This is a genomic window from Pseudomonas sp. GM74 (assembly GCF_000282455.1).
GTDB lineage: Bacteria > Pseudomonadota > Gammaproteobacteria > Pseudomonadales > Pseudomonadaceae > Aquipseudomonas.
Map to the genome: position 1 here is coordinate 1 of NZ_AKJG01000153.1, position 57671 is coordinate 57671.

General features: G+C 58.4%; 49 protein-coding genes and 3 pseudogenes (1 of these 52 running past the window's edge). 28 read left to right on the plus strand and 24 right to left on the minus strand.

The window, feature by feature from the left end; all coding sequences use genetic code 11:
* Window positions 1-263: 263 nt before the first annotated feature.
* Entirely contained in the window at window positions 264-1238 is a 975-nt protein-coding gene (locus tag PMI34_RS03625; RefSeq protein ID WP_008053373.1) for an RnfABCDGE type electron transport complex subunit D, read from the minus strand.
* Window positions 1235-2635 (minus strand): electron transport complex subunit RsxC, encoded by a 1401-nt coding sequence (gene rsxC / locus PMI34_RS03620; RefSeq protein ID WP_008053374.1) that lies wholly within the window; start codon window positions 2633-2635, stop codon window positions 1235-1237. Before rsxC ends, PMI34_RS03625 begins: the two co-directional genes overlap by 4 nt.
* Before the next feature lie 353 nt (window positions 2636-2988).
* On the opposite strand from rsxC, the gene PMI34_RS03615 reads away from it, so the two are divergent.
* Complete coding sequence (locus PMI34_RS03615) at window positions 2989-4002, plus strand: FAD:protein FMN transferase (RefSeq protein ID WP_008053375.1); 1014 nt, start codon at window positions 2989-2991, stop codon at window positions 4000-4002.
* Window positions 4003-4183: 181 nt separating this feature from the next.
* A complete protein-coding gene (gene fos / locus PMI34_RS03610) occupies window positions 4184-4594 on the plus strand; it encodes a fosfomycin resistance glutathione transferase (protein ID WP_008053376.1) in 411 nt (136 codons plus the stop codon).
* Window positions 4595-4621: 27 nt separating this feature from the next.
* On the opposite strand, the gene PMI34_RS03605 is transcribed toward fos, so the two are convergent.
* The 5 genes and pseudogenes from PMI34_RS03605 to PMI34_RS03590 form a co-directional block, all read right to left on the minus strand.
* Window positions 4622-5425 (minus strand): lytic transglycosylase domain-containing protein, encoded by an 804-nt coding sequence (locus tag PMI34_RS03605; RefSeq protein ID WP_008053377.1) that lies wholly within the window; start codon window positions 5423-5425, stop codon window positions 4622-4624.
* A 290-nt stretch (window positions 5426-5715) separates the two neighbouring features.
* A pseudogene (locus PMI34_RS29810) lies at window positions 5716-6690 on the minus strand (methyl-accepting chemotaxis protein); the annotation flags it as partial.
* A gap of 282 nt (window positions 6691-6972) precedes the next feature.
* Window positions 6973-7281 (minus strand): annotated as a pseudogene (locus PMI34_RS29815) (PAS domain-containing protein); the annotation flags it as partial.
* Window positions 7282-7496: 215 nt separating this feature from the next.
* On the minus strand, window positions 7497-8033 hold the full coding sequence (locus PMI34_RS03595; protein WP_008053379.1) for a hypothetical protein: 537 nt from the start codon (window positions 8031-8033) through the stop codon (window positions 7497-7499).
* Between the two features lie 113 nt (window positions 8034-8146).
* On the minus strand, window positions 8147-9484 hold the full coding sequence (locus PMI34_RS03590; protein WP_008053381.1) for an MFS transporter: 1338 nt from the start codon (window positions 9482-9484) through the stop codon (window positions 8147-8149).
* Window positions 9485-9712: 228 nt separating this feature from the next.
* Here PMI34_RS03590 and PMI34_RS03585 point away from each other — a divergent pair, with 228 nt between their 5' ends.
* The 14 genes from PMI34_RS03585 to PMI34_RS03525 all read left to right on the plus strand — a co-directional run bounded on the left by PMI34_RS03585 (window position 9713) and on the right by PMI34_RS03525 (window position 24098).
* Window positions 9713-10279 carry a nucleotidyltransferase family protein gene (locus PMI34_RS03585; protein ID WP_032829893.1) on the plus strand — a complete coding sequence of 189 codons (567 nt, stop codon included), beginning with the start codon at window positions 9713-9715 and terminating at the stop codon, window positions 10277-10279.
* A 57-nt stretch (window positions 10280-10336) separates the two neighbouring features.
* Window positions 10337-10498, plus strand: coding sequence for a DUF2986 domain-containing protein (locus PMI34_RS28460; protein ID WP_008053384.1), 162 nt, complete (start codon window positions 10337-10339; stop codon window positions 10496-10498).
* Between the two features lie 426 nt (window positions 10499-10924).
* A complete protein-coding gene (locus PMI34_RS03580; protein ID WP_008053386.1) occupies window positions 10925-11611 on the plus strand; it encodes a GntR family transcriptional regulator in 687 nt (228 codons plus the stop codon).
* 194 nt (window positions 11612-11805) lie between these two features.
* Window positions 11806-12654, plus strand: coding sequence for a glycine betaine ABC transporter substrate-binding protein (locus PMI34_RS03575; protein WP_008053387.1), 849 nt, complete (start codon window positions 11806-11808; stop codon window positions 12652-12654).
* Between the two features lie 78 nt (window positions 12655-12732).
* The gene (locus tag PMI34_RS03570) at window positions 12733-13851 is read left to right on the plus strand and encodes a quaternary amine ABC transporter ATP-binding protein (protein WP_008053388.1); all 1119 of its coding nucleotides are present in this window, start codon (window positions 12733-12735) and stop codon (window positions 13849-13851) included.
* Window positions 13848-14696, plus strand: a complete 849-nt coding sequence (locus tag PMI34_RS03565) for an ABC transporter permease (RefSeq protein ID WP_008053389.1) — start codon at window positions 13848-13850, stop codon at window positions 14694-14696. Before PMI34_RS03570 ends, PMI34_RS03565 begins: the two co-directional genes overlap by 4 nt.
* On the plus strand, window positions 14693-15544 hold the full coding sequence (locus tag PMI34_RS03560) for an ABC transporter permease (protein WP_008053390.1): 852 nt from the start codon (window positions 14693-14695) through the stop codon (window positions 15542-15544). The genes PMI34_RS03565 and PMI34_RS03560 overlap by 4 nt, the downstream gene beginning before the upstream one ends.
* A gap of 12 nt (window positions 15545-15556) precedes the next feature.
* The gene (locus PMI34_RS03555) at window positions 15557-16555 is read left to right on the plus strand and encodes a 4-hydroxyproline epimerase (RefSeq protein WP_008053391.1); all 999 of its coding nucleotides are present in this window, start codon (window positions 15557-15559) and stop codon (window positions 16553-16555) included.
* A 112-nt stretch (window positions 16556-16667) separates the two neighbouring features.
* Window positions 16668-17651: a GlxA family transcriptional regulator gene (locus PMI34_RS03550; RefSeq protein WP_008053393.1), complete on the plus strand. Its 984-nt coding sequence runs from the start codon at window positions 16668-16670 to the stop codon at window positions 17649-17651.
* 291 nt (window positions 17652-17942) lie between these two features.
* Window positions 17943-18665 carry a GntR family transcriptional regulator gene (locus tag PMI34_RS03545; RefSeq protein ID WP_008053394.1) on the plus strand — a complete coding sequence of 241 codons (723 nt, stop codon included), beginning with the start codon at window positions 17943-17945 and terminating at the stop codon, window positions 18663-18665.
* Between the two features lie 99 nt (window positions 18666-18764).
* On the plus strand, window positions 18765-20084 hold the full coding sequence (locus tag PMI34_RS03540) for an NAD(P)/FAD-dependent oxidoreductase (protein WP_008053395.1): 1320 nt from the start codon (window positions 18765-18767) through the stop codon (window positions 20082-20084).
* Between the two features lie 172 nt (window positions 20085-20256).
* Entirely contained in the window at window positions 20257-21588 is a 1332-nt protein-coding gene (locus tag PMI34_RS03535) for an MFS transporter (RefSeq protein WP_008053396.1), read from the plus strand.
* A gap of 111 nt (window positions 21589-21699) precedes the next feature.
* Window positions 21700-22605, plus strand: a complete 906-nt coding sequence (locus PMI34_RS03530) for a dihydrodipicolinate synthase family protein (RefSeq protein ID WP_008053397.1) — start codon at window positions 21700-21702, stop codon at window positions 22603-22605.
* Window positions 22602-24098 carry an aldehyde dehydrogenase gene (locus tag PMI34_RS03525; RefSeq protein WP_008053398.1) on the plus strand — a complete coding sequence of 499 codons (1497 nt, stop codon included), beginning with the start codon at window positions 22602-22604 and terminating at the stop codon, window positions 24096-24098. Before PMI34_RS03530 ends, PMI34_RS03525 begins: the two co-directional genes overlap by 4 nt.
* Before the next feature lie 324 nt (window positions 24099-24422).
* Here the strand turns inward: PMI34_RS03525 and PMI34_RS03520 are convergent, their stop codons facing one another.
* Window positions 24423-25031, minus strand: a complete 609-nt coding sequence (locus PMI34_RS03520) for a trimeric intracellular cation channel family protein (RefSeq protein ID WP_008053399.1) — start codon at window positions 25029-25031, stop codon at window positions 24423-24425.
* 129 nt (window positions 25032-25160) lie between these two features.
* Here PMI34_RS03520 and PMI34_RS29440 point away from each other — a divergent pair.
* Window positions 25161-25301 (plus strand): annotated as a pseudogene (locus PMI34_RS29440) (LuxR C-terminal-related transcriptional regulator); the annotation flags it as partial.
* Between the two features lie 30 nt (window positions 25302-25331).
* On the opposite strand, the gene PMI34_RS03515 reads toward PMI34_RS29440, so the two are convergent.
* Window positions 25332-26654, minus strand: coding sequence for a DUF1329 domain-containing protein (locus PMI34_RS03515; RefSeq protein ID WP_008053400.1), 1323 nt, complete (start codon window positions 26652-26654; stop codon window positions 25332-25334).
* Between the two features lie 293 nt (window positions 26655-26947).
* Here PMI34_RS03515 and PMI34_RS29445 point away from each other — a divergent pair, with 293 nt between their 5' ends.
* Both PMI34_RS29445 and PMI34_RS03510 read left to right on the plus strand, forming a co-directional pair.
* The gene (locus PMI34_RS29445) at window positions 26948-27193 is read left to right on the plus strand and encodes a hypothetical protein (RefSeq protein ID WP_008053401.1); all 246 of its coding nucleotides are present in this window, start codon (window positions 26948-26950) and stop codon (window positions 27191-27193) included.
* Window positions 27194-27383: 190 nt separating this feature from the next.
* Entirely contained in the window at window positions 27384-30290 is a 2907-nt protein-coding gene (locus PMI34_RS03510) for an EAL domain-containing protein (protein WP_008053402.1), read from the plus strand.
* Here PMI34_RS03510 and PMI34_RS03505 read toward each other — a convergent pair.
* On the minus strand, window positions 30221-31480 hold the full coding sequence (locus PMI34_RS03505; RefSeq protein ID WP_008053403.1) for an MFS transporter: 1260 nt from the start codon (window positions 31478-31480) through the stop codon (window positions 30221-30223). The genes PMI34_RS03510 and PMI34_RS03505 overlap by 70 nt on opposite strands.
* A gap of 135 nt (window positions 31481-31615) precedes the next feature.
* On the opposite strand from PMI34_RS03505, the gene PMI34_RS03500 reads away from it, so the two are divergent.
* Window positions 31616-32074 carry a winged helix-turn-helix transcriptional regulator gene (locus PMI34_RS03500; RefSeq protein ID WP_008053404.1) on the plus strand — a complete coding sequence of 153 codons (459 nt, stop codon included), beginning with the start codon at window positions 31616-31618 and terminating at the stop codon, window positions 32072-32074.
* Between the two features lie 20 nt (window positions 32075-32094).
* Here PMI34_RS03500 and PMI34_RS03495 read toward each other — a convergent pair whose 3' ends face one another.
* The gene (locus tag PMI34_RS03495; protein WP_032829894.1) at window positions 32095-32553 is read right to left on the minus strand and encodes a metallophosphoesterase family protein; all 459 of its coding nucleotides are present in this window, start codon (window positions 32551-32553) and stop codon (window positions 32095-32097) included.
* A gap of 34 nt (window positions 32554-32587) precedes the next feature.
* Complete coding sequence (locus PMI34_RS03490) at window positions 32588-33505, minus strand: LysR family transcriptional regulator (RefSeq protein ID WP_008053407.1); 918 nt, start codon at window positions 33503-33505, stop codon at window positions 32588-32590.
* A gap of 197 nt (window positions 33506-33702) precedes the next feature.
* Here PMI34_RS03490 and PMI34_RS03485 point away from each other — a divergent pair, with 197 nt between their 5' ends.
* Together PMI34_RS03485 and PMI34_RS03480 are read left to right on the plus strand one after the other, a co-directional pair.
* The gene (locus PMI34_RS03485; RefSeq protein WP_008053408.1) at window positions 33703-34143 is read left to right on the plus strand and encodes a DoxX family protein; all 441 of its coding nucleotides are present in this window, start codon (window positions 33703-33705) and stop codon (window positions 34141-34143) included.
* A 75-nt stretch (window positions 34144-34218) separates the two neighbouring features.
* Window positions 34219-35142 (plus strand): NADP-dependent oxidoreductase, encoded by a 924-nt coding sequence (locus tag PMI34_RS03480; RefSeq protein ID WP_008053409.1) that lies wholly within the window; start codon window positions 34219-34221, stop codon window positions 35140-35142.
* Window positions 35143-35220: 78 nt separating this feature from the next.
* Here PMI34_RS03480 and PMI34_RS03475 read toward each other — a convergent pair whose 3' ends face one another.
* From PMI34_RS03475 to PMI34_RS03460, 4 genes are all read right to left on the minus strand, one after another.
* Complete coding sequence (locus PMI34_RS03475) at window positions 35221-36291, minus strand: threonine aldolase family protein (protein ID WP_008053410.1); 1071 nt, start codon at window positions 36289-36291, stop codon at window positions 35221-35223.
* A 113-nt stretch (window positions 36292-36404) separates the two neighbouring features.
* A complete protein-coding gene (locus PMI34_RS03470) occupies window positions 36405-37220 on the minus strand; it encodes an AraC family transcriptional regulator (protein ID WP_008053411.1) in 816 nt (271 codons plus the stop codon).
* Between the two features lie 190 nt (window positions 37221-37410).
* Window positions 37411-37866, minus strand: coding sequence for a glycine zipper 2TM domain-containing protein (locus PMI34_RS03465; RefSeq protein WP_008053412.1), 456 nt, complete (start codon window positions 37864-37866; stop codon window positions 37411-37413).
* Window positions 37867-38082: 216 nt separating this feature from the next.
* The gene (locus tag PMI34_RS03460) at window positions 38083-39183 is read right to left on the minus strand and encodes an alkene reductase (protein ID WP_008053414.1); all 1101 of its coding nucleotides are present in this window, start codon (window positions 39181-39183) and stop codon (window positions 38083-38085) included.
* Between the two features lie 147 nt (window positions 39184-39330).
* Here PMI34_RS03460 and PMI34_RS03455 point away from each other — a divergent pair, with 147 nt between their 5' ends.
* Window positions 39331-40215: a LysR family transcriptional regulator gene (locus PMI34_RS03455; protein ID WP_008053415.1), complete on the plus strand. Its 885-nt coding sequence runs from the start codon at window positions 39331-39333 to the stop codon at window positions 40213-40215.
* Between the two features lie 75 nt (window positions 40216-40290).
* Here the strand turns inward: PMI34_RS03455 and PMI34_RS03450 are convergent, their stop codons facing one another.
* Window positions 40291-44343: a glycosyl hydrolase family 28-related protein gene (locus tag PMI34_RS03450; RefSeq protein ID WP_008053417.1), complete on the minus strand. Its 4053-nt coding sequence runs from the start codon at window positions 44341-44343 to the stop codon at window positions 40291-40293.
* 434 nt (window positions 44344-44777) lie between these two features.
* Between PMI34_RS03450 and PMI34_RS03445 the strand changes: the two genes are divergently transcribed.
* Window positions 44778-46337, plus strand: a complete 1560-nt coding sequence (locus PMI34_RS03445; RefSeq protein ID WP_032829895.1) for a GGDEF domain-containing protein — start codon at window positions 44778-44780, stop codon at window positions 46335-46337.
* A gap of 231 nt (window positions 46338-46568) precedes the next feature.
* Here the strand turns inward: PMI34_RS03445 and PMI34_RS03440 are convergent, their stop codons facing one another.
* The 7 genes from PMI34_RS03440 to PMI34_RS03410 form a co-directional block, all read right to left on the minus strand.
* Window positions 46569-47186 carry an RraA family protein gene (locus PMI34_RS03440; RefSeq protein ID WP_008053421.1) on the minus strand — a complete coding sequence of 206 codons (618 nt, stop codon included), beginning with the start codon at window positions 47184-47186 and terminating at the stop codon, window positions 46569-46571.
* Window positions 47187-47189: 3 nt separating this feature from the next.
* Complete coding sequence (locus PMI34_RS03435; RefSeq protein WP_008053424.1) at window positions 47190-47579, minus strand: RidA family protein; 390 nt, start codon at window positions 47577-47579, stop codon at window positions 47190-47192.
* 59 nt (window positions 47580-47638) lie between these two features.
* Entirely contained in the window at window positions 47639-48964 is a 1326-nt protein-coding gene (locus tag PMI34_RS03430; protein WP_008053425.1) for an OprD family porin, read from the minus strand.
* 80 nt (window positions 48965-49044) lie between these two features.
* Window positions 49045-50373, minus strand: a complete 1329-nt coding sequence (locus PMI34_RS03425; protein WP_008053426.1) for an MFS transporter — start codon at window positions 50371-50373, stop codon at window positions 49045-49047.
* Window positions 50374-50550: 177 nt separating this feature from the next.
* Window positions 50551-51789 carry a Zn-dependent hydrolase gene (locus tag PMI34_RS03420; RefSeq protein ID WP_008053428.1) on the minus strand — a complete coding sequence of 413 codons (1239 nt, stop codon included), beginning with the start codon at window positions 51787-51789 and terminating at the stop codon, window positions 50551-50553.
* 22 nt (window positions 51790-51811) lie between these two features.
* The gene (locus tag PMI34_RS03415) at window positions 51812-52741 is read right to left on the minus strand and encodes a 2-hydroxyacid dehydrogenase (protein WP_008053429.1); all 930 of its coding nucleotides are present in this window, start codon (window positions 52739-52741) and stop codon (window positions 51812-51814) included.
* Complete coding sequence (locus PMI34_RS03410) at window positions 52738-53493, minus strand: class II aldolase/adducin family protein (RefSeq protein WP_008053430.1); 756 nt, start codon at window positions 53491-53493, stop codon at window positions 52738-52740. The genes PMI34_RS03415 and PMI34_RS03410 overlap by 4 nt, the downstream gene beginning before the upstream one ends.
* A gap of 199 nt (window positions 53494-53692) precedes the next feature.
* On the opposite strand from PMI34_RS03410, the gene PMI34_RS03405 reads away from it, so the two are divergent.
* The 4 genes from PMI34_RS03405 to PMI34_RS03390 form a co-directional block, all read left to right on the plus strand.
* Window positions 53693-54697 (plus strand): LysR family transcriptional regulator, encoded by a 1005-nt coding sequence (locus tag PMI34_RS03405; RefSeq protein ID WP_008053431.1) that lies wholly within the window; start codon window positions 53693-53695, stop codon window positions 54695-54697.
* Window positions 54698-54905: 208 nt separating this feature from the next.
* Window positions 54906-55928, plus strand: a complete 1023-nt coding sequence (locus tag PMI34_RS03400; protein ID WP_008053432.1) for an amino acid ABC transporter substrate-binding protein — start codon at window positions 54906-54908, stop codon at window positions 55926-55928.
* Window positions 55929-55990: 62 nt separating this feature from the next.
* Window positions 55991-57127: an ABC transporter permease subunit gene (locus tag PMI34_RS03395; protein ID WP_008053433.1), complete on the plus strand. Its 1137-nt coding sequence runs from the start codon at window positions 55991-55993 to the stop codon at window positions 57125-57127.
* Window positions 57117-57671: the 5' portion of an amino acid ABC transporter permease gene (locus tag PMI34_RS03390; protein ID WP_008053434.1), read on the plus strand. Its footprint extends 537 nt past the window's final position; only the first 555 of its 1092 coding nucleotides appear in the window; the start codon lies at window positions 57117-57119; its stop codon lies beyond the right edge, outside the window. The genes PMI34_RS03395 and PMI34_RS03390 overlap by 11 nt, the downstream gene beginning before the upstream one ends.

Consider the following 57671-nt stretch of genomic DNA (forward strand, 5'->3'; position numbering starts at 1 on the left):
CAATTCAATCGGCTGAGTCCTGGCGAACGCGAACGCCTGCATTACCCAAGTCCATCTGGTACTGGAAAAACAACAGCTGGCCGAACAGGTTCTGGCGCAACCCGCCCCCAATTGATCGGGGGAGAAATGTCGGGTATTGGTATTCGCCATTTGAGAATGTCCGTGGATTTATGCTGACGTTTCAAGACTTTCCTTACAGGCGGTGATGCCTGCATCGTGCTAGCTACGCAAGGTGTGGCGGGTACCCGCCGAAGAGGCGCGGACTACTCCTTTCGCACGCTCTCAGTACCAGGTGTTCGTACGTACCAAGGACGCTGTATACGCAGCACCAACCGGTCGATCTGCGGCACCAGCAGGTTGGCGGCTAGCACGGCGAAGCAGAGACCATCGGCATAAAGCCCGAATTCGCGAATCAATTCAGTCAACGCGCCAATGGCCGCGCCGAAGAGGATGCGACCGGCGCGTGTATCGGGACTGGTGACCGGATCGGTGGCGATGAAGAAGGCAGTGAAGAGATAGCCGCCGAGACTGAGGCTGTACAGGCTTTCCTGTAGGCTATGGCCGGCTGCCATGCACAACAATGCTGTACTCGCGAGCATCGCCAGCGGAATCTCGATTCGGATCACCCGCAGGGCTGCCAGTAGCAAACCGCCGGCAATGTAGCCGTACCCCGACAGATTGGGGGTGATCAGTGTGAACTGGTTCTTGGCCAACTGAGTGGCGCCGGCGAACGCATCGAGGTCAAGGCGTGGCGCCAGCTGCAACTGTTGTAGAAGAACCGCCTTGGCGTCCAGAGTGAGAGTCCAGGGGGCATAGTTCGAAGGCGCAGGGTACAACTGCTGGTAGAAGCAGATAGCGATGATCCCCAGGCCAACCATGGCGGGGTTGAGGCGGTTGCGACCCAGGCCTCCACTGCCGTGTTTACACAGTGCGAGCGCGGCAAAGCTGGCCAGGGCGATCATCCACAGCGGCACCAGCAGCGGCAATGCCCGAGCCAGTATCAGGCCTAGTACCAGCCAGCTCAGGTCGCTCAAACCTTCGCGAACATTACGTCCGCGCAGGCGCAGCAGGCCGGCTTCGAAGCCCAGGGCGAGCAGTACGCACCAGAAGGTCTGCAACCAGACCACGATGCCAAATTGCCAGGCGTACAGGGCGGTGCCCGGCAGGAGACACAGGCTGACCAGCAGCATTATTGTGCGCAGTTGTCGGTGCGCGGTAGAACGGAGTATGAGGCTCATGCACGTAGCTCCGTCTTGCTCTGGCGGAAGCGTTCGCGCAGCGGCAGATTGCTCGGGCAGGTGCTGCTGCAGCTGCCGCATTCGATACAGGCATCCAATCGCAGTTCCTGCAGGCTGGCCTTGTCAAGGCGTTCGGCAGCAGCGTAGAGATCCAGCGGTCTGAGCGACATCGGGCAGACATCCACGCAGCGCGTACAGCGAATGCAACTGCCTGCGGGCTGAGGTGCCGGCAAGTAGCGCTCGGCGCCGAATATCAGGCAACTACTGGTCTTGCTGATGACGGCAGTGGGGTCCGGTAGCGGCTGTCCCATCATCGGCCCGCCGACCTGGGTCAACTGGCCTTCGGGGGCCGCGCCAGCAACTGCGCGCAGTGCGCTGACCGGGTAACCCACCGGCACCAGGACATTCCCGGGGCGCTCGCAGTCCCCGGTCAGCGTCAGCACGCGTCTTACCAGTGGTTCGCCGTGGAAGACGGCCCGGCCCAGTGCGTAGAGCGTTGCGACATTCAGCGCCAGTACGCCGATATCGGCGGGCAGGGTCCCGGGCGCCAGATTGCGGCCACTAAGGGCCTTGATCATCAACGGCTGCCCTCCTGCCGGGTAACGCGCCGCAAGCGGACATATCTCGACCCGGGTGCGCGCCTGGCGAGCGGCGGCGCGTAACGCGGCAATCGCCTCAGGTTTGTTGGTTTCGATACCGAAGCGCGTCAGTGTTACTCCCATCAGGGTGGCGACATAGTCGGCGTACTCGATCAGCGCCTCGGCACGTTCGCGCATGAGACGGTCATCGCAGGTAAGGAAGGGCTCGCATTCGGCACCGTTGATCAGCAGAAGATCGGGCTGCCGGGCGCCGGCCAGCTTGAGGGCCGTCGGGAAACCCGCCCCGCCAAGACCGACTATGCCCATCTGCAATGCTCGTTCGACCAGCGCCTCGGGCGTTTGCGGTAGCCCCGGCACTGGCCGTTCGATCCACTCATCCAGACCATCTGCGTTCAGAATGACGGCCATGATCGGCCCGGCCGAGTCGGCCGCGAAGGCGAGATCAATGCGTTCCACGATGCCGGAGGTGCTGGCATGCACCCAAGGGGTGTTGTCATCGCCAATACCGATCACCTCGCCCTTGCGCACATGCTGTCCCGGCTGCACGCAAGGCTGGACGGACCGGCGACCGCGCTCGAGCGGAATCGCCAGCTGTATGTTTGCAATCGGGACCGAGGCAACCGGTGTGGCGTTGGATAATTCTTTGTAGCCCCTGAGCTCGATCCCTCCGTGCCAACTACGCTGTGAGGGTGAGGCGATGGCCAGCAGGTTGCGCCAGAAGGGTTTCTGTTGCGGCTGACGCTGGGCGCGGACGCGGCTCTGCATGCGCTCGACGCTCTGCAACGAATGGTCAGACATTTTCTGTCCTCCAATTTTTGGGCAAAAAACACCCCTGTGCGCTAATGCACATAATGGTTTTTTTGCTTCCAGGACGTTGAGCGAAAAGGGAGGGGGACAATTGATCACCCCGCAACTCAGAGTGTCGAGTGGAGGTTTTGTTCGCTTTTTGACCAGCCTTGCTGATGAGCGGTAGGTCATCCCACGCGGGAGCGTGGGAACGATGTCAGGCCGTGATCGGGGCGGGTAGCGCCTACGTGCGGGGCGTGCCGGGCGCTATTTCCGGTAATGCAGCTTTAATCTCTTGTAAGCAGTGGTGCCCGCAGTTTGGGTAGAAAAGCGCGCCGCGGCCTGGATCTGAGAGGTGTTGATTGATGCGCGTAAGCCTGCTGGTGATGCTGTTGACGCTGCTGTATGGCTGTGGCGAACGGATCGAGCGCGTTTCCGGACCGACCATGGGGAGCACTTATTCGATCCAGTACGTACCCGCCGCGCAGACGCCCGACTCGCAGCGAGTAAAGGCCGAAGTCGAGACGATACTCGGGGCGCTCGACCAGCAGTTTTCCAACTGGCGCGGCGACTCCGTGGTTTCTCGCTTCAACGATCTGCCAGCCGGCGCCTGTCAGGCGTTGCCGGAAGATATGCATCGTTTGCTGGCGTACGGTGAGATTCTGTTCCGCGAGAGTGGCGGAGCTTTCGACCTGACGGTGCAGCCATTGATGAACCTCTGGGGCTTCGGTCCGCAGTCTCGGGGGGAGCACCTGCCGGATGCTGGCGCGCTGGCACGGGAGCGGGCACGGGTAGGGCATCAGCACTTGCGCCTGGATGGCGAAAAGCTTTGCAAGGATGTGGCAGCGCAACTGGATTTCGACAGCATGGTCGCCGGCTATGCGGTGGATCGGGTCGGCGATAGGCTTTCGGCCCTGGGTATCCAGGCCTATCTGGTCGAGATCACCGGCGAACTCAAGGCGGTCGGCCGCAAGCCGGATGGCTCACCCTGGCGCATCGCCCTGGAGGTGCCGAGCGGCGCAAGCGAGCAGCAAGTGGAGCGCGCCATTGCACTGGATGGCTACAGCGTTTCCACCTCCGGCGATTATCGCAACTATTTCGAGGAAGGTGGCCAGCGCTATTCGCACACCTTCGATCCACGTGTCGGCAGGCCGGTCAAGCACGCGCTGGCGGCAGTGACGGTGGTCGACCCCTCGGGGCTGCATGCCGATGGCTTGTCTACGCTGTTGATGGTGCTCGGCCCGGAGGAAGGCTATGCCTTCGCCGAGCGACATGACCTCGCGGCCTATTTCATCATGCGCCAGGGGCAGGGTTTCGTTGCCCGGGCGACGCCGCGATTCGAGTCATTGTTTCCCGTGCAGGGCAAGACGAAGCAGTAGTTGAAGGAAGCCTCGCCTACCGGTCGACCAAGCGCTAATGCGCAGCGCACAGGATGGTGTCGTGGTGCTGTCCATCGCTGGAGGCGAATCAATGCGACTGTCCGCTTCTGGCCGATTGTGTTGAAAAAGTCGATATTGATATCCTCATCCGTTCTATTGGACTGGTTCTGGATAGATGCTCATGTTGACTGGCTTGAACCATTTTACGTTGGCGGTTGTGAACCTCTCTCGCAGTATCGAGTTTTATGTGGCTCTACCCGGCTTTAGATTGGCTGCCCGCTGGGAGACGGGGGCTTATCTTTCCCTCGGTGATCTCTGGCTTTGTCTGTCATTCGATGAGAGCCGTGCGGCGGAAAAACAGCCTGATTACACCCACTATGCGTTTTCGGTGGGGCAGGATGATTTTGAAGAAGTCACCGCCTACTTGCGGCTTCGTAACGTTATTGAATGGAAATCCAATTCGAGCGAAGGTAACTCGTTTTATTTTTCGGATCCCGATGGGCATCGCCTGGAAGTGCATGTAGGCAGCCTGGCTTCAAGGCTCGAGCAATGCCGGCGCCAGCCGTATGCAGGTATGGAGTTCTTTGACTGACCGTTTTTGTCCTCTGCGCAGCATTGATCAATGGTTGCGATAGCGTTCGGTCAAGGACTGCACGAGGGTGACGTAGGATTGCGTCTCGGCGTAGGGAGGCACCCCGTTGTACTCGACCACGGACGCTTCGCCGGCGTTGTAACCTGCCAACGCCAACACCTGGTTGCCGTTGAAGCGCTTGAGCAGCCAGGCCAGGTAGCGCACGCCGCCACGAATGTTCTGTCGTGCGTCGAACGGATTGTCCACGGCGAAGCGCTCGGCGGTGGCGGGCATCAACTGCATCAGCCCCTGGGCGCCGGCTTCGGAAATGGCGTTGGGGTGAAACGCCGATTCGGCATGTATCACTGCGCGGACCAGCGCCCGGTCGACACCATAATGACCCGAAGCGGCTTCGATCTCCCGCCGATAGGATTGGGTGTCCAGGCGCAGTGAGGTGACCTTGAAATCCTTCGGCGCCCTGCACAGATAACAGCCCTTGATGTAATAGAGCTCAAGGACATCGACCCGTGCGGAAATCCCGACGGGGCGCCGGCTCACATATTGACGAACCCCCCTGTGGATGAAGGTGAACACCCGAACCCGCACCGCGCCTGGGCTGTCGTCCCGTACAAGCCGGGGCAGGGCCATTGCCTTGGCGCCGACACCTGCGCCCGCCATGCCATTGAGGCGAGTGCAGCGGGCGCTGGCGATGGCCTGGCTGCTGTAGCTGATGGCACCGTCCCTGGCTTGGCACTTGTACATGGCGCTGGCGCACAGTGGAGCGACCAGCAAGGTCAGCTCGATGCAGCCAAGAAGGCTCTTGCGAGCCCATCGCCATGCACTGGAACTCATCACATCGCTCCGCGCCGCAGGCGCCGATCAGGCTTGGGGCGCCTGGCCCGGGCGCTGCCTTTGGAGGGCCTATTCCGGGTGACCCGCCTTTTGTTCTGATAGTTATACCCCTTGTAACCGGCCTTGGAACTTGCATTGACGTACGGGCTGCCGGCGTTCCCAGGCGAGGCGCAGACCTGATTGCTCGCACGACGCGTCGTCCCGGCTTGCCAGGGCCGGGCGCAAGTCCGAACCTCTGGGCCGATGGCTGCCTGTTGCCCGGATGCAAAATGGTCAACAGGCGCCAATGGCTATCGGCTGAAACGTTCGGCCAGGCTGTGCAGGTAATCGGCCATGACTTCAAGATCCTGGCTGATCGCCGCGCCTTGCTTGGCCTGCCCGGCGCTGTGATCGCACAGTTGGGCAATTCGCGTGATCTGTTGATTGATATCTTCAGCCACGTGACTTTGCTCTTCAGACGCCGAGGCCATCTGCTGGCTCATGCCGGTAATCCGGGTGACGGCCTGGCTGATGCCGACCAAAGCCGACTGCACCGCCTCGACACTTTGCATGCTTTCGCGGGAAATCTGCTCGCCACGATTGGCCGTTGATACGGCACGATCGGCACCGACATACAGTGAAGCGATGATGCCGTGGATCTGTTCGGTGGAGGTGCGGGTGCGTTGGGCAAGGGAACGCACCTCGTCGGCAACCACGGCAAAACCGCGTCCTTGCTCGCCGGCCCGGGCCGCCTCGATGGCCGCGTTGAGCGCCAGCAGGTTGGTCTGTTCGGCAATGGAGGTGATGACATCCACGACACTGCCGATCGATTGCGTTTCGCTCGCCAGTGCATTGACCGCCTGGCCAATCTCGTTGACTGCCTCGTGCATGGTTTTCATGGCGCTCAGGCTTTGTCGGGCCAGTTCACTGCCGTCACGGGTCAACTGGTCAGCTTCCGAGGCGGCATGTGCGGTGCTGATGACGTTTTGCGTGACTTCCTGAATGGTGGCGGCCATCTGTGAAATGGCGGCGGCAGACTGATCGGTTTCACTGCGCTGGCGATCGAGCGACTGCGCCTGGGAGCCCGAGAGTTCGGATGACTGCGCCGCCTTGGCCTTGACATTGACCCCGGCATCGACGAGCCGGCTCAGGGCAGTCTGCAAGCGCGCTTCCTCACTGACCATGGCCATGTCCAGTTGCCCCTGGGGGCCGTGGTTATCGCTATAGGTGAGCGCGACCAGCGGATCGGAAAAGGCTTTAGGATGCTCGGCCAGGGTGCGCTCGATGGCCCTGCGATTTCGGGATTCGATCAGGTACCAGGCAACCCCCAGGCTCGCGACCAGGACCCCTTGTGCCGCCGTTGTCGGTAGCCACTGACTACCCAGCAGTGAAACCCCGCCAGCCATCAATAATGGCCACCCCTGTTGCAGTGGCCGGAAAATCCGCGCGCTCAGCGAAACGATCGGCTTGCCGGCCCGCATCCTGGAGTAGAGTACTGACGCCCGACGAACCTGGTCACGGCTGGGCACCGAGCGGACCGACTCATAACCACTCATGCGTCCGTTTTCATAGATGGGCGTGACGTAGGCACTGACCCAATAGAAGTCACCATTCTTCGAGCGGTTTTTCACAATACCCATCCAGGGTTTGCCTTGCTTGATGGTGTGCCACATATGCATGAATACCCCGGGTGGCATGTCGGGGTGTCGAACCAGGTTATGGGTCTGACCAACCAGTTCGTCGTAGGTGAAACCGCTGATGGCAACAAAGGCGTCATTGCAGTAGGTGATGCGGCTATCCAGATCGGTCGTGGATATCAATCGCTGTTCGGTGGGGAAAACTCTTTCATGCTCGGTTACGGGTAAATTCACACGCATACAATGCGACCCCTCGGATTATTATTATGTTGAGCATATAAATCGGAAATGCGCCCAGGCATTGCGCCGGCCGGGCCAGGCGTCAGATCGGGGGATTCAACGCGCGGGCCTGAAGAGGAATTTATGGACGGGGGAGGCTATCGACCCTTCATTCGACGACAATTTCTTTTCATTTCATGACAAACCAGCGATATCAATGTGAAATCATTCGCCCTCTATACAGGGCAGGTGCGTGGCATTGCGGGCAAGCCATGGACAAAGGCGGCAATCTGCTTGCTGTTGCATAGATGCACCACAGGAATTTGCGGGCCTGTGGCCAGGCGCACCGCCTCGATACCCGGGCGGTAACCTTGATCGAAATACCATACAAAGTTCAGAAAGGTCAGGAACGCCCGGTCGAGCTTCTCTGGGCAACCGGCCGCGAGGTCAGGGCGAGGGCGCTTGCTGATGCTGCGCAGGATCACTCGGGCGAAGCAGGTCAGTCGCGGCGTATCGAGCCAGATGACCAGGTCGGCCCGGGGCAGGCGAAGGTCAAAGGTGCGCCGGGCATAGTTGCCTTCACAAATCCAGGCATCCGCGGCGATCGCTGCGCTGACCCGCGCGCGGAACTGCTCCGCGTCGGGTTCGATCCAGCCGGGCTCCCAGAACAAGGTGTCGAGATGCACCACGGGCAGGCCCAGACGCTTGCCGAGGGCGCGGGCGAGGGTGGATTTGCCGCTACCGCAATTGCCTAGAATTACAATCCGTTGCATGAGTGACGTCCTGTCGCGAAAAAAGCCGGCAATTGTGCAGGGTTCTGACGGCCAGTCAACGGCCTCTGAGGGAAACCCCGCTTACATGACGCCTGCCGGCTCGTTTCGTGTTGTCAGGCGGATGCGCCCACGCCCTCGGGTTTCTCCTGCGCCGCAATGTCATGCAGGGAAATCGTTGAAGTCTCCGGTAATGCCAGGCCGCCCGCCAATGCGAGCAATGCAATCGCAATCAGGTAGAACGCCGGCGACAGGTTGCTGCCTGTGGTGCTGATCAGCCACGTCGCCACCAGCGGCGCGGTGCCGCCGAACAGGGTGTACGCCATGTTGTAGGTGATAGCCGACGCGGTGTACCGAGTACGGGTCGGGAAGGTTTCCGAGAGCAAGGCCGCGGTGACTACGCCACACAACACCGCGCCAACCGCCAGGAGCATGACGCCGACGATGGACGCTGCGAACGACCCGGAACTGGCCATCAGGAACGATGGATACACGACCACCATCAACAGCGCGCAAGCGGTCATCACCGTGACTCGGCGCCCGACCCGATCCGAATACAACCCGGCCAGCGGGCAGATCGCCGCGGCAAACAGCAATGCAATCAGTGACACCAGCAAGGCTGCTGCGCGACTCAGGCCACCGGCCACTTGCAGGTAGGTCGCGAAGTAGGTGGTGAACATATAAAACGAAAGTGCGGTGAGTGACACAAAAGCGCCCAGGCAACAGATCGCCGCACCATGGTTGCGCAAGGTTTCCTTGAGTGGGGAGTGTGCGACAGCATGTTCCTGAGTCACTGCCTGGAATGCCGGTGTCTCATCGAGCTTCCAGCGCAAGTAAAGCCCCACCAGGCCCAGGGGCGCGGCAATCAGGAACGGCAGGCGCCAGCCCCAGCTCCCCATGGCTTCGGCGGACAATGACGCCTCGAGCGCGTAGGCCACCACGGCGGCTGCGGCGAAGGCGGAAAATGTCGACACCGGAATGAAGCTGCCGTACCAGGCGCGTTTATCACTCGGTGCATGCTCCATCAGGTAGGCACAGGCACCTGCGTATTCTCCGCCGGCGGAAAAGCCCTGGGCGCAGCGGATCAGGGACAGTAGGATCGGCGCCATGACCCCGATCGCCGCATAAGTGGGCAGCAGACCGATCAAGGTCGTGGCACCGGCCATCAGCAGGATGGTCATCGCGAGGGTGCGCTTGCGACCGATCCTGTCGCCCAGCATGCCGAAGAAAATCCCGCCAAGGGGCCGAAACGCAAAGGCCACGGCGAATACCGCAAAGGTCTTGAGCAGCGCGGCACTGGCATCGCCGCTGGGGAAGAATTGCTGGGCGATGGTCGTGGCCAGAAAACCGTACACGGCAAAGTCGAACCACTCGACGAAATTGCCGATCCCTGCGGCCACAATCACTCTTCTCAGCGTCTGTGGGCTGACTTGTTCCATAGTTGCGCTCGTCATGCTTGACCTCGACAGTTCGTCAGTAAGCTATCGATTATCGGGGCAGGCACTGAGGTGGCTCACTTCAAAAGTGTCATCCACATAGTCAGTACCGACTTCATGCCGTTGAGTCAGGCATGATTCGCGCCAGATTGGCCGAGGGAGAGAAAAGGGCAATTTTTTTGCAAATTTGAAAAGCGTCGAGGGTATTGTCGGTCGCAGGGATCAGATCAATCAGAAGGGATGAAGATGACATTGACTGCCGAAAGCCTGGTCAGGATCGCAATGGCCAATCCGCTAAACGCGGAAATTTCCACTCGCTTGCCTGAGTTCGGTGTGAACCAATGCCTGCTCACGGCCGGCTGCCTGTTCCAGGCCGTCTGGAATCATCAGGCACAGCGACCGCCAGGGTGGGGCGTGAAGGATTACGACGTCTTTTATTTCGATGATGACCTGTCGTGGGAAGCGGAGAATGAGGTCATCCAGTCAGGTCTGCGTCTGTTCCAGGACCTCGACGTGAACATTGAGATCAAGAATCAGGCCCGCGTCCACCTGTGGTACGGCCAGCGCTTTGGCGGGGATTATCCAAGGCTTCAGTCGGCTAAAGACGGGATTGACCGCTACCTGGTTGCCGGCACCTGCATTGGCCTGGATATCGAAACTGGCGAGGTCTATGCGCCCAACGGCCTGAGCGACACAGAGCACGGGCTACTTCGAATCAATCCAAAAAACCCCAAGCCAGAGTTGTTCGATCAGAAGGCGAAAAGTTATCAGGCTCGTTGGCCCTGGCTCAGGATCGTGGAACAGCAACGTTGAATCGGGCCAGTAAATTTAGCTGGTATCATTCAAGAATTACTGGCTGAGTAGAACAACATGAACCGTCAAAAGAAACTAAAGCAGCTGTTCAAGGCTAAGGCCAAAAAAGCCAGTGCCAAACTGGCACCGAAGAGCAAGCCTAAATACATTTGTAAAGCGGACCGATTGAAGCTGGCTGCACAAACCAGTGACGAGTCGACCATCGCCTCTGAGAGCTGATTCAGGTCGGACCGCGTAGACGTGGTCGACCCCATCCTTCAAGTCGAAGCCGCTTCGCGGCTTTGAATGGCCAGATCCCCCTCCCTACATTTCTCGAATATTGCCCTTTTTTTCCTGGCGGCAGCATGTCGTTTGCGGTCTTGAAAACGGCGCCGTCGGACATCCGACCCGGCCAGGTGCCCGATCCCGAGGCCGAAGGGCCGTTCAATTTGCGACAGGTTACATTTCTGTTAACGACCCAATGATTTCGGTTTTAAATTTTATCTATTTGATTTTTAAGGAAATAATCTACTTCCTATGTGTGTTTTTACAGTATTTTCTGTGTATACATAAAAAATACAAAGCATTGACGACACCCGAAACCCGTGCGAATCTGAATTCAACAACAAGCCGTAACCGCTGATTTGACTGCCTCGGGAGGTCATTGTGAAAAACGGCAAGAGCACTCTTTATGACGACCTCAAGCGTCAGATCCTCACGATGGAACTGGATCCGGACGAGGCGCTGGATGAGGTTGCCATCAGCGAGCGGTACGGGCTTTCGAGAACCCCGGTACGGGAAGTGTTTCGACGTCTTGCCGGTGAGGGGTACATCGATATCAGGGAGAACCGCGGTGCCAGGGTGATACCCATGAACCACTCGACACTGCGAAACTTTTTCCTGGTGGCTCCCATGGTGTACGCCGCGATAGGTCGCCTGGCCGTTCAGAATTTCAAGGCTCAGCAGCTGGTTGACCTGAAAGAAACGCAACGCCGTTTCCGTGCTGCGACGGTGTCCCGCGACGCCCTGATGATGGTGGTGGAAAACAATCGCTTCCACGCAATCATGGGTGAAATGTCAGGTAATCAGTACCTTGAACCCAGCCTCGAAAGATTGCTGATTGATCACGCGCGGATTGGCCATACATTTTTTCGCCCTCGTGATGAGGACATGGAACAACGACTACAGCTTTCCGCAGAGCATCATGATTCTTTTATTGAAGCCATTGAGCGTCGTGACGAAAACGCTGTAGTTGACCTGGTCTTTGAGCATTGGGAGCTCTCCCGCGAGAACATGGAAATGTTTATCGCCCCCCATGGAATGAAAGCAGACCTGCCATCTCCATTTAAATAATACCGCTCCTCGCTTGATTGGCTTGAGGATCGATACAAGTTGATGCCGCAGAAACTAAGGCATTGAATATCAATCCGGTTACGAATTGATAGGCAACAACAACTGAAACAGAGGGTGAGCTTATAGCTGTGCACCACGGGCCTCTATTGTTTAGAGACTAATATAAAAAGTATTAACGTAGGTCGAGAAACGCCATGAAGAATATTTGGAAGGCAGTCTGCGCGGTCGCGATGATGGGCATGGTAATGCTGCCTGGTCACGCGGAAGAAAAAACAATCACCATGGGCACGTTGACCTGGGAAGACTTGACACCCATTACCGGTATTACCAAAAAGGTACTTGAGGATTCCGGTTATAGCGTAAAAGTCATCGAGTTTTCCGAGTGGGGTATCGCTTATGCCGCTCTGACCAAAGGTGATATCCAGGTACTTGCCTCACAAACCGACTACGCGGCGAATGACTACTGGAACAAAAACAAGAACCGCCTGGAAAAACTCTCTCCGGTTTCCTATGGCCTTTACCAGGCGATCGCCGTACCTAAATACGTCGACATCGACTCAATTGAACAACTCAATGACAACGCCGAGAAGTTTGGCAACAAGATCATCGGCATCGAACCAGGTTCGGGCTTGATGAATGACGCGAGCAAGGCGGTCAAGGACTACGGAATCAAGTTGCAACTGCTCGAAGGCAGTACCGCTGCCATGACAGCCGCATTGAAATCGGCAGTCGATCGTAAAGAGTGGGTTGCCGTCACTGTGTGGGAGCCATCATGGATGGCGCAGAAGTTCGACCTGAAGTTCCTCAAGGATCCAAAAGGCGTTTTCCCACCACCACAAGGTTACTACTGGATTGGCCATAAAGACTTTTCAAAGGAATACCCACGTGCACGTGAAGTAATGGCCAGCGTATACGTGCCGATTTCAGATATCACTGCAATCAACGGTGAAGTGAAGGACGGCAAGACCATGGAGCAAGCCATTCAGGGCTGGACCGATGGGCACGCTGATCTGTTGAAGCGCTGGGAAAACATAAAGAAGTAAACAGCACCTTTTTAAACGCCGCTGCCGCCCTTTGATTCATTAGAAAAACCAGAAAAACTGGTTCGACGGGTACGAAAAATGACAACGCCCAACATTGATACCAACGAAGTGCTGATAGATTGCCAGTCAGTCTGGAAAATCTTCGGGAAAGCCGCACCTGCTGCGATGAATGCCGTCGTTCAGCAGGGGCTCACCAAGACTCAGATCCTGCAAAACTACGGCTGCGTGGTCGGGGTCTCGGATGTCAGTCTCCAGGTTCGCCGGGGAGAGATCTTCTGCATCATGGGATTGTCAGGCAGTGGCAAATCTACCCTGATAAGGCTGTTGAACAAACTCATCACACCCAGCGCCGGAAAGATCGTCGTCAAGGGTAAAGAGCTCTCGTCGTTGAGTGCCGCACAACTGCGTGAGGTGAGGGCACGTCATATCGGCATGGTTTTTCAGAGCGTTGCGTTGCTGCCTAACCGTACGGTCCTGGAGAACACGGCGTTTGGCCTGGAAGTGCAAGGCGTGGGTAAGGCCGAGCGCTACAAGGTCGCCGAGCAGGCCTTGGCCAAAGTAGGTTTGAGCGACTGGACGTCACGCTACCCCAGTGAACTGTCTGGGGGCATGCAACAACGGGTAGGGCTGGCCCGGGCGATCACCGCAGACCCGGAAGTGATCCTGATGGATGAGCCTTTCAGTGCACTCGACCCGTTGATTCGCCGGCAGTTACAGGATGAGTTCCGGCAACTGACCAAGGAACTGGGCAAGTCTGCTGTATTCATTACCCACGACCTGGACGAAGCGATTCGTATCGGTGACCGGATCGCGATCATGAAGGACGGCGCGATCATTCAGGTGGGTACGGCCGAGGAGATCGTGCTCAACCCGGCGGACGATTACGTCGCGGAGTTTGTCGCCGGAATCTCCAGATTGCATTTGGTCAGGGCAGGCTCTGTCATGACGCCCGTCGAGCCGTTCAAGGTAGCGAACCCCGGCTGCGACATCGCCAGGCTCACCAAAACCACGGTCGATGCGGATATCAACGAGCTTATCGGCCTGACGATGAAGTCCGAGCGCGACGCACTCGCTGTGGTCGATAACGCAGTGGTGGTGGGGATCATTACCCCGCGGGATTTGCTGCGTGGCGTCCAGGGCATTCCCAACGAGTTCGCGGTATCGAAGGCCGCCACTGCACTGGAGGCGTCGACATGAGCACGCCTGACTTTTCCAACCAATTCGATTCGGTCGTCGACTCGAGCCTTGAATGGCTGATGGACAATGGAGAGTCCGTGTTCGACACGACCAATGGGTTTTTGAAGGGCGTTTACGAAGGCGTGCAGTGGTGCATTGCCTACCCACCTTACTATGTCATTGCGATTGTCATTGCCCTGATCGGCTGGCGCGCAGTGGGGGTGCGTTTCGCGATCTTTACCGGACTGGCCTTGTTGTTTTGCGATGTCATTGGCCTATGGCCAGAGACAGTCAGTACCCTTGCCCTGGTGCTTACCGCTACCGTGCTTGCCCTGGTGGTCGCGATTCCACTGGGCGTACTGGCGGGGCTGGCGCCTTCGTTTGATCGGGTGGTGGATCCGTTCCTGGATCTGATCCAGACCATGCCGCCCTACATCTACTTGCTGCCGGCCATTGCGTTACTGGGCTATGGCACTGCCACGGCACTGTTGGCGACTTTTATCGTGGCTGTGCCACCCGCCATGCGCCTGACCTCCCTGGGGATTCGCATGACGCCAAAAGAATTCATCGAGCTGGGGGACGCCAGCGGTGTCACCGGGTGGCAGATGTTTTTCAAGATCCGCCTGCCGTTTGCCATGCCAAGCATCATGGCCGGGGTCAATCAAAGTCTGATGATGGCCTTCGGCATGGTGGTCATCGCCGGCATCGTCGGTTCCGGCGGCCTGGGTGAATCGATCTATGGCGCTGTTCGCACGCTGGACATCGCCAAGTCGATCAATGCCGCCATTGCCATCGTGATCCTGACCATGATTCTGGATCGATTGGCGCAGAGTGCCGCGCGTTCCCGGATGGGAGAATCGAAATGACTGTTGCAGAAATCCATTTTTCACCAGGCGCATTCCTCGCACCCGCAGTGGATTGGCTCAACGCCAATTTGCACGGGCTGTTCAAAGTCATCAGTCAGGTGATCGAAGCGGTACTGGGCGGGGTTGAGGGTGCATTGCTTGCGCCGCATCCCTATGCCCTGATCGGTGGGGTAGTGGTGTTGGCATTCTTTTTCGCCAACAAAAAAGTGGCCCTGTTTGCCGGGTTGATGTTGGCATTCTGTCTGTTCTCCGGGCTATGGGTCGCGTCCATGCAGACCATTGCCCTGGTCTCGGTTGCGGTGCTGATTTCGGTATCCATAGCCTTTCCGCTTGGTGTACTGGCGGCACGGGTGAAACGGGTCGACGAGGCATTCTTGCCGATCCTCAACATCATGCAAACCGTACCGCCTTGGGTTTACCTGATCCCGGCCGTGATGCTGTTCAGCCTGGGACGGGTGCCCGCGATCATTGCGACCATCGTCTACGGCATTCCACCGATGCTCAGATTGACGACCCTTGCCTTCAAGCAACTGCCCAAGGAATTCCTTGAGCTGGGCCAGGCCATTGGTGCTTCGCCGAGGTCGATCCTGTTCAAGATCGAATTGCCGACTGCCGCGCCGACGCTATTGGTGGGACTGAACCAATGCATTCTCTTGTCTCTGGCAATGGTGGTGTTGGCAGGTCTGGTGGGGGCGGGAGGTCTTGGTGCTGAAGTCACCCGAGGCCTTACAAGGATGGAGATGGGGTTGGGCCTGCGTGCCGGCCTGGCGATTGTCGCTGTCGCACTCCTTCTGGATCGGCTGTCTCGTGGCGCGTTGCAGCGCCACTCCCCGCGCAAGCTCGTGTGAGAGATTTTCAGAATGAGACGTAGCTTTTTTTGTGTCGATTCCCATGCGTGCGGGAACCCGGTTCGCGTCGTCACGGGTGGCGGGCCATTGCTGCCATCCGTGTCGATGGCGGAGCGACGTGAAATCTTCGTTCGAGATCATGACTGGGTGCGCACGGCATTGATGTTTGAGCCACGTGGTCACGACATCATGTCCGGCGTGATCATCTATCCGTCTTCCCGCGAGGATTGCGACTTCGGTGCCTTGTTTATCGAGGTCAGCGGGTGCCTGCCCATGTGTGGGGCAGGCACCATCGGGTTGTCCACGGTTGTCATTGAGGAAGGCCTGGTCACACTTCGCGAACAAGGTCGGCTGGCCATCGAGACACCGGCAGGCCGCGTGGATGTCGACTACACCATGAACGGTGAATATGTTGACTCGATCCGCCTGTTCAACGTGGCCAGTTATCTGCACAGTGCCGATGTGGTGGTGGATGTGCCTGGCGTTGGCGAGCTTGTCGTAGACATTGCCTACGGCGGTAATTTTTACGCGGTGGTCGAGCCGCAGGAAAACTGGCCGGGTTTGAATGAATTGACCACCGCAGACATCGTCAGTCTGAGTCAAAAGCTGCGCACCGCCTTGGCTGAAGTCAGTGATCCCGTGCATCCAGAGAACAGCAGGATCAGCGGCGTTCACCATGTCATCTGGTGTGACGAGGAACACTCGACGGCAGCAGACGGGCGCGGTGCAGTATTCTACGGTGACAAGGCGATTGATCGCTCGCCCGGCGGCACAGGTACTTCGGCACGAATGGCGCAACTGTTTGGCAAAGGTCGGTTGAAGGTCGGGCAGATATACCGCAACGAAAGCCTGATCGGTACGATCTTCGAAGGAAAAGTCGAAGCATCGGTGAAAGTGGGAGCGTTTGACGCAATCAGGCCGAGTATCGGTGGCTGGGCGCAAATCACCGGGCACAACACCATTTTTGTCGATGACAAGGATCCGCTTCGTCATGGCTTCCAGCTTGCGTAACCAGGCAGGAGTGATGTCAGGATGAGGGGCTTCTCAACGCTACCAATGACGCATTCTCGAACGTAAAAGAGTGGATTGAAGATTGATCGAAAGACGGCAGTTTAGCGGAGGCATGAAGGGGAAGAATCTTCGCTATGTGAATGACAACCCCAACCAGCCGACGCAAATGGTTCGAGCGGGATTCCTGTTGCTTGAGCACTTCTCGCTACCCGCGTTCACCCAGGCGCTGGATACGATTGTCACCGCCAATCTACTGCGTCCCAAGCTGTTCTCGTCCCAGACGTTCGGCTTGAACGACGGGGAGGTCGTCAGTGACTTGGGGCTGGTCATCCGGCCAGATGCCCGTATCGATTGTTCGGTACTTCAAGACCTGGACCTTCTGGTCATTTGTGGCGGTTACCGGACAGAGCTCAGGGCTGGCGATGAGTTCATACAGTTACTGAAGACCGCCGCGGGCCTGGGCATCACGCTCGCCGGATTGTGGAATGGCGCATGGTTCCTGGGGCGCGCCGGATTGCTTACTGGCTACCGGTGCGCCATTCACCCCGAGCATCGCCCCGCACTGGCCGAGTTCTGCAAGGCGACACAGGTCAGCAGTGAGCCCTATGTGATTGACCGAGACCGGCTCACAGCCTCCAGTCCCTCCGGGGCCTTCCACATGGCGCTGGACTGGATCAAAGGGCTGCACGACAAAGCACTGGTCGAAGGCATCGAGGATATTCTCGCTTTTGAAGAGTCGCGCTACCGGCGCATCAAGCCGACAGAAAACATCTGTTTGAGTGCACCGCTACGGGAAGTGGTCAAGCTGATGGATGCGAACCTCGAAGAACCCCTGGAACTGGAGCAACTGGCGGCCTACGCCGGCCGTTCACGCCGCCAACTCGAACGCCTGTTCAGGGAGCAGTTGGGCACTACGCCGCAGCGCTATTACCTGGAGTTGCGCATCACCGAAGCGCGTCGGCTCCTGCAGCATACCGAGCTCTCGCAAGTCGATGTGCTGGTTGCCTGCGGCTTTGTTTCACCCAGCCATTTCAGCAAGTGCTACAGCTCCTACTTTGGCTATCGCCCCTCGAAGGAAGTCCGACTGGTCAAGTAAAGAAGCAGCAACCGCCATTCGTGAGGCGAACACGCTCAGGGATATACCTGGGCCGTGTCACGACGATCACCCTCCTGATTTCGCAAGCGAAGCGGCCCTGACGCCTGTTTTCGCCAAAATCCGGCGCTCCGACGCCACCCCATATCCGCGTCTCCCAAACCATCCATCGCCTCGGTATGAAGGCTGTTTTGAATGTGTATTTTAATTGTAGACACAAAGAATAATGTTGTTTTATAGTGAGAATACAGGTAGTAGACAGCGCTCACTCACCCGTACAAAGGTTTCTAATAAATGGCTACCAAAGAACTCGATCTGCAGGCCACCGCGGATCTGCCCGTTGACCGTAAAGCTGTGCTGGGAGAGGCGTTGCGTCGCCGGATCCTGAGCATGGAGCTGGCACCTGGCGCAGTCGTTGACGAACTGGCCTTGTGCGACGAGTTCGGCCTGTCCCGACCACCTGTGCGCGAGCTGATGCGGCAGATGGCGGCCGAGGGATACATCGATCTTGAAGCGAACCGTGCCGCCCGCGTGTCGTCGATGAGCTACCAGTCGCTCAGAAGCTTTTTCCTGGCGGCACCGTTGATTTACATCGCCACCACCCAATTGGCGGCTGCCCATGCAACGCCATCGGAGATTGCAGAGCTCAAACGCATCCAGGCGTTCTTCCGCACAGCCATCGAAGAGAAAGATGTAGAGAAGCGCGTGCTCTATAACGACGAGTTCCATTTGCAGATCGGCAAGATGGCGCACAACGCTTACTTGATGCCAAGCCTGCAACGCTTGCTGATTGACCATGCGCGGCTGGGGAAGATCTTCTATCGCCATCCCACGACAGTGGATATGCAAGCAGACCTGGAGGTCGCAGCACAACAACATGACGACATGATCAGTGCCATTGAAAACCATGATCAGGTTTTGGCGGGCGACATCGTGCGAGCGCATCTGGAATTGTCGCGCCGCCGAATGTCCGAGTACGCCGCGCCGGAAGGGCTGGATGTAGCACTTACCTACTAAAAAGCAGTACCGATGCCACTTGCATGAACCGTGTGATGAGAACGTGCAGAAGGGACGCTTTTAGTCATTACAAATATAAAAGAGCCCAGGTCGCGAAAAATGGCAAAAATCAGATACACACCTGCAGATGACTCTACATGCGGCTGGTTCCACCTAAGCCTGCCGAGAGTGGCCCGTCCGTCACACTCCGGCATCCGCTCGGCCCGCTGGGTCGTGCTGGGTGCCGGGTTTACCGGGCTTGCGGCGGCCCGCCAATTGGCGCTGAACTTTCCGGATGACGAGATTGTTTTGATCGAAGCCCAGGAGGTTGGTTACGGGGCCTCCGGCAGAAATGCCGGTTTCGCCATCGACCTGCCACACGATATCGGTGCCGATGACTATATCGGCGATATCAAGACGGCAAAAATCAGCATGGCGTTGAACCTGACAGGGCAACACATTCTGAAGAGTCTCGTGGAAAAACACCGGATCGACTGTCAGTTCCGCTTGTGTGGGAAGTACCAGGCTGCCATTGAAGACCGGGGTATCGCGGTTCTGGATGCTTATCGCCGTGGCCTGGACAAGCTCGGTCAAGATTACGAAGTGATCGAAGAGAAAGACTTGCCGGATCACATCGGCACGCCTTTCTATCGCAAGGCGTTGTTCACCCCGGGGACGGCACTCATCCAACCGGCCGCCTTGGTCAAAGGCCTGGCCGACAGTCTGCCGGCCAACGTGACGCTTTATGAAAACACGCCGATTACCGACGTGGAGTATGGCGACAAAACCATCCTCACCCATAAGAACGGTCGTATTGTCGCGGACAAGTTGCTGCTGACCAATAACGCGTTCGCCATGAGCTTCGGCTTTCTGAAAGGGCGCATGCTGCCGATCTTCACCTACGGCAGCCTGACCCGGCAGCTGACGGAAGAAGAGCAGGCACGTCTGGGAGGCCGACCTTATTGGGGTGTTATTCCTGCCGACCCTTTCGGCACCACATTGCGCCGGACAACGGATAACCGCCTGTTGGTGCGTAACAGCTTCAGCTTCAATGCCGACGGACGCAGCCATCAGAAATACCTGGAGCGGTTTATCCAGCGACACAAGGATTCGTTCGATCGCAGATTCCCCATGCTCCCCGATGTCAATTTCGAGTACACCTGGGGCGGTTCGCTGGCATTGTCGCGCAACCACATGGCGCACTTCGGGCAACTGGCCAACAACGTCTACGGTGCACTCTGCTGCAATGGACTGGGTGTAACCCGTGGCACGGTGACAGGAACCTTGTTGGCGGACTGGCTGGCAGGCAAGAAGGACCCGCTTATCGATTTTCTATTGTCGTCCCCAGGGCCTAATAGAAACCCACCGGAACCCTTACTTTCAGCAGGCGTGAATATGAACTTGCTGTGGGGACAGTGCCGGGCAGGGAAAGAAAGCTGATTGCGCAACACTCTGACAGGAAAGTTAAACGTTAAATAATTGGTTCGAAGTTTTTAGCTTATTGGTTAGTCCATTAAGGCTGATGGTTTCTTATCGAGGCGGCTTTGATTCGCCCGGATTTTGGGTTTGCGCTTCAGCCATCTGAATGACCGAAGCGAAATAGGAGACAATAATGACAAGTCCTAATACCTCTATTGAGGATGTTCCTCTCAATAATTTTCACCGTTTGCTGACAGCCCGTTCCGGGGGCGGGTCATTTGTAGACGGTTATGTACTGAGCATTATCGGTATAGCGATGATGCAAATAACATCCGCTCTGAACTTGTCGGAGTTCTGGCAAGGAATGATTGCCGCATCGGCACTCATGGGGGTGTTTTTTGGTGGTTTCATCGGTGGCTGGTTGACCGACAGGCTGGGTCGAAAAAAGGTTTATTTCGTTGGTCCTACGCTGTTCATCGTTTGTTCGTTGGCACAGTTTTGGGTCGAATCCGCGCCAGTGTTGTTCGCCCTCAGATTTATCATCGGTCTGGCGGTGGGTATTGAATACCCGGTGGCCACGTCGTTGTTGGTCGAGTTCCTGCCGAAGAAACAACGCGGCCCCAGGCTCGCGGCGCTGACCATCCTGTGGTTTGCCGGTGCGGCGTTTGCCTATGTTGTTGGCACTTCAATCCTCAATGTGGGTGGGGATGACGCCTGGCGTTATGCCCTGGCGAGTGCCTCCGTCATCGGGCTGTTGCTGCTATTGCTGCGCGTCGGTACCCCTGAGTCCGCGCGCTGGCTCTTGAGCAAGGGTCGCGAGGTTGATGCCGAGCGCGTGATCAAGCATGTGTACGGTCAGCACTATTCGCTTCGAGATCTTCCTGAAGAGCCAGACCAGAAGAAAATGTCATTCCGGGATTTGCTTCACTCCGGGTATGGGAAACGCTTGTTCTTTGTTTCCATCTTCTGGTCCTGCTCGATCATTCCTGTTTTTGCAGTCTATGCCTTCGCCCCCAAGGTCCTCCTGGCGTTGAATCTGAAAGGGGAGTGGGCTTCTTACGGTTCCATGATCATCACCATGCTGTTTGTTGTGGGTTGTGTACTCGCGACAAGGCTGATCAACACGATTGGCCGGCGCTGCATGCTGATTCACAGCTTCCTATGGTCGGGTCTGGCGCTGTTGGGGTTGGCGACTTTTTCACACAGCAATGAAGTGCTGGTGCTCTTCCTGTTCGGCGCCTATGCGGTCTTTATCGGTGGAGCACAAGTTCTGCAGCTTGTTTATCCCAACGAGTTGTTCCCTACAGAGATAAGAGCATTTGCCGTAGGCATCGGAACTTCTCTTTCCCGTGTGGGAGCAGCAGTTGGCACTTACCTGGTACCTGTTTCGCTACAGACGTTGGGTATCGGCAACACGATGTATGTGGCCGCTGTGGTCACCTTTATCGGCCTGATGGCGGCTTGGGCCATGGCACCTGAAACACGTTCGTTGAACTTGCGCGACGCAGCGGCGCTGAGCAGTTGAGAAGTTGAGAAGTTGAGAAGTTGCAACTGAGCCGTAGGCAATGAGTTGTCCCTGATAAATGGCGGTGGACGCCAGGTTGAATAAAATCCCCTTAGTGATGGAGAGGCAATCATGAAATTCGAAGGCATTTATACCCCGGCAATCACTCCTTTGACCGCGAGCGGTGAAATCGACAAGCCCGCTTTCGCCGACGTGCTGGAGTATCTGATTGAGTCGAAAGTGCATGGCATTATCATTGGTGGTTCGACCGGCGAGTACTATGCCCACACCACTCAAGAGCGCATCGAACTGGCGACCCAGGCCAAAGATGTCATTGGCGCACGCCTGCCGCTGGTGATTGGTACCGGTGCAATCCGCACCGAAGACTCCGTCGAATACGCAAAGGCCGCTCGCGAGATCAAGGCCGATGCGATTCTGGTGGGCTCTCCGCCCTATGCGTTGCCTACTGAGAAAGAAAACGCCATCCATGCGCTGACCGTGGATCGCGCCGCCGGCTTGCCGATCATGCTCTACAACTACCCGGCACGCATGGGCGTCAGCATGGGCCCGGAATATTTCGCCGCCGTAGCCGAAAGCAAAAACATCGTGGCCATCAAGGAAAGCTCCGGCGACATGGCGCAAGTCCATCGTCTGGCACGGGAGTATCCGAACATCAGCCTATCCTGTGGTTGGGATGACCAGGCGCTGGAGTTCTTCGCCTGGGGCGCGCGCAGCTGGGTTTGCGCCGGCTCGAATTTCATTCCGCGCGAGCACGTTGCGCTCTACGAGGCCTGCGTCGTGGAAAAAGACTTCGATAAAGGCCGCAAGATTATGAGCGCCTTCATGCCGCTGATGGACTTCCTGGAAAGCGGTAAATTCGTGCAGTCGATCAAGGCTGGCTGCGCGTTGAACGGCCTGCGCACCGGTGGCGTGCGCTCGCCTCTGCAACCTCTGTACGAGCACGAGAAACAGGCCTTGCAAGACATCATCACCACTCTGAAACGTGACGTCGCCCAGGTGACCGGGAGCGCAAAATGACTGGCCTTCTCAGCGCGGCAGAATATGCCGCCATTGCCCGGGAACAGAAGTTTCCGACTCAGTCGTTCGTCAACGGTGAGTCCTACACATCGGTGTCGGGCAAAACCTTTACCACAACCAACCCGGCGACCAATGACGTGCTGGCCGAGATCACGGCCTGCAACGCTCAAGACGTTGACTTCGCGGTGGCCAAGGCCAAGGAGGCCTTCGAAGATGGCCGCTGGCATAAACTGAGCCCCGGCGAGCGCAAGAAGGTGTTGTTGCGCTTTGCCGATCTGCTGGAGCAGAACTCCCACGAGCTTTCTGTCCTGGAAAGCCTGGATAGCGGAAAACCCGTTCGCGAGTGCCAACTCACGGATGTTCCAGAAACCATTCACATGATCCGCTGGCATGCTGAGCTGATCGACAAGATCTACGACAGCACCGCACCGGTCGGTTCCGGCGCGTTGAGCCTGGTGGTGCGTGAAGCCATCGGGGTCGTCGGCCTGGTTCTGCCCTGGAACTTCCCGCTGCTGATGCTGGCATGGAAAATCGGCCCATCGCTGGCCGCGGGCTGTTCCATCATCGTCAAGCCAGCCAAGGAAACCACCTTGACGGCCCTGCGTGTCGCCGAACTGGCTTATGAGGCAGGTGTGCCCGCCGGTGTGTTCAACGTGCTGTCCGGCGGGGGCAGTGAAGTGGGCGAACCGCTTGGCCGCCACATGGATGTGTCCATGGTCAGCTTCACCGGCTCGACAGCCACCGGCCGCAAGTTCCTCAACTACGCGGCGGATTCGAATCTCAAGCGCATTGTGCTGGAGTGTGGCGGCAAGAATCCGGCTGTGGTGATGGATGACATCGAAGACCTGGATCTGGTCGCCAGCCACGTCGTCAATGGCGCGTTCTGGAACATGGGCGAAAACTGCTCGGCGTCCTCGCGCTTGATCGTGCATGCGGACATCAAGGACGAGTTGTTGAAGCGCATCGGCGTGCAAATGCGCGAATGGAAGATGGGTAATCCACTGGATCCGGACAATCGTCTTGGCGCCATGGTCAGCAAAGCGCATTTCGAGAAGGTTCGTTCCTACCTCGAGCGAGCGGTCGTCGAAAAACTCGACGTCGTTTATGGCGGCAACACCGAGAGCGACATCTTTGTCGAGCCTACCGTTGTCGATGGCGTCGGTGTCGATAGCCGGCTGTTCCAGGAAGAGATCTTTGGCCCTGTGCTGGCGGTCACTACGTTCAACACTGTTGACGAAGCCATCGCTCTGGCCAATGACTCGGTGTATGGCCTGGCGGCTTCGGTCTACACCGACAACCTGCGCAACGCCATCAAGCTTTCGCGGGAAATTCGCGCAGGGATTGTGACGGTCAACTGCTTCGGTGAGGGTGACGCTTCCACGCCGTTTGGTGGATACAAGGAGTCCGGGTTTGGCGGGCGCGACAAGTCAATCTGGGCCCACGATCAGTACACCGAAATCAAGACCATCTGGATCGACGTCTCTGAGCGGTAATCTGCCGAACGGATGACAGCGGTATGCACACCCATCCCGAATACCACGAATGTCGGGATGGGTGTTGCATCAAACAATGGCAAAAAAAAACAAAAAGCCAACTCTGTCTTTTGCCTGTGCGTGGTGGTTATTCAATGACACGCCGTCTTATCGGATGCTGGCTGGCGCGACAATCATCGTCTGGCGATTGTGTTTTCACCCCAGGGGCATTCAGTTCAAACCAAGGTGGTTGCGCAGTAAGTGTGTAGGGCAGGGCAGCATCGCTGCTGCCCTTTGAAAGTTCCCGTTATTTGCGGTCCATACGCCCGAAAGCGCCTGGACGGCTTATCCCTGTTTGGTGGAGAAGATCGCAGGCATCTGAAGATGCTTGTAGATGGCGAGAAACCTCAAGCCGAAGGTGAAAATCAACGCAATCCAGCCGGCGATCCAGATCGTGGGGAATACGTCGCGCAGCAGAACATAGAGCGTGCATCCCAGCAAAATGGGCGTGGCGTAGATGTCACGTGACATCAGCAACGAGACTCTTCCGGCCAGGACATCACGCGCGATGCCGCCTCCAATACTGGTCAGCACCCCCATCATCACTGCCAATGGCGCCGCAAGATGTAATGCCAGGACTTTCTCGGTAGCGGCCAGTCCGAACAGCGCTGCCGCTAACCCATCGAGATAAAGCAACAGTCGATAACGCTGTTGCAGTCTTTGGGTCAGAAAAAAACCCAGCAGTGCTGCCAGCAAGGCAGCCCAGATGTAGTTGAAGTCGGCAATCCAGAAGATCGGAAGATCCAGCAGCAGATCTCGCAGAGTGCCGCCGCCAATAGCCGTGATGATTCCGAGCACCACAGCACCAAACAAATCGACATCGGCTTTCTTGATAGCCAGCACACCTGTGATGGAAAACACCGCAATACCTAGCATTTCCTGGAGATAATGCATGTTGTATTCCCTTCTCAGGTGACCCGGCAGTAGAACCACGCAAGTATGATCAATATGAAAGCCGCTGACGCGAAAATGCTGTCAACCCTGATCAGTGCCGTGGGCTCGGAAAGTACGGAGGCGAGGACCGAAGATGCGTTCGTTCACATCCTCCAGTGACAACTTACGGAGACCCAGCGCTATATCGTCAAGCTGATCCTGCAAGGCCATAGCAATACGTCGATTGCCGCCGTGCTGAACATATCGGAAGGCACCGTGAAGGTGCACAAGCGCATGAGCGTATGTTGCTTCACCACGGACCTAGCGGATACCGGCACCCGCCATGGACTCTGGCACCCACTGCGCCGTCGATAGCGGCTCGATGTAGCGGATGCCGCCATGCGGGCCCACCACGCCGTTGATGTTGTAGGTGCCTTTCGACAGGTCGTAAGTCATGAAAGGGGTGGCGTCCGGGACCTGCTGGTCGTAGCTCTGGCTGAAGAACGCGAAGGAGCCACGGTACAGCTGGCCACGGGTGTCGTACTGATCGGAGGCCACCGCGGCCCAGGTGTCTTCATCCAGGTAAAAGCGACGCTTCTGGTAGATGTGCTTCGCCCCTGGCTTGAGGTTGCCTTCCACGACGTAGACCCGGTGCTTTTCCCAGCGTACGAAGTCCGGGGCAACGAAGTTGGGCGTGGTCAGCGACTTGGCAGCGCGGGCGTAGGTGAGTTTGTACGTGTTGTAGGGCACGATCATTTCCTGCTTGCCCACCAGTGTCCAGTCGTACAGTTCCAGCGCACGGGCAGTACCGGGGTTGGGGGTGTCGTAGGCCAGGATCGAGATCTGTTTGACCCGGCGCTGAGCAGGCATGTACTGCCAGGCGCGGCCAGGGAACTGCGTCGGGTTGGTGGCGTTCTTGAGCATGATCGACTCGCCGGCTCGGCGCGCAGGTCCGGTATAGGACAGTTTCAACTGATAGTAGATGTCGGAACTGTTGAACGGCTTCGACAGGTTCTCGTAGATCGGGAAGGAGATGAATGCCTCGCCGGTGACCGCAAGGCTCGGTACACCTGCCGTGTCGACGCTCCAGGAGTCGTACTTGGAATGGATGTTGACGCCCTGGTAGCGCAGCAGGAAATTCCACATCGCTTCGGCGCCGGATTGCGGGATCGGGAAAGGCACCCCGGGCATCACATTGTCGATGGCGATCCCGCCGTTGAGGGACCTGGCGTTGGTGGCATTCTTGCGGCTGTTGTCCAGTATCGCCTGTGGCAGCGATGCCGTGCGGTGGGTCGGGTAGACGTCGATGCGAAAGTCGGGGTAGCGCTTGGCCAACGCCACTGTGGTGGCGGTCAGCATGCTTTTGTACGCGTCGACGTTCCTGCCGTTGATCACCAGCAACGGTTTTTCGCCCGCAAAGGGGTCCGGGCGCATGCTGTCGCCGGTCTTGAAGCTGGATGGGGCCGTGGTCAGACCACCGTTGTAGGGCGGAATGGAACCGTCGGCATTGCCGGCCTTTTCGGCGCCCACCCACGTCAGGCTGGTGCCCAGCCGAGTAGCTTCCTGGCTCGATACATAGGCTTGGGCATCGATGGCCAGCGCCATGAGGGGTACGGCAGCCAGAAGACTTTTCACGAATTTCATATTGTTATTCTCCTGCCTGGCGTACCAGGCAACTCGTGACTCAGGCGCAGCAGTCGCTTACGTCGACTCATCGCCAGAGACCTTTTCAGTACTGCCATTAGAAAGCCCCCGTATCAGGGGCGCTTTTCATTCGACGACAGCCCCTTGGCTATTCATGACAGGCCCGGACAGCCTCGGCGCGCATTCGATGGGGAGAGTGACCATCACTTGTTTGTATTTCTCAAAGGAATCATCGGGTTACTCAATGGTCACAGCTATGACTCTTCCATACTTCCGACGTTTAGGACGTTTTTATGAATCGCGCAGTAATCTTGATCGTGGCCATTTCCAGCGCCGTCTTGTTGGGAGGCTGCGGCCCGCATTGGGATGACGGAGAGCGGTACGGCCGATATCACGATCATGACCATCGACGTGGTTACGACCAGCGAGGGGACGATGACCGAGGTTATGACCGTGACTATGATCGTCGTGGCTATGATCGTAGTGACTATGATCGCGATCACCGTCGCTACCGTGATCGCGATGACAACGACGACTGATACGTCAGCTTCGAGTGATGGAAGCCAGGTCTGGACAACACAGCGAATAATTTGCAGTCCGTCTCATACCTGGCACTAAATTGAACAAAATCATTGAAAAAAACCGCCATAAGCTTTAAACGGAAAGCCAAATGGCACATTGAAAGCAATCAGCCAGTGAGTTTCAGCAGTCTTGGCTCAGGGAGCGCTGATGAGTTTTCGTACACTGACCGGCTCCCCGCGGCAATCGAGCAATGACGCAGTTGCCGCATTTCACCCTCCAGGGAACCCGGATACCGTCGGCATGGCTTGCGCCGGCAACGACGACAGGATCGGACAACTGCTGGACTCGGCGCGCAACTGGGCCCATACCACCGCTTGGGCGTTTTACCGCGCCGGTGAACAGTTGCATCGGGTTGGCCAGGGTGACCCACGGGGACATTGGCCCTCAAGCGTTGCGAATGATGATTTTGAAGCCTTTTGCCTGGCTTCGAACCTGCACCGCTGGCCCACTGGCAGGGGCGAAAGTGAGCTGGGTTGGCTGCTCGCACCCGTCAACGATGCCGCGGAACCGGCGCTTGCCGAACTTGCCCAGCGCCTGGGCATCGAGCTACAGACCAATACCCTGGCCCGTGCGCAGATCACTCAGCGTGTGCTGTATGAAATTACCTATCTGGCCAGTTCGACCCGTGACCGGTCAGAGTTCCTGGTGGGGGCTCACCGGCTGCTGGCCAGCCTGATCGACGCCGAGAACTTCTATCTCGCGCTGTATGATCCGCACACCGGCAAGATCGACTACCCGTATTACGTCGACATCATCGACGTCGATGCTCTGGAATCCGAAAACTACGAATACCTGGACCCTTCGCGGCTGTCGCTGACGGGCCAGGTGTTGACCACCGGCCAGCCGTTGCTGATCGATGCCGCCGGTATTCTCGCGGCCCAGGCCGAGGACCGTTTCCACTGCGTGGGTGATCGTCCCGAGTACTGGATGGGCGCGCCGTTGAAAAATGCCTCGGACGAGGTGTTTGGCATGCTGGCGATGCAGGTCTACGACGTTTCTCGCATCTACAGCGCTGAAGACCGCGCGCTGTTCCTGGTGGTCGCCCGCCACGTGGCCATGGCGCTGGACCGGATTCTGCACCGGGAAGACCTCGAAGAAACGGTGTTGCGTCGCACCCTGGAGCTTTCGGCAGTCAACGACGCATTGCGCCAGGAAGTCACGGACCGGGAACGCGCCGAACATCTGCAAAGCGCGCTGTTCCAGATTGCAGAACTGTCGAGTCAGCCGGGTGACATGGCCGAGTTGTTCCGGACCCTGCATGGCATCGTCGGTGATCTGCTGTTTGCGCAGAACTTCTACATTGCACTGTTTGACGACGGGACCGGTGAAGTGACGTTTCCCTATTACGTGGATGAACGGCAGACGACCTGCCCGACGGCACGCCGAGGGCGCCGGGGCTTGACCGAGTACATCATCCGTCAGCGCCGCCCCTGCCTGATTGACGTCGGCGAGGCCGAGCGATTGTCCGCGCAGGGTGAAATCGAAATTGCCCATGAGTCGGTGCGCTCCTTCTCCTGGCTGGGCATACCTCTGTTCGAAGACAACGTGGTACGCGGTGTGCTGGCGGTGCAAAGCTATACCTCGCAGGTGCGCTATACCCTGCGTGACCAGGAACTGTTGACCTTCGTGTCGCGGCACATAGACACCGCGTTATCGCGACGCACGGCCGCCGAAGCGATCCACGCCGCCAACCTCCAGCTCGAAGCCCGGGTACAGAGCCGCACCCGCGAGCTCGATTACGCCAATGCCAAGTTGCAGCACGAAAACTCCCACGATGCGCTGACCGGGCTACCCAATCGCACCTACCTGCAGCAGCGCCTCAACCTGGCCTGGTCGCGGTTCGGCAGCGAAGGCGGGCCCCTGGCGGTGATGTTCATCGACCTCGACCGCTTCAAGATGGTCAACGACAGCCTCGGCCACCATTTTGGCGACCTGCTGTTGATGCAGGCTGCCCAGCGTTTACGCGGTTGCCTGCGCGACACCGACATGCTGGCGCGTCTGGGAGGCGACGAGTTTTCGGTGCTGGCTCCCGAGGCGTCGCTGGAGGTGGTGATTGAAATCGCCGAACGGATCCTGGTGGCATTCGACCTGCCGTTCTTCATCAATGGCCATGAAGTTTTTTCGTCCTGCAGTATCGGTATCGTCAGCGCCGACAGTCAGGTCCATCACGAGCCTGCCGACTTGCTGCGCGATGCCGATGCGGCGATGTACCGGGTCAAGAGTGCCGGGCGCGATAGCTACGCGGTGTTCAACCAGGAAGTGCGCCGTGAAGTCTCGGACCAGGTCGAACGAGAAGGGGCCTTGCGCAACGCGCTCAAACGCACCGACGAACTGCTGCCGTATTTCCAGCCGATCGTCAGCGTCGACACCGGCGAACTCTTGGCCCTTGAAGCACTGATCCGCTGGCACCAGCCGGGGGGCCGGGTGATCGCACCGGGCGAGTTCCTGCCGGATGTCGAGGGTTTGCGCCTGATCGGTCGACTGGACCTGTACATGCTCACCAGCATTGCCACGATCCTCGCACAACCCGAACACGCCGACTGGCCGCCGGTGCACGTCAATTGCTCCAGCTACAGCATGACGCGCCCGGATTTCGCCACTGAGGTGCTGGCACTTTTGGCGCAGCACCGGGTCTCGCCATCGCGAATCTGCCTGGAGTTGACCGAAGGGGCACTGGTAGCCGAACCGGCGATTGCCCGCCAGACCATGCAGCAACTGGCCGACAACGGCATGACGGTGGTGCTCGATGACTTCGGCGCAGGGTTTTCATCCTTGAGCTATGTGCATCAATACCGTTTCAGCGGCTTGAAAATCGACAAGTCGTTTATCTTCGAACTGACCACCAGCGCCCGCAGTCGCGCGATCGTCCGGGCCATTGTGCGGATGGCCGAATCGCTGGACCTGAGTGTGGTGGCCGAAGGCGTCGAGGATCAGGCGACGCTGGAGTTGCTGCGTGAAATGGGGGCAGGGCAGGCCCAAGGTTATCATTTTGCCAAGCCGATGGCCTTGAAGGAACTGTTTGCCAGTTCACTGCTCGGTCCCCGGGGTTGCTGACAAAACCACAGCACGAGGGCTGCTGCACTGATCAAGGCACCCAACAGGCTGACGGCAATCCAGCCCCATAGCGCATACACCTGGGTCGCGGCGGCGGCACCCAGTGCGCTGCCCACCGAGTAAAAGAACATGTAGGCACCGACCATGCGACTTTGGGCGTCGGGTCGTGCGGCAAAAATCAGGCTCTGGTTGGTGACATGGACGGCTTGCACCGCGAAGTCGAGCAAGACCACTCCACAAACCAGCGCGATCAGTGACGACTGTGCAAAGGCGATGGGCAGCCAGGACAGCGTCAGGATCGCCAGCGAAATGCCGGTGACCCGTTGCCCCAGCCCCTGGTCGGCCCAGCGACCGGATCTTCTGGCAGCAAGGGCGCCGGCGACGCCCGCCAGGCCGAACAGGCCGATGAGCGTGTGTGAAAGCGACAGTGGAGGGGCGCTCAACGGCAGCACCATGGATGTCCACAGCACGGAAAAAGCGGCAAAGATCAGCAAGGCCAACAGGCCTCTGGTTCGCAACACCGGTTCGGTCAAGAACAGCGTGAAGAGCGAGCGGATGAGTGCCGGGTAGGTGTATCGACTGCGTGGCGTCACTGCGGGGGGCAACACTTTCCAGAACACCGCCGCGAGGGTCAGCATCAATCCCGAGGAAACAAAATACACGGTGCGCCAGCCCGCCAGATCGGCAATCAGCCCGGAGGTGAATCGCGCCAGCAGAATGCCCAGGACAATGCCGCTGGTGACGGTCCCCACGGCCTGGCCGCGTTGTGCCGGCGTTGCCAGCGCGGCGGTGCAGGCCACCAGCACTTGAACCATTACTGCCAGCAAACCCACGGCGATCATGGCCCCCAACAGGGTCAGCCATTGCTGTGCGGCGCCAACGCCCGCCAGCGCAATCGAAGACAGCAGCATTTGCGTCAGAATCAGCCCTTTGCGGTTCAACAAGTCGCCCAGCGGGACGATGAACAACAACCCCAGCGCGTAACCGACCTGAGTCGCCGTCACCACAAACCCGATCATTGATGGGGCCACATTCAGGCTCCGGGCCATTGAATCGAGCAAAGGTTGTGCGAAGTAGACGTTGGCGACGGCAAGCGCGCAGGCGACCGAAAACAGAAACGTGAGCTGCGCAGAAAGCCCCGAAGCCTGCGCGGCGAAAGGATGGGTGGCTGAATCGGTATCTGCTTTCAAGTGAGCCTCCGTGGCGCTAAACTGGTTTCAATTAGCAACTTGATTCAATTGTTATCGAATCAGGTTTCATATTGCAACCACATTGCTTAAAGCCAGACGACGGACCTGGCGGTCCTTATCCAAAAGGTAAACACGATGGTCGCAGCCCCTTCATCGCAAAACAGCGAATGCCCGGTAGCACGAACACTGGAAGCCATCGGGGATCGTTGGTCGCTCATGATCATTCGCGACGCGTTCGACGGCATTCGCCGATTCAGCGAATTTCAGAAAAGCCTGGGGGTGGCCAAGAACATTCTGGCATCGCGCCTGAAGACGTTGGTTGAGGTCGGTGTGTTCGACGTTCAACCTGCATCGGATGGAAGTGCCTACAAGGAATACGTCCTGACGGAAAAAGGACGGGAGATCTTTCCCGTGGTGATCAGTATGAGGCAGTGGGGCGAACGGTTTCTGTTCACGCGGGACGAGACGCGTTCGGTGTTGCTGGACAATGAGTCCGGCCAGTCCCTGATGCCGATTGAAGTTCGCTCCGTGAGCGGCCAGAAACTTGGACCGTCGGATTGTCACAGAGTGAGGGTGATTGCAGACGAGTCGTGAATCGAACGGTTGAAGGCGAATCAGTCGAGCAGCGACACCAGCCGCGGTTCGATTGATTGCCCAACGACTTCAAGCAACGCCAGGGTGACAGGCAATTTGAAGCGTCGGCGCCCGGCGCTGCCTGGATTCAGGAACAGCCGTTCACCGCGCCAGTCGATGCGGGGTTTGTGCGAATGACCGGTGATCACCAGCTTGATACCGTCATCAAGATTGACCGCTACATCGACGATGTCATGCACCAGCAGAACCGTCCAGCCGTTGAACTCCAGGCGCAGACAATCGGGCAACTCCCGCGCCCAGGGGGCGTCCAGGTCATTGTTGCCACGCACCGCATCCACCGGCGCGATTGCGGCCAATTGCTCGAGGATAGCCGAGCTGCCGATATCACCCGCGTGGAGGATGCGATCACAGCCTTGCAGGGCGGCAATGGCTTCGGGGCGCAGCAAACCGTGGGTGTCGGAGATGACGCCGATTTTCATTGATGGCGGATCGAGCGGCATTCTGGTTCCAGGCTCAAGGGGATGTCTCCTGCGCGCAGCTTTGTTGAACGAAGCGGTCGATCAACCACCTCGCGGCCGGCCCCGGTGGCAGATCCGTGCGGTAGATGACGTCGAAGGCGTAAATCCCGCTTTTGTATTCCGGAATGTTCAGTTGTACGAGTCGGCCGCTCTCCAGGTCTTCCCGGACCATCGGGGCCGGCATGTTCCCCCAGCCGATGCCCTCACGCAGCAGCATGTGTTTGGCGCCAAGGTCCGCCAGGCGCCAGGTGCGGTTGCTGAGCACGGCGAAATCCTTGTCCTTGGTCAGGACCGAACGATCGGACAGCACCAGTTGCGTGTGCTCTCGCCCGGCGCCGGGAACATTCGAGTCGCTTGATGCCAGCGGATGATTCGGGGCCGCCACGGGAATCAACTCGACACTGCCGACCCCCATTCTCTCGATACCGTCGATGCCCTCGTTCATGGGGCCGCTGACACCGATTATCGCACCACGGTTGACCACCCGTTCAGTGACCGCGCCGAGGGCTTCCATGTGCAAGTGCAGGGCAACGGTCGGGAACTCTTCGCGGAAGGATTTGAGTGCGTCGACCACACGTTCGGGGGGCAGCATGACATCGAGCACCACGTGCACTTCGGCTTCGAGCCCCTGAAGCAGGCCCTTCACTTTGGCGCGTAGTCCATGAACACTATTGGCGATGGTCCGGGCTTCGGCCAGTACGGTGCGACCGGCATCGGTGAGCTGGGGTTTGCGGGTTGTCTGGCGGTCGAACAGAGACACACCGAGCTGCATTTCCAGGTTGGCGATCGAGTAGCTGACAACCGAAGTGGCGCGATGAAGTTTTCGGGCGGCCGCCGCGAAACTGCCGACTTCCACGACCGTCAGGAACACTCGCAGTTGGTCCAGCGTCGGTGTTCCGGGGTCAGAGATCATGCCTGTTTCCTTGATCCGGACGTCGCTCGGAAAATTGCACGATTTGTCTCTCCTTTACCGGTTGAGCGGGTGTGCTTTTCTAATAAATCGAATTTAATGATCTAAATTAGTCAGCTATTCAGATTAGCTGATGCAGCGCAACATTTCCTCACCAAGGCGCTTCCCTTTGAATCGCACCTAACTGTAGGAAATATCCCATGACGAACTCTGCAAACATCGCTCAATCAACCACCTCTGAACAGAGCCGCTCCGATGTGACCCAAGCCTCGGCCTCGTTGATCGGCCGCGTACTGCTTAGCGCAATTTTCATCCTTTCCGGTTTTTCGAAACTCGCCGCTCCGGCAATGATGGTCGGCTATATCGGTTCGGTCGGCCTTCCGTTTCCACAATTGGCACTGGCGGTGGCGATCATTGTAGAGATCGGCGGCGGCCTGGCACTGATTGCCGGATACCGCACCCGCACCGTCGCCGCCGTACTGGCCGTGTTCAGCGTGTTCACCGCGCTGGCGTTCCATAACGCACTGGGCGATCAGAACCAGTTCATCCACTTCTTCAAGAACATCGCGATGGCTGGCGGCCTGTTGCAGGTCGTGGCCTTTGGTGCCGGTCGCTTCAGCCTCGACGCTCGCCGTCGTTGATAGACCCGCGCTGCGCGGGGCTCGCACCCTCGCAGCGTAATGTTTTATCCCTTCTTTTCGATTACCGAGGCCACCATGAAAGCCCTACGCGTGTACGAATACGGCAGTCCTGACGTTTTACGCCTGGAAGAGATTGCAGACCCTGTCGCCGGTGTCGGTGAAGTGCTGATCGATGTCGCCGCAGCCGGGGTCAACCCGATCGACTGGAAAATCCTGTCCGGTGCCATGAAAGCGTTCATCCCGTTGCCGCTGCCTTATACGCCGGGCGTTGAAGTGGCCGGCACCGTCGTCGCGTTGGGGGAGGACGTCACTGAATTCAACATCGGCGATGAAGTGTTCGGCTTCATCAACATCGTCGGCGGTTATGCGACCAAAGCCGTTGCCCAGGCTGGCAGGCTGGCGCTCAAACCAAAATCACTCAGTGCCTTGCAGGCTGGCGCTGTCCCGGCATCGGCCCTGACAGCCTGGCAGGCACTGACCGAACACGCTGGCGTGCAGCGTCGCCAGAAAGTGTTGATCCACGCCGCAGCCGGTGGCGTGGGCAGCATGGCCGTGCAGATTGCCAAGTACCTGGGCGCTGAAGTCTACGCAACGGCCTCGGCACACCATCATGCCTACCTGAAGGAAATCGGGGCGGACTACACCATCGACTACACCACCCAGGCTTTCGAGGAACAGGTATCCGGCCTCGATGTGGTACTGGACCTGGTGGGTGGCGAAACGCAAACCCGTTCGTTTGCAGTACTTAAAAAGCACGGTGTGCTGGTATCGCCCGTGAGCGCCCCAAACATGTCGCTGGCCAACGACTACGGCGTGACCCCCGCGAACTTCACCACCCGTTCGGATGGCCGGCAGCTCTCGCTCATCGCCGAACTGTTCGACAAGGGACACCTCACTGTCAACGTAAAGGCATACCCCCTGAGTGAATCAAGCGTGGCGATCGAAAAAAGCATGGGCCGTCACTTGCGCGGCCGGCTTGTCCTCGATACCAAGAGGTAAGTGATTGCCAGTGATTGTCCGTAGAGTTGGGCGTCGATACTGGAGACGCCCATCAGCGGCTGTGTTGTGTGGCGACCGTTACTCGTGTGTCCGGTCAACAGCTCGCCTCACCTGGCTCAACAGGTGATCGACATCCTCGGCGGTGGTGGCGAATGAGGTGACAAAACGAACGACATTCGGTCCCCAACGATCGTGATAGAACCCGAAGCCGGCCTTCAGCAGCGCATCGATCATTGCCGAATCCAGCCGACAGAACAGGATGTTCGCCTCGGTGCCACCGAGCACCTCAACGCCGCTCAGGCCAGCAAGCCCTTGTGCCAGGCGTTGGGCGGCAGCGTTGGCCTTGCGTGCATTGCGCAACCAGAGATCGTCGGTCAGGTACGCATCGATCTGCGCCGACAGAAAACGCATCTTGGAAGAGAGATGGCCTGCGCGCTTGCGGCGATAACTCATCTCGGTGGCGAGGGCGGTGTTGAACAGGACGATGGCTTCCGCCGCCAGCACACCATTCTTCGTGGCACCAAACGACAGGGCATCCACGCCGACCTTCCACGTCATCTCGGCCGGGGAACAGCCGAGCGACACCAGGGCGTTGGCAAAGCGCGATCCATCCATATGCAATCCCAGGGAAGAGGATTTGCAGACGTCACCAATGGCTGCGATTTCGTCCAGGGTGTAGATACTACCGACTTCAGTGGCCTGGGTGATGCTGACGCAGGCGGGTTGAGTCGTGTGTACGTCGCCGACTTTGTCGCGAGTGCGCTCGCGCAGTCGAACGATATCCAGCTTGGCCGCCGGCCCGTCGACGGTCATCAGCTTCGCGCCGTTGGAAAAGAACTCCGGCGCGCCGCATTCATCATTGTTGATATGGCTGGCCGGGTGGCAGTAGATGTTGCCCCAGGGTGGCGTCATCGCGCTCAGGCACAGGGCGTTGGCGGCGGTGCCGGTGGGCACGAGAAAGACCTCGACGTCACGCTCGAAGATTTCGCAGAACTTGCGCCGGACCTGCGCCGTCAACTCGTCGGTGCCATAGGGGCTCGCCTGGCCCGTGCTGTGTTTGACGAGGGCTTGTGCCACCTCCGGCGATGCACCGGCGATGTTGTCACTTGAAAAACCCAGCGCGGGCGGTCTGTTTGTTTCACCGTTCATCATCCAGTTCTCGGCTGCGCAGGCGAAGGTGTTTCGCCCGGATTGGCGCATCCTATGGAGGGTGAGGGTCGCCGCGCTTGTAAAAAATTGACGGTCGGCTGATGACCGACGGACTAAGTCCTGTAGCGCGATGGCGCGACGCCGAATGCCTGCCGAAAGGCGCGATTGAAATGGCTTTGATCGTAAAAGCCGACGGCGTGGGCGACCTCGACGATGGGTAGCACGCTGCGAGCGAGCAGGCCACAGGCCCGTTCGAGGCGCAGGCGAAGCAGCCAGGCGTGGGGTGTCATGCCGATGGTGCGCTTGAACTGCTTGAGGAACGGGAAGCGGCCCAGCCCGCACAGGCCAGCGAGATCATCGAGGGTGATTCGCTGATCGATGTGGCTGAAACAATAGTCCCTGACGCGAGACCATTGCAGGGGCGATAGCGTGCCGGTAATCGATTCGGGCCTGATCGCCCGTGACTGGCTCAACAGATGTTCAAGCAGGGTAAACCATTGCGTTTGCACCGCGAGGCTGCCGGGTCCGACGGCCTGCTGCATCGCTTCGTGCAACGCCCGCAGGTTAGCGACAAGCCCGGTGTCTTCGAGCAGCGCACCGGCCAATTCAAGCTCTTTCGGCTGACCGCTGATCTCCTCGGTCAGGCTCGCGACCAGCGCCTGGGACAGGCGGAATGTCTTGAGCGTATAAGCGCCGCCGCCCTCGGACACGCCATCGTGGATTTCGCCCGGCGGCATCAGGGCAACACTTCCCGGCCCCAAAAGAAACGACTCGCCCTTCGACCGATGACGCTGGACGCCTTCGGTGACAAAACCAATGTGGAAATCGAGGTGGTAATGGCGATCGAAGCCGATATCCGCAAAACGTGCGGACCCCAGCACCAGGCCTGGTACGTCGGACACGTGATGGTACTTGGCTTGCTCAGTCATGAAACCCGTTCAACAATCGGCGAGGAGGGCGAGAGACCCAGAGTTTAAGCGCGCAAGAGGTATAGATCCATGGGTTGCCAGAGGTCGTCCATGAGTCATTGAGTGTCAACCGAAGTCGCTCGCCATGAGGATGTTGCGCAGCAAGTGATTACGGCTCAATTGTCCGCTGCGCAACATCCTGTAGTCGCCCTTAACCTTGTGGCACCACCCGCGCTTCGTTTCCGGCACCTTCGACGTATACGTTCATGCCTTTTCTCAGCGCCGGGTTGATCGGCTGGGTCACCTGAACCAGTACGCCGCTGTTGGTGCGCACGATGATCTGCTGTGCGTCCACGGGCTGATCATACTTTTTCTTTTCAACGTAGTTGCCGCCTGCCGCCCCCGCGAGGGCACCGGCGACCATCGCCACATCCCGGCCGGTTCCCTGGCCGACCAGGCTTCCCAGGGCCAGGCCGCCAATACCCCCCATGATGGCGCCGACACCGCTATCGTGATTGGTCTGCATCTGGGTCTGTGTAATCTGCTCGATTTTCCCTGAACGAATCTCCATCTCGCCAGCACCTCCGCCCCCGGCGCCCACCGCGGCACAGCCGCCAAGCACCAGTCCAAAAAGCGTAATCGTCAGCCAGGAAGCGATTGTTTTCATCGTCGAACTCCATTTTCCGGGGAAGTGGGTCATGCACACGCATCCAATGACGTTAGACGAAAATGTCCGGTTCATGCGCTTGTTTGCTTGCGCACTGCGCGTGAGGTTGGTGGTTCAGAACGCCAGGCGGGGGATGGCCGAGGCCAGTGAAGCGACCGTTCAACATGACTAATTCGCCTTCAGCGACTGCCCGTTGGCATTCGTAGGCGCAGGTCATCACGCAACTTCAGTATGGAATGGATAGTCCGTGTAACCCACTTCCGTGCCACCGAAGAACGACTCGCGGTCGTACGGGTTCAGCGGCCAGCCGTTGCGCAGGCGCTCTGGCAAGTCTGGGTTGGCGATGAAGTGGCGACCGAACGCGACCAGGTCTGCATCGCCGGCCTCGAGGATTGCGTTGGCCGACTCACCGGAGAAGCCGCCCGCCGCGATAAGCGTGCCCTTGTAGTGCTGGCGGATGAGTTGGGACGCCACCGGATTCTGGTCGCGGCGCTCGTCTTCGGCGACCCCCAGGATGCGCGGCTCGATCAGGTGCAGATAAGCGAGGTCCAGCTTGTTCAGTTCGCGCGCGACATAGGTGAACAGGCCAATGGGATCGCTGTCGGACATATCGCCGAAATTGCCGCTCGGCCCCAGACGCACCGCCACCCGATTACTGCCCCAGACGGAGATCACCGCCTCTACCGCTTCCAGCAGGAAGCGGCTGCGGTTCTCGAACGAGCCACCGTAGATATCCGTACGTTTGTTGCTGCCGTCCTGGAGGAATTGATCGAACAGGTAGCCGTTGGCCGAGTGCAACTCCACGCCGTCGAATCCGGCTGCGATACCGCGTTCGGACGCGGCGCGGAAGCTGTCCACCAGCCCGCGGATTTCCGCGATGGTCAGTTCGCGCGCCGGGGAGCCGGGGGTCCAGCCGGACTCGGTGTAGGCAAGGCCGCCGTGGTCCACGACGGAAGGGGCCACCGGCTGGGCACCGCCTGGTTGCAGGAGACTATTGGACTGGCGCCCCGCATGGTAGAGCTGCAGGAAGATTTTGCCGCCCTTTGCATGAACGGCGTCGGTCACGAGCTTCCAGCCGGCGATCTGGCTGTCGTCATACAGACCGGGAGCACCGAGGTAGCCATTACCATTGGCGGCGGCGATAGTGGCCTCGCCGATCAGCAGGCCACCGGCGGTGGTGCGTTGGGCGTAGTACTCGGCCATCAACTGGCCAGGGATGGCGCCCGGCTCGGCACGCATGCGGGTCAGTGGCGCCAGAACGACGCGATGGGAAATCTGGTATGGGCCTATCTGGATACTCGTATGCAGTCTGGACATGACAACGATACCTATCAGTGGTGGGATGGGCGCAATGTAGGCGTAAAATTCCCGGAGAAAAATATCCCCTGAGGCCGAACATTTCGGATGTTTTTTCCGTAATCCCGCCCTGTTGGTGGGGTTCTACCGGAGCAGGCAGGAAAAGTGATGGAAAGTCTGAATGGCATCTCGATGTTCGTGCAGGTTGCCGAAACGCGCAGCTTCACCGAGTCCGCCCGCCAGTTGGGGGTGTCGTCCTCGACCGTGGGCAAAACCATCGCCCGGATGGAGGAGCGCTTGCATGTGCGGCTGTTTCATCGCAGCACACGCAGTATCACGCTGACGGCCGAGGGGACCCTGTTTCTTGAGCGCTGCCGGCGCATCCTCAGCGAGGTCACCGCTGCCGAGTCCGAGCTGTCAGGTCTGGCTGGCAGTCCACGAGGGCGACTTCGGGTGGGCACTCCGCTACTGGGCGAGCTGATGATGCCGGCCTTTGACGGGTTCATGGAGCAGTATCCGGAAGTCGAACTGGATATCGATTTTTGCGACCGTATGGTCGATGTGATCGAGGAGGGGTTCGACGCGGTGATTCGCACCGGCGAGCAAACCGATTCACGCTTGACTGCACGCCGCCTGGGTTCCTGCGCACATGTGCTGGTGGCGTCGCCGACGTATCTGAAGCGGCATGGCGTACCCACGTATCCGCGTGAACTGGAACGCCACTCATGCCTGCAACACAAGTTCCCCGCAACCGGAAAGCTGGAGCGTTGGCCGCTGCGGCTCGAAGCCTCCGAGGCTGAACCGGTGCTGCCCGCCACGATGACGTCGAACACGATCGAGCCTCTTGCCTACGCCGCGATCCAGGGCAGGGGGATTGCTTTTCTGCCTGCTTTCCTGGTGCGTAAAGCGCTGGAAAGCGGCCAGCTGGTCACGGTGCTGGACGACTACATTGACCGCCAGGTCGTCTTCTGGATGCTGTGGCCAGCCAGCCGTTATGCCTCGCCCAAGTTGCGCGTGTTCATTGACTACATGAGTGCTCACTTGCGCATCTGATCGTTTACGCCTGCGGGTTCAGTATCACCCTTGACTGACCGGCATCAGGGCGAGCCGCTCCCGCAGGGTGTGGGCTTAACCCAAGGCCGTGAAATCGCTGGCGTTCAACTGCTGGACGCCCACCAGCTGGATTTCGAACTCGGGGGTGGCGTCGGCGTTGACACTGCCCTGGAGAACGCCATCGGCAAAGCGCAGTTGTCCGGTGGCGTTGGCAGGGTCGAAGGCGTTACTGCCGATGAAGGTGAAGGCGTCGACAGCGGTGGTCAGCGGCCTGGCGTCCAGGCCGGTGAAATCCAGATGATCGCCCTCGATGCTCTTGAAACCGTTTATCACATCGCGCAAAGCCCCCACGCCCATGTCCGACAGCGCACTGAACGCGAAGGTGTCCGCGCCAGTGCCACCGGTGAGGTTGTCGGTGCCTGCACCGCCGATCAGCCGGTCATTACCCGAACCACCCACCAACGTATCGTTGCCCGCACCACCGTTCAGAATGTTCGCGGCGCTGTTGCCCGACAGACTGTCGGCGTAGGCGCTTCCCGTCAGGTTTTCGCAGGACCTCAAGGTGTCGAGCCCAGAGCCCGTGGTGTTTTGTTGCGCCGAGGTCGAGAGGTTTACCGTAACGCCGGAGAGGGCGCGCTCAAAAGACACCGTGTCAATGCCATCGCGCCCGTCCAGCACATTGTTGCCGGGGCCGGCGAACAGCGTGTTGTCCAGCGCATTGCCCGTGCCATTGGCGGCGCCAGTGCTGTCGATATACAGATGCTCGACGTTGTTGCCGAGAGTAAAGGCCGCGACGCTGCTGTGTACGCTGTCGACCCCTCCAGACGCCGCATTGCCGTTGATCTCGATCACGGCGTCATCGGCGTTGTCGACATAGTAGGTGTCGTTGTCATCGCCGCCGCTCATGCTGTCGGCTCCTGCGGCACCGTCGAGCAGGTTATTGGCGGCATTGCCGGTGATGAAGTTGTGCCGCTCATTGCCGGTGCCGTTGATGTCCGACACACCGGTGAGCACCAGGTTCTCGAGATTGGCGCCCAGGGTCCAGCTGACCGAGGCCTGCACCGTATCGATCTGCGAGGTCGAGGTGCTGGTTTCCACCACACGGTCCGACGCATTGTCGACCACATAGATGTCGTTGCCATTGCCACCGGTCATGGTGTCGGCGCCCAGGTCGCCATCCAGTGTGTCGTTGTCCGAACTGCCCACCAGGGTATCGGCCTGGGCGGTACCGGAAATCAAGTTCCGGGCGTTGTCGAAAATGTCCTGCACGCTGTTGTTGTCGTTGGGGTTGCCCTGCAAGCCAAGGTCACCGGCAATGTAGTCGGCCAAACGCTGGCCGACGATCTCCGCCGACTCCTCGTGCAGGTGCCAGACGTCATCGGGATACGTCAGCGGATCGACTTCGTGGCGCAAAGGGAGGTCGGTGTAGTCCACTGCCAGCTTGACGTCGGCACGCTCTGCGGCGATGGCTTCCTGGGCGGCGCGGACATAGCCAGCCCCCTCGACGATCGAGGCAATCTTCTCTTGCGAATAACCACGGGCACGCGCTGCGTCCTGGTCGTAGTGACCGGTTTCCATCATGTACACGCTGAAGTTACCGAACTGGGCATGCAGGTAATCAAACACCTTCAGGGTCGCGGCCTTGTACGCCGCTGCTGCCGCTGCTTTGTCCGTGGCGCGGGCGACCTCCTGGGCGGCTTCCTCGCCCTGGCCCCAAATGATGCCCATGGTGACGTTACTGATCGATTGCAGTTCGCTGATCTGGTCCCGCAGCAGCGTCACGGCGCGCAACAGCGCAGCCCCGGGTTGGTTGGTGTCGGTCAGCCACCAGCACAACTCTAGCTCTCCGGCGCTGAGCGTCGACAGGCCGGTGACCGTGCTGCCTCCCACTGCGATGTCGATGCCGTTGCCATTGGCATCGGTGAACTGGCTGCGCACGTCATAGGGGGTGTAGCGGTCCAGGTCGTTGACCAGCATCGAGGTGCCGGACTGAGCGTCGTCCTCGGTCATGCGCAGCAGGCGCGCATTGGATTGGCCGAGGGTGGGCAGGTAGAGGATGTCCTGCCGGGCTGGCTCGCCGAACACGAAGTCGCTGGCGGTCAGGGTGTCGAGGTAGTTGCCGTTGAGGGCGATTTCAAAACGATTGCCATCGGCATCCGCTTCGGCGGACTTGATGTAGGTCTTGTCGCCGGCTGAATTGAGGGTCAGGTACAGCGTGCCATTGCTGCCATCGCCGAGACCGAGAAACCCCAGGCTCGAAACATCGATCTTGTCGACGCCCGCGGTGAAGTCATAAATCGTGTCGGTAGCGGTGACACCGCCGGTGTCGTAGTCGCGGTAGCTGTCGAGTACGTTGCTGTAGCGGAAGGTGTCGGCACCGTCGCCGCCGTACAGCGAGTCGCGTCCGGCACCGCCGTCTAGCTTGTCGTCGCCAGCGCCGCCACTGAGGCTGTCATTACCCGCCAGACCGAGCAGGGTATCGCCCGAATCGCTACCCAGCAGCGAGTCGCTGGCACTGGTGCCGGTGATCACACGATTGAAGATGAAGTGGCTGGCGGTCAGGGTACCGGCGAGGTTTCCCGAGAGAATCAGCTCGAAGCGATTACCGCTGGCATCGGCATCGAAGTCCTTGATGTAGGTACGGTCGCTGCTGGCGCTGTAGCTGACCTGAAGGGTGCCGCCACGGCCATTGCCCAGGCCTGTGAAACCGAGATCGGCGAGATCGATCTTGTCCTGGGTGACGTCGAAGTCGGTGATGCTGTCATCGAAGCTTGTGGTTGCGTTGCGGTAACTCTCGGACTGAGCGGTGAAACGGAACGTATCGGCGCCGGTACCGCCAGTGAGTTTGTCGATGCCTGCACCACCTGCCAGAATGTCGCCACCGGCCCCGCCATTGATAGTGTCGTTGCCGGCTCCGCCGTAGAAAATCTCGCTGGCGGCGCTGCCCGGCAGGGTGTCGTTGCCGTCCGTACCTTGTACGATGGTCATCGGCACCGTGGCGCTGACATAGCTGCCGTCGCCATAGATCAGCGTGGCGCCGTTGCTGGTGTGACTGATGGTATTTCCAATAATTGCATTGCGATCGGTGCCGTCTTCATTGCGCTCTGCAACGCCATAGGTCGACAGGTTGCTGCCGCTGATGATGTTGCCCTGGATGATGTTATCGCTGCCATTGAAGTACTTGCCGGACACGCCCAGGGTGTCGTCGTAGGACTGGATGATGATTTCCGGTACGGGGCTGCCCAGGGAGTTGTTGTTGAGTGTGTTGTCGATGATCTCGACGTGGTTGCTGCCGTAAATGCGGACCCCGGTGCTGGCGTTGTCGTGGATGTCGACGCCGCTGACGGTCACCTCGCTGGACAGTTTGATCAGCACCCCTTCGGCTCCGTTGCCGTACACCTCGCCACCGGTGATGGTGATGTTGCTGGGGGAGGGGATGTCCTCGCTGCCGCGCTGCACCACGATGCCGGTACCGCCGTTGTTGTAGGCAACGTTGTTGGTGAGCGTGAAGTCGTGGGTGCTGGTAACGATGTTGAAACCGTGCCGGTCGTTGTCGTAGGCGACGTTGTTTTCGAAAGTGCTGTCGCTGAGGAAGTCGGCAACGAAACCGTCCAGGCCATTGCCGTGGGACACGCTGTTCTTGATGACCATGTTGACGGTCTGCTCGTGGGGATCGAAACCGTACCCGGAGCAGTCCTTGATCTCGACGCTGTCGAGGGTGACGTTGGAGTCGAAGCCCGCTTCGCCGGGAATGTAGCCGTTGAACCAGCCGTCGATCTTGCCCGTGGTGTTGTCACGGTTGCCGTCGATGGTGAGGTTGCTGACGCCGAAGTCGTGGGTTTGCTCGCCATAGGCGGAGCGGATGACCCCGGTGATCTTGGTGTCGGAGCCGTCAGCCACCTTGACGGTGGTTGCGCCCATGCCGTCGCCATACAGGTAGACATTGCTCTTGAGCATCAGGCAGCCGTCGGAGGGTTCCTCACCTCCGGAAACGATATAAGTTCCGGTCGGCATGTAAACCTGCCCCCCGCCGGCAGCGGCCGCCGCATCAATTGCATTTTGTATCGCCGCCGTGTCGTCAGTGATGCCATCTCCTTTGGCGCCAAAATTTTGTACATTGAAAATCATGAGTTTATCTCCGTATCAGGCGAGAACCTCGGTAGTGCCAATATTCAATCGATAGCTACCGGTTTATGACCCAACGGAGCGCAAAAGTTGTGACCGCATATCGGAGGATCGTCAAAAAACCGATCAAACTGATTAGCGGTTATGAGATGTTTCGAAGGGATAACGTTTTGTTGACGCTCGCTCAGGTAGCGAGGTCGAAGTGGACCCGCCAAAGAACTGGTGGAAAGCTGTGTGGAAGGTGTCTGGAGAGTCCGGGGCGTTTCAAGTGGGCTCTACGTTTACCCCGAGGTTTAGTGAGATACTGGCACCGTAATACTTTGGACTTCCCCTTTTACTGCATGGATTGCACCTCGCTTGAAAACCATAGCGCTTACCTTCGCCTTACTTATTCCTATCGGCACCACGTACTCTCTGCACGTTGAGAAGCCCGAATGATGTTTACCAAGCGGCGCAGCTCCTTGGTGGGATTCATTCTTTTTGCGGTCGGTCTGGTTGGTTTTTCGACCTTGTTACTGCTGAAGTCTGAGACCGAACGCCGGGAAACGCGTTTTTCAGAATACGTGCAGAACATTTCCGGCATCGTGCGCAACCAGCTGGATACCAATGAAGCGGTATTGTCGGGTTTTTCAGCCTTTCTTCAGGCCGTCGACCAGAGCGATACGGAAGCAGCAGCCCGTTATGCGGCAGCGGTTTTATCCGCGTACCCTCATATTTACATGCTCGAGGCGGCAAGGGCGGTCCCCATCGACGAGCAGGCTGCATTTGAAGCACTGTTGAAACGCACCTGGCGTCCGGATTTTGCGCTCAAGGATTTCCCGAACCTCGCTCAGCAACCTGCCCAGCATCAGGTCTCTCTCAATGAGACTTGGCCCGTGTTGTTCATGTACCCGCCACTCCCGCAAACCAGTTCGATCTATGGCGTCAGGCTGGAAACCGTTGGGCATCTTTCATATGCACTGGCTCGAACCCGCAGTAACCAGAAACCCGTCGTATCGCCGGTTTTCTCGATGTACGAAGGTGGTAATGCTTACATCCTGATGCAGTCTGTCCGTCGGACCGAGGATGCAAGAGAGAGCACACGCCCCAATTTTTTCGGCAGCACGATGTTGTCTTTGCTTTTGATCAGAACTGACTCGCTATTGGAAGCCGTGAACGATGCGAACGTCGATCCTTTTGTCCATATCAGCGCTGTTCTGAAAACCGGCGCTGGTTCAGAAAGCAACGTGTTTTCTACAGACACCGAGCAGGCTGGTTTCCTGGATCAGCTTTTCCTGCCGCGCCTGACGGATCGGGTCGACATTAGAAACGCTTCACAGCCCATGACGTTGCTGTTTGAGCGTCAACTACGGTTTGGGGATGTTCTGACCGCCGAAACATTGGTGATCCTTGCTGTTTTGGCCTCGGCGCTTGTCCTCATGCCGCTTGTGTTGATTCGGCATTTCAAGGCGATAGAAAGGGCTGAAGTCGAGCACGAACGAGCAACGTATCTGGCAACCCATGACGTACTCACCGAACTGCCCAACCGCTACCTGTTTGCCGATCGTTTTGAGCAGGCCATCGGCAATTGGAAAGTAAATGGAACACAGTTTGCCGTGTTGTTGATCGACCTGGATCACTTCAAGGAAATCAACGACGAATGCGGCCATGAAGTAGGCGATCAAGTGCTTCGAACGGTCGCAAGTCGCATGCTTCAGGCGACTCGCTCGCGTGACACAGTCGCACGCTATGGCGGGGATGAATTCGTCATTCTGCTTACGGACATTACCAGCGCTGAGAGTGCTGAAAAAAAGGCGGAGAGGTTGTTTGAAGCCATCGCGCAGCCAGTCATGACAACCGCTGGAGTACGATTGCTCTCGTGCAGTATCGGCGTTTCGCTATTTCCCGTTCACGGCCAGAGTCTCGACACTTTGCTCAAGGCGGCGGATCAGTCCATGTATGGCGTCAAACAATTAGGTCGCAAAGGCATTGCAATGACTGAAACGCTAGAGACCTGATCTGACGAAGCGATGATGAAATGCCTGCCGGCTGGTCTTGTGGCGCGGCAGGCGTTGATCACGCAGGACGTACCACACTGAGCTTCGTTAGTTACCGCTCAAATTCCCATTGTTCAGCGGTTACAGTAGACACAGATTATGGTTTACGGGGGGGGGACAGTGAAGTGCGGGCTACTGTCGTATAGATGACGCACGGCACCGGAATCGTTGGCTACATTTACAAGCGATCAATCACTGAACACGCAGTACGGATGCTATTGACTCTCCGGCTTCAAGACGTTCCAGCAGACCGGGTTCTGCACGATCACTGGCCAATGCCTGGTCGATGACTGCGGCAAGTGCCCGACTGTCAAGAATCAGTAAACCGTTATCGTCTCCCAACACCAGATCGCCCGGGTGCACCTGAACCCCGCCGCACTGAACCGGTACATTCAACTGGCTCTCGGCGTTGCCGTGCAGTTTGGTAGTCAGCAGGTTGGTGCCACGGGCAAAAACGGGCAGTCCGGCTTCGCGCAGTTCAAGGATATCAGTCACCACGCCATCGACCACGATGGCCCTGGCGCCTCTCGCTTGAGCTGCACAGGCTGTCACCGTACCGACACAGGCATGAAGTCGATCACCGTTCATGTCAATTACCAGCACGTCGCCGTCTTGCAGGCTTGCCAAAGCGCGGTTGACGGCAATGGCATCGGCGTTGATCACGCTCAGCGTCACTGCGCGACCTACCACTTTGACGGCGCTCAGCATGGAGCGAATCTCGGTACTGACAAAGCCGTCTTCGAGCAAATGCCCGAGGGTGGCGAAGCTGACCTGATGGAGCTTTTCAAGCAATTGTGTAGGGGCGTTCATGGCTTACCTCTGCTTTGCTGAATCAATGAGTTCGGCCACGCAATCGATTTCCAGTGCCACCCCCCAGAGTGCCACGCAGACCGTGGTGCGTGCTGGTGGCGCATGGCCGAGTACCTCGGCATAGACCCGGTTGAAGGGTTCCAGTTGAGCTGGATCGGTGAGATAGCCGTTAACCTTGATCACGTGATCGAAGTCCGAGCCCGCCGCGATCAGGATGGCTTCCAGGTTGCGCAAGGTCTGGCGCACTTGCTCTTCGAAGCCTTCTGGTTGCTGGTCCAGTCCGCCTGTGGCGGGTATTTGACCGGCAGTGAACACCAGATGGCCGCTGACCACTGCCTGGGAGTAAGGGCCGACCGGGCCGATTGTGCCGGGTGCTGCCTGGATACGCTTCATGAATGAACCTCGCTGAGAATAGAGGCCCGCCGACCCGACATGGGCGACGGGCCGGTGAATCAGAACAATGCCAGGGTGTAGCTGACGAACACGCGGTTCTGGTCCTGATTGGCGTCGGCCTCGGAGTGCAGAACGCCATAGCGCCAACCGAAACCCAGGCCTGTGAACGTACCGTCCTGGATAACGTAATCCAGGGCCAGGTCACGCTCCCATTCCTGCTGATCGCTACCAGAAGTGGTCTTGATCTGGCTGCCTTTGAGATAAACCATCGACGCACGAAGGCCCGGTACGCCAGAGGCGGCGAAGTCATAGGCGTACTGGCCGAACCAGGTGCGTTCGCCGGCCCGGTTGAAGCTGGTGAGCATGCGGTCGGTGAACAGATACAGGCTTGCGCCACCGGCCCCTTTGTCTACCAGGGAGCCCTGGTTGAGCTGGACGAAGTTGCTGCCGTCGGAAACGCTCTGGTAACCGCCGGTCAACCCGTGGCCACCAAGGCTGTAGGTGAAGAGGGCGCTCCAGGTGCGGTTGTCGATTTCACCGGCACCGTTTCGGCTATAGCCACCGACCCGGTAACCTTCAGCCCGTCCGCTGGCCGAGCTGTTGGCGCCGTCGGAAGATGTATCGAAGTAGCGCAGGTCAGTCTTCAACGACTGGCCTTCGCCGAGTGCGAGCACATGCTGCAGCCCGAAAAAGTGCTGGGTGTAGTAGTCCTCGAGATTGGCCAGGTAATACTGGGCGGTCAGATCTTTAGTGACTTTATAGTCGGCACCGGCGAAGAGAAACTCGTTGCTCTCCTGACTCCCACCGCTGACCGCCAACCCGGTACTATCACTGGAGCCACGCCCGGTAGCGTGCTCCAGACGGCCGGCGGTCAAGGTCAGCTTGTCGAGATCGTTGCTGGTGATCTGGCCGCCTTCAAAGGTCTGTGGCAACAGGCGACCGTCGTTCGCGACCAAGATCGGCAGCTTGGGCGTCAGCGTGCCGTAACGCATTTCGGTCTTGTTCAAACGGGCTTTTGCGGTCACGCCCAGGCGGCTCCATTCATCGGCAGCGCCATCACCTTCAGTCGGGATCATCGAGCTGCCGCGATGACGGCCCTGGCCGCTGTCCAGTGTCAGGCCCACCAGCCCCAGCGCATCGACGCCAAACCCAAGAGTGCCGTCGGTGAAACCGGAGGTGTAATTGAGCATGAGCCCCTGCGCCCACTCCTCGGTCTTACTCTGGCCGGCACTGCCGGGCCGGTCGCGGTAGTCGTTGTTGAAGTAGAAGTTACGCAGGCCCAGTGTGGCCTTGCTGTCGCTAATGAAATCGGCTGAAGCGACCTGGCTCAGGGTCAAAAGGCAAGCGCCGGCGCTCACACCAAAAAGGTGCAGGTTTTTTTCCATGGTGTACGAATCCAGAGGGTGCGTGAATGGCAGCAGGGTCAAGTGCAGGTGGATTTATTCTTGTTGTGGGTCACTTGGTGCTATTCAGCCCGCCCAGCGCTCAAGTCGCGCTTGAAGGTTTCGGTCAGCAGTAACAGGGCAATCAGAGAAATGACTGCGGAGCCGATCAGGTACCAGGCCACTGACGAGCCTTTGCCGGTCATCGCCAGCAGCGCCGTAGTCACGATAGGTGTGGCCGCGCTGCCCAGCAGCCCGGAGAGCATGTAAGCCACCGATAGGCCGGAGTAACGCACACGGGTGCCGAACAGCTCGGCGAGGAAGGTTGCGATGGGCCCGTAGTTGGCGGCGAACGCGGTCATCAACAGGCCATAGCCGAGAAACACCAGCGGCAGCTCGCGAGTATCCATCAGCCAGAACATCGGGAAGGCGACCAGCGCTTCACCGACGATACCGGCGATGATCACTGGCTTGCGGCCGAAGCGGTCAGACAGTGCACCGAAGGCTGGCAAGAGCACAATGCACAGCGCACAGGAGGCCAGTACCACGCTGAGCATGATGGTGCGGCTGAAACCCAGGGTCTGGGTCCCATAGGTCAGGCCGAAGGCGACGATGATGTTGAAAGATGCACCGGTCGACATGGTTGCCACGCCGCCGAGCAGGACTTGCTTCCAGTATTTGCTGAAGACTTCGGCCAGCGGCAACTTGATTTGCGGCTCGCTGGATTGAGCCTTGTGGAACGCTGGTGTCTCGGTGATGTTGAGGCGGATGTACAGGCCCACGGCAATCAGCAGCGCGCTGGCCAGGAAGGGAATGCGCCAGCCCCAGGCAAGCATGTCTTCAGCCGGCAGCAGCCAGGCGATCGCCAGGAAGGCCAGGTTGGCAATCATGGTACCGGCCGGTACGCCGATCTGTACCCATGAGCCATACAAGCCACGCTGGTTGGCGGGGGCATGCTCGACGGCCATCAACACCGCACCACCCCATTCACCGCCCAGGGCCAGGCCTTGAATGATCCGCAGGGTTAAAAGCAGGATCGGTGCCCAGATGCCAATGCTGGCGTAATCCGGTAACAGACCGATGGCAAAGGTTGCCGCGCCCATGGTCAATAGCGAAATCAGCAGCATCGATTTGCGCCCAAGCTTGTCGCCGTAGTGGCCGAACAAGGCAGCCCCGACGATGCGTGCACCATAAGCCGAAGCAAAGGTACCGAACGCCAGGAGGGTGCCGATCAAGGCATCGAACGCCGGGAAGAAAATCTTGTTGAACACCAGGGCAGAAGCCGTGGCGAAAACAAACAGGTCGTACCATTCCACCGTGGTGCCAATGACGCTGGCGACGGCGACTTTTTTCATGTTGACGCTGGGTTCGACCGTCGGGGTAGCGGTCTGGATGCACGCGGAGCTGTTCATGCCTTTTTTCTCCAAATTGAGCGTCGGGCTCAGTGGATTGATTTATTGGATGGCAGTGTGGGTAACGGTGATGCTGTGGCCGGATATCGGTTTTATTGTTTTTTCAGGCGCAAGCGGGCCCTGCCTCTGAGGTCGTGTGGATGACGCGACCTCAGAGGTTCGGTGCTACTTACTTAATCAGTCGCTCAGGTGCTGAGCTCGCCGCAGCACCGCATTGAGCAGCACGTCGCAGCCCATGCGGACATCGTCAGGCAAGGCGTCTTCGGCTTCGTTGTGGCTCAGGCCACCAACACAGGGAATGAAGACCATCGTGGTCGGGCAATGTCCGGCGAGGTGGATGGCGTCATGCCCGGCACCGCTGACGATGTCTTGATGGGGGTAACCCAGCAGCTGGACCGCCGAACGCACGGCGGCCACACAATCGGCATCGAAGGGTGTCGCCGGGCTGAGCCAGTGACGATTGATCGCCAGGCTCAAACCGCGCTTGTCAGCCACGATTTGCAAACGCTCGTATACGGCTTGCTCCATTGCGGCGATCTGCTGGTCTTCGTGATGGCGCAGATCGACAGTAAAGTTGATCCGGCCAGGGATGGTATTGCGCGATGACTTGGCTATCTCCAGTTGGCCCACTGTGACCAGCCCCTTGGGCGCGAAGTCCCTGGCGATGGATTCCAGCACGCTGGCCATTTGCGCGACGCCGAACAGGGCATCCTTGCGCAACGGCATGGGTGTGGTGCCGGCGTGGGCACTGACACCGCCAACCTGCACATCCAGCCAGCAGATCGCCTGGCCACCGGTGACGACACCCACCGGCAGACCGTTGTCTTCCAGGATCGGGCCTTGTTCGATATGGGCTTCGAAGTAAGAATCGAAGGCTCGCTGCAGGGGCAGTTCACCACTCTGGCCTATATCGGTCAGGGCCTGCGCGACGCTGATACCATTGGCATCACGGGCATCCAATGCCGTTTGCAACGGCAGAATGCCAGTGAACACCGCCGAGCCGAACATGGCCGGAGTAAAGCGCGCACCTTCCTCGTTGGTCCACACGGCAATTTCGATGGGCCGGCGGGTTTCGATGCCTTGTTCATTCAGGCAACGCACCACTTCCAGTCCGCTCAGCACGCCGTAGATACCATCGAAGCGGCCACCTTTTGGCTGGGTATCCAGGTGGCTGCCCATGACGATCGGCGGCAGGCTGTTGTCCTGGCCTTCGCGGCGGGCGAAAAGGTTGCCAATGGCGTCGAACGCGATACTCAGGCCAGCCTCACGGCACCAGCCCATGAACAACTCGCGGCCAGCCAGGTCTTCCCTGGAAAGGGCCAGGCGACAGTTGCCGCCGCGCTCGGTGGCGCCAACTTTGGCCATGTCCATCAGGCTGCCCCACAGGCGCTCACCGTTGACCTTGGATACTTTCATCATTCACCTCTTGTCGCGTGTCTTAATAGCCCAGGGACGTATCGACCGGGTTGTTCAGGGGGGCGCCTCGCGCCAGCCGGCGCGCGTTTTCGGCGATCTGGCTGGCGATGCAGTCGTGGGACGCCGCCGATGCCATGTGTGGCGTAACGATCACCCCGGGCATACACCACAGGCGATCATCGACTGGTAGGGGTTCATGCTCGAAGACGTCCAGCACAGCACCGCGCAGCTGACCGCTGCTCAATGCCTGTTGTAGATCGTCGATGCGTACGTGCTGGCCGCGACCGCAGTTGACGATCACTGCACCTGGCGCCAGAGCCTGGAAAGTTTCAGTACAGAGAATGCCCTGGGTAGCCGGGGTCAACGGCAGCAGGTTGATCAATAGATCGAGGCCTTGGAGAAAGCCGCTGAACTCCCGATCGCCGCTGTGGCAGACCACGTTGGGTAGGTTTTTGACACTGCGCGCCCAGCCGCGAACGCTGTAGCCGGCACTGGCCAGGTCTTCGGCAATGGCTGCGCCCAGCGAACCCAGGCCCATCACACCGACCTTGAAGTCCTTTGCCTGAATCTGTACCGGGCGCTGCCAGAGCAGGTCAGGCTGTTGCTGCAAGACCTGGTCGAAACGTCGGTGATAGTGAATCACCGCCCAGCGTACGTACTCGGTCATGCCTTGGCGGTGCACGGGATCGACCACTCGGCACACGGTCAAATTCGGGCAACTGGGATCGGTGTGCAAATGATCGACACCCGCGGCGACCGAATGCACCAGTTGCAGATTGGGCAGCGCGCCCAAACTGTTGGCCGGCGGGAACCAACATGCGGCGACTTGTGCTTCACGGGCGACCGGGTCATCGGCCAGCACCACCCGTATGTCCGGCGCCTGACGGGCAAAGGCCGCCTGGAGCTGGCCGAGCAGGATGCTATCGCGCGACAGCAGTACGACGGTGTTCATGAGCAATAGGACTCGCGCTGATCTTCAATCAAGGTCAAGGCGGCATTCCAGCTCAGCCCCATGATCTCTTCGGCTTCGTCGCGGCCGAACTGTTCTGCGGTGTGTTTGCAGACGTCTTCGTTGGGATAGACCAACTGGCTGCCGCCGGCCAGCGCCGCGACCTGCGCCTGGCACGCGCGCTCCAGGAAGTGAATTTCGTGGAAGGCTTCAGCCACGTTGCCTCCGGCTGCCAGCAGGCCATGGTTACGCAGGATCATGGCCTTGTGTGGCCCCAGGTCGGCGACCAGTCGTTCACGCTCGGCCAGCGACAGCGCAATGCCTTCATAGGTGTGATAAGCCAATTTGCCGTAGAACTTCAGCGCATGCTGGCTGATCGGTAACAGGCCTTGCTCCTGGGCGGCCACGGCCATACCGGCTGCGGTGTGGGTATGCACCACGCAATTGAGATCCGGGCGGGCCATGTGGATCGCCGAATGAATCACGAAGCCGGCGGCATTGACACGGGTACGCTCGTTCGCACCGCCCACCACCTGACCGTACTGGTCTATGCGCACCAGGTCGCTGGCTTTCATGCGATCGAAGATCACACCGTAGCGGTTGATCAGGAAGTGGTGTTCAGGGCCTGGAATGCGCAGGGTGATGTGGGTGTCGATCAGGTCGGTCATGCGAAAGTACGCGACCAGTCGATACAGTGCGGCCAGCTCGCAGCGGGCTTTCCACTCGGCGGGGGCAAGGTTGTCGGGTGTGTACATGTGAGTTCCTTGTTAATGCGCAAATTGGGTTGCGGTAACGGTGGCTGGCCAAGAGGGTGCAGCCCCATTCACCACCCACCGAAGTGCCCTGGATGATGCGTAGCTCTGGCGCCTTCCTGCTTTATCTCGTAGCCTCTATCATTAAGCAATTTGCTAATTCTTAAGTGCCGATTAAGTCACGCTAATAATGGACATCAAGATGAGCAGCAAAAACTCGAATGAAGAGCTGATGCAGGCTAGATGGGGAGGGCGGCGTTTCCTCAACGATCGTCTGGATTGGAATTTATTGCGCACGTATCTGGCGATTGGTCAGGAAGGGAGCATCAGCCGTGCTGCGGCGCGGCTGTTCATTACTCAATCGGCCGTTAGTCAATCGCTCAAGCGGCTGGAAGATCAGTTGGAGTGCGCCTTGATTTCGCGCAAGGGGCCACGCTTCGATCTCACTGAGGCAGGAGAAGAAATACTGCGAATTGCCGAAGAGATGTACGGCAACGTGTCGCGCATCGGCTCGGCCATCGAAGGTCCCCAGGATGATGTGGTGGGGAAGGTTCGTCTGCTCTCGATCAGCCGGGTGCAATCGACGGTCTATGATGATTTTCTCGCGAACTTTCATCTCAATCATCCGCGTGTGGAGTTGGAAATAGAGGTTATGCGCAGCTCCGACATACTCAGTTCGCTGATGCAGAAGACCGCCACCGTTGGTGTCGGTTTATGCCGCATCGCTCAACCCAAGCTTGAGCAGCGTTGTCTGATACGTCAGCGATATGCGTTCTTTTGCGGAAAACGCCATCGCTTTTTTGGCGTGCGTGGCCTCGATCTGGCTGAGCTGCAAGGGGAAAACTTTGTCAGCTTCACGAGCGACCAGATTGGCGGCAATCTTTCGCCGCTTACCGTGTTTCGTGACCAACAGGGCTTCACCGGCAAGATCGTCGCTTCGTCATCAAACTTTGAAGAAATCCGCAGGTTGGTGATCGCAGGATTTGGTATCGGCTGTTTGCCAGAGCACTTACTCGATATTGATCTCTACAACGGTATGCTTTGGCGTCTGCCGCCCAGGGATGGTGTCTCCGATGTGGACATTCACTTGCTGTGGAACCGCGAGCAAAAAATGACTCATGCAGAAACTGTATTTCTTGAAAGTTTCCAGCATGCCATCGCAGTTGCAGAACAATCCGTTGATCAGAAGGCCGACAAGCAAGACTGACTTTGATTGGCATCATCGGTGATGGGTGTCGGCGCAATCCCGATAGGCTGCTGCCGCCATTGCGACACGCGCCGATGATCAGTCACCTCGCAACGCACCAGATCTAAACTCAAAACAAATCACCGGTGTGGCCATTTTTGTGGCTTGACAGCCGCTCTTAAAGTCATATAGCTTGAAATCGTATACTTTCTACCGAGTGGAGAAGCTGATGACACGTCTAAGAGTTCTTTTCGCATCTACCGCAACAGCCCTAGGGCTTTCATTGGCAATTTCTGCACCGGTACAGGCCGATACCTTGTCGAAAATTCGAGAACGGGGAGTGCTTGTCTGTGGTGTGCACCCTGGCCTGGTCGGCTTTGGTGCGCCCAACAGTGCGGGTGACTGGCAGGGGTTTGATGCGGATTTCTGCAAAGCATTTGCTGCGGCGATTTTCGAGAAGCCGAAAGTCAAGTTTGTCCCGCTGTCCGATCAGGCACGTTTCACGGCGCTGCAGAATGGCGAAGTGGATGTTCTCTCCCGGAACAGCACCTGGACCCTGACACGCGATACCACGATGGGGCTGCAATTTCCGGTGGTGGACTTCTTCGACGGCCAAGGCTTTCTGATCAACAAGAAACTGGGCGTCACCAAGGCGGCTGAACTCGATGGCGCTACGGTCTGCATCCAGCAGGGCACCACCAGCGAGTATGTGGTTCGCAACTTCTTCGACAAGCTGAAGATCAGTTTCAAGCCTGTGGTAATCGAAAGCGGTACTGAGTTTTTCTCGGCCTTTTTCGCAAGCCGCTGCGATGTAATCACCAGCGATGTGTCGCAGTTGGCGGTTATCCGGCTCAACTCGGGCAACCCTGAAAACTACGTCATCCTTCCTGATGTGATCTCGAAATCGCCAATGGGTCCGGTCGTCCGGGGCGATGACAAGCACTTTGCAGACCTCGTCAAGTGGACAGTCTTCGCAACCTTTACTGCAGAAGAACTGGGTATCACTAAAGAAAACGTTAAACAAATGCTCACCAGTAACAACGAGGACATCCGGCGCCTGTTGGGTGTAACGCCTGGTGTCGGGGCAGGGCTGGGTCTCAAGGATGACTGGGTGATCAATGTCATCTCCGCGGTAGGCAACTACAAAGAAATCTTCGAGCGCAACGTGGGTGCAAACACGCCCTTGCAGATGAAGCGTGGCCAGAATTCACTGTGGTCGGACGGTGGTCTGCTGTACTCCCCGCTTTTCTGATCCGTGATGTGAATGGCTCAAACGCCGCATAGATGGCGAATCAGAAACGAGAGGTGAAGGTCATGTCGGCAAGAGATGGCGCAGTTAAACACCAACACCGGGCTGTCACGGTGTTGGTCCAGCTTGTAGTACTCACGGCTGTCGTGATTGTGGTTTGGTATTTCGGGCACGTGATCAACGAGCGCCTGACACAGAAAGGGATCAATACCGGGTTCAGCTTTCTGTGGACTCGCGCCGGCTTCGACCTCAGTGAAAGCATGATTGCTTTCAGCGGTGACAAATCATATGCGTACGCCTTGCTCGCGGGGTTTTCGAACACGTTGAAAGTGGCACTCTGCGCCATTGTATTCTCCGTGCTGATCGGGGTATTGGCGGCGCTGGCTCAGTTGTCCAAATTCGGCCTGGCCAGACGAATTGCCAAAGTGTATGTCTCGACGATCCGCAATACGCCGCTGCTGCTGCAGTTGTTCTTCTGGTTCGCTGTTTTTACTTACGGCTTACCGGTAGTCCGGGAGGCTTTGGAACCGGTACCGGGTGTGTTCATCAGTAATCGCGGGATCAATTTTCCGTGGCCGACTCCCTTCGCATTGATGGCGATCGTCGCGATCTTCTGCACCGCTGTGGCGTTGATCTTGAGAAGCGTGAGGACCGGTGGCAGTGCACTGAAAAATCCGGGAGCCTTACTGATACTCCTGAGCCTGTTTGCTTTTGTGTCCACGGCTTATGCCCTGTGGTCCGGGCAAATGACATTTGAATGGCCCACGGCAAGCAAGTTTTCAATCGGCGGCGGCGGGCACTTTTCTCCCGAGTTCATGAGTATGTTCATCGGGCTCTCGGTGTACACCGGCACTTATATAGCCGAAGCGATCCGTGGGGCCGTGCAGTCCATTGCCCAGGGACAGATTGCAGCCGGTTATGCGCTGGGCCTGACGCACTTTGGCGTGCTGCGTTACATCGTGATGCCACAAGCGTTCCGGATCGCGATGCCGGCGGTAGTCAGTGAACTACTGAACCTGATGAAAAACAGTTCGCTCGGTGTTGCCGTGGGATACCCGGAACTGGTCTCGGCGGGAAATACCGCCATGAATCAAACGGGGCAGGCCATCGAATTGATCAGCATTTTCATGCTGGTTTACGTCACGGTAAACATTATTACGACGCGGGTAATCGGTCTTTGGGAGAAACATTATGTCTGGTGATCTGAATAATGGTGCCCAAGTGTCGATTGCCGCACCCTTGACGCTAATCCAGCGCCTCAAAGGCCTGGGTTCAGGTATGCCAAGCCGGATTGTGCTCGGCGCACTGTTTCTCTGGGGCGTCGTTCTGGTTGGCCCAGGTATCTTCAAATGGTTGTTGCTGGATGCAACCTTCAGCGGCGATGCCGCGCTATGCCACCAGAACGGAGGCGCTTGTTGGGCGTTCATCGGCACCAAGCTCAATCTCATCCTGTTCGGGGCCTATCCTCCCGAGTCGCTTTGGCGTCCGATCACCTTCGTTGCATTGATCGCGGCGGTTGCGCTCTGGTGTTTGCTTCGGGTCCGCCATCACACAACAGCCATTGTGCTGTGGGTACTGGCCGCGTTGATTGGTTATCTATTGATGAGTGGCGGACTGTTCGGTCTTGAGTCAGTGGATCGTGCGCGTTGGGGTGGACTGCCGATTACCCTGCTGATCAGCATTGCCGGCCTTGTGTGTGCGTTCCCTCTGGGTGTGCTGCTGGCGATGGGGTGTCGGTCGCAGATG

Coding starts and splice junctions, on each gene's coding strand:
- PMI34_RS03465 (WP_008053412.1), bottom strand. CDS start 37,866: ATGAAAACAATCGCTTCCTGGCTGACGATTACGCTTTTTGGACTGGTG.
- PMI34_RS03595 (WP_008053379.1), bottom strand. CDS start 8,033: ATGCAACGGATTGTAATTCTAGGCAATTGCGGTAGCGGCAAATCCACC.
- PMI34_RS03540 (WP_008053395.1), top strand. CDS start 18,765: ATGGCAAAAATCAGATACACACCTGCAGATGACTCTACATGCGGCTGG.
- PMI34_RS03530 (WP_008053397.1), top strand. CDS start 21,700: ATGAAATTCGAAGGCATTTATACCCCGGCAATCACTCCTTTGACCGCG.
- PMI34_RS03500 (WP_008053404.1), top strand. CDS start 31,616: ATGGTCGCAGCCCCTTCATCGCAAAACAGCGAATGCCCGGTAGCACGA.
- PMI34_RS29445 (WP_008053401.1), top strand. CDS start 26,948: ATGAATCGCGCAGTAATCTTGATCGTGGCCATTTCCAGCGCCGTCTTG.
- PMI34_RS03490 (WP_008053407.1), bottom strand. CDS start 33,505: ATGATCTCTGACCCCGGAACACCGACGCTGGACCAACTGCGAGTGTTC.
- PMI34_RS03430 (WP_008053425.1), bottom strand. CDS start 48,964: ATGGAAAAAAACCTGCACCTTTTTGGTGTGAGCGCCGGCGCTTGCCTT.
- PMI34_RS03495 (WP_032829894.1), bottom strand. CDS start 32,553: ATGAAAATCGGCGTCATCTCCGACACCCACGGTTTGCTGCGCCCCGAA.
- PMI34_RS03570 (WP_008053388.1), top strand. CDS start 12,733: ATGACAACGCCCAACATTGATACCAACGAAGTGCTGATAGATTGCCAG.
- PMI34_RS03575 (WP_008053387.1), top strand. CDS start 11,806: ATGAAGAATATTTGGAAGGCAGTCTGCGCGGTCGCGATGATGGGCATG.
- PMI34_RS03425 (WP_008053426.1), bottom strand. CDS start 50,373: ATGAACAGCTCCGCGTGCATCCAGACCGCTACCCCGACGGTCGAACCC.
- PMI34_RS03480 (WP_008053409.1), top strand. CDS start 34,219: ATGAAAGCCCTACGCGTGTACGAATACGGCAGTCCTGACGTTTTACGC.
- PMI34_RS03440 (WP_008053421.1), bottom strand. CDS start 47,186: ATGAACGCCCCTACACAATTGCTTGAAAAGCTCCATCAGGTCAGCTTC.
- PMI34_RS03410 (WP_008053430.1), bottom strand. CDS start 53,493: ATGTACACACCCGACAACCTTGCCCCCGCCGAGTGGAAAGCCCGCTGC.
- PMI34_RS03485 (WP_008053408.1), top strand. CDS start 33,703: ATGACGAACTCTGCAAACATCGCTCAATCAACCACCTCTGAACAGAGC.
- PMI34_RS03415 (WP_008053429.1), bottom strand. CDS start 52,741: ATGAACACCGTCGTACTGCTGTCGCGCGATAGCATCCTGCTCGGCCAG.
- PMI34_RS03475 (WP_008053410.1), bottom strand. CDS start 36,291: ATGAACGGTGAAACAAACAGACCGCCCGCGCTGGGTTTTTCAAGTGAC.
- PMI34_RS03470 (WP_008053411.1), bottom strand. CDS start 37,220: ATGACTGAGCAAGCCAAGTACCATCACGTGTCCGACGTACCAGGCCTG.
- PMI34_RS03590 (WP_008053381.1), bottom strand. CDS start 9,484: ATGACGAGCGCAACTATGGAACAAGTCAGCCCACAGACGCTGAGAAGA.
- PMI34_RS03510 (WP_008053402.1), top strand. CDS start 27,384: ATGAGTTTTCGTACACTGACCGGCTCCCCGCGGCAATCGAGCAATGAC.
- PMI34_RS03555 (WP_008053391.1), top strand. CDS start 15,557: ATGAGACGTAGCTTTTTTTGTGTCGATTCCCATGCGTGCGGGAACCCG.
- PMI34_RS03560 (WP_008053390.1), top strand. CDS start 14,693: ATGACTGTTGCAGAAATCCATTTTTCACCAGGCGCATTCCTCGCACCC.
- PMI34_RS03445 (WP_032829895.1), top strand. CDS start 44,778: ATGTTTACCAAGCGGCGCAGCTCCTTGGTGGGATTCATTCTTTTTGCG.
- PMI34_RS03605 (WP_008053377.1), bottom strand. CDS start 5,425: ATGAGTTCCAGTGCATGGCGATGGGCTCGCAAGAGCCTTCTTGGCTGC.
- PMI34_RS03395 (WP_008053433.1), top strand. CDS start 55,991: ATGTCGGCAAGAGATGGCGCAGTTAAACACCAACACCGGGCTGTCACG.
- PMI34_RS03550 (WP_008053393.1), top strand. CDS start 16,668: ATGAAGGGGAAGAATCTTCGCTATGTGAATGACAACCCCAACCAGCCG.
- PMI34_RS03585 (WP_032829893.1), top strand. CDS start 9,713: ATGACATTGACTGCCGAAAGCCTGGTCAGGATCGCAATGGCCAATCCG.
- PMI34_RS03460 (WP_008053414.1), bottom strand. CDS start 39,183: ATGTCCAGACTGCATACGAGTATCCAGATAGGCCCATACCAGATTTCC.
- PMI34_RS03405 (WP_008053431.1), top strand. CDS start 53,693: ATGAGCAGCAAAAACTCGAATGAAGAGCTGATGCAGGCTAGATGGGGA.
- PMI34_RS03535 (WP_008053396.1), top strand. CDS start 20,257: ATGACAAGTCCTAATACCTCTATTGAGGATGTTCCTCTCAATAATTTT.
- PMI34_RS28460 (WP_008053384.1), top strand. CDS start 10,337: ATGAACCGTCAAAAGAAACTAAAGCAGCTGTTCAAGGCTAAGGCCAAA.
- fos (WP_008053376.1), top strand. CDS start 4,184: ATGTTGACTGGCTTGAACCATTTTACGTTGGCGGTTGTGAACCTCTCT.
- PMI34_RS03615 (WP_008053375.1), top strand. CDS start 2,989: ATGCGCGTAAGCCTGCTGGTGATGCTGTTGACGCTGCTGTATGGCTGT.
- PMI34_RS03455 (WP_008053415.1), top strand. CDS start 39,331: ATGGAAAGTCTGAATGGCATCTCGATGTTCGTGCAGGTTGCCGAAACG.
- PMI34_RS03450 (WP_008053417.1), bottom strand. CDS start 44,343: ATGATTTTCAATGTACAAAATTTTGGCGCCAAAGGAGATGGCATCACT.
- PMI34_RS03400 (WP_008053432.1), top strand. CDS start 54,906: ATGACACGTCTAAGAGTTCTTTTCGCATCTACCGCAACAGCCCTAGGG.
- PMI34_RS03435 (WP_008053424.1), bottom strand. CDS start 47,579: ATGAAGCGTATCCAGGCAGCACCCGGCACAATCGGCCCGGTCGGCCCT.
- PMI34_RS03565 (WP_008053389.1), top strand. CDS start 13,848: ATGAGCACGCCTGACTTTTCCAACCAATTCGATTCGGTCGTCGACTCG.
- PMI34_RS03545 (WP_008053394.1), top strand. CDS start 17,943: ATGGCTACCAAAGAACTCGATCTGCAGGCCACCGCGGATCTGCCCGTT.
- PMI34_RS03515 (WP_008053400.1), bottom strand. CDS start 26,654: ATGAAATTCGTGAAAAGTCTTCTGGCTGCCGTACCCCTCATGGCGCTG.
- PMI34_RS03520 (WP_008053399.1), bottom strand. CDS start 25,031: ATGCATTATCTCCAGGAAATGCTAGGTATTGCGGTGTTTTCCATCACA.
- PMI34_RS03625 (WP_008053373.1), bottom strand. CDS start 1,238: ATGAGCCTCATACTCCGTTCTACCGCGCACCGACAACTGCGCACAATA.
- rsxC (WP_008053374.1), bottom strand. CDS start 2,635: ATGTCTGACCATTCGTTGCAGAGCGTCGAGCGCATGCAGAGCCGCGTC.
- PMI34_RS03525 (WP_008053398.1), top strand. CDS start 22,602: ATGACTGGCCTTCTCAGCGCGGCAGAATATGCCGCCATTGCCCGGGAA.
- PMI34_RS03420 (WP_008053428.1), bottom strand. CDS start 51,789: ATGAAAGTATCCAAGGTCAACGGTGAGCGCCTGTGGGGCAGCCTGATG.